52 protein-coding genes and 1 pseudogene (1 of these 53 running past the window's edge) are annotated in these 57,671 nt (G+C 54.5%); 27 read left to right on the top strand and 26 right to left on the bottom strand.

Annotated features, from left to right (window positions below):
• The 5 genes in view from JIN95_RS16135 to JIN95_RS16115 are tightly spaced (at most 17 nt apart) and all read right to left on the bottom strand, a layout consistent with a single transcriptional unit that may run on beyond the window.
• Positions 1–135: the 5' end (the start) of a helicase-related protein gene (locus JIN95_RS16135; RefSeq protein ID WP_200532210.1), read on the bottom strand. The gene continues 3,816 nt to the left of window position 1, outside the view; 135 of the gene's 3,951 nt are visible here — the first part of the coding sequence; the start codon lies at positions 133–135; the stop codon falls past the left edge of the window.
• 17 nt (positions 136–152) lie between these two features.
• On the bottom strand, positions 153–3,041 hold the full coding sequence (locus JIN95_RS16130) for a DUF1156 domain-containing protein (protein ID WP_121564760.1): 2,889 nt from the start codon (positions 3,039–3,041) through the stop codon (positions 153–155).
• Positions 3,042–3,048: 7 nt separating this feature from the next.
• Positions 3,049–3,690: a hypothetical protein gene (locus JIN95_RS16125; protein WP_004594464.1), complete on the bottom strand. Its 642-nt coding sequence runs from the start codon at positions 3,688–3,690 to the stop codon at positions 3,049–3,051.
• Positions 3,690–6,989 carry a DUF499 domain-containing protein gene (locus JIN95_RS16120; protein ID WP_234699407.1) on the bottom strand — a complete coding sequence of 1,100 codons (3,300 nt, stop codon included), beginning with the start codon at positions 6,987–6,989 and terminating at the stop codon, positions 3,690–3,692. Before JIN95_RS16120 ends, JIN95_RS16125 begins: the two co-directional genes overlap by 1 nt.
• Positions 6,982–7,209 (bottom strand): hypothetical protein, encoded by a 228-nt coding sequence (locus JIN95_RS16115; protein WP_200532209.1) that lies wholly within the window; start codon positions 7,207–7,209, stop codon positions 6,982–6,984. The genes JIN95_RS16120 and JIN95_RS16115 overlap by 8 nt, the downstream gene beginning before the upstream one ends.
• Positions 7,210–7,445: 236 nt before the next feature.
• Here JIN95_RS16115 and JIN95_RS16110 point away from each other — a divergent pair, with 236 nt between their 5' ends.
• Entirely contained in the window at positions 7,446–9,149 is a 1,704-nt protein-coding gene (locus tag JIN95_RS16110) for a hypothetical protein (protein ID WP_200532208.1), read from the top strand.
• Between the two features lie 141 nt (positions 9,150–9,290).
• Positions 9,291–10,127 (top strand): hypothetical protein, encoded by an 837-nt coding sequence (locus JIN95_RS16105; RefSeq protein ID WP_200532207.1) that lies wholly within the window; start codon positions 9,291–9,293, stop codon positions 10,125–10,127.
• A 428-nt stretch (positions 10,128–10,555) separates the two neighbouring features.
• Here the strand turns inward: JIN95_RS16105 and gdhB are convergent, their stop codons facing one another.
• The 3 genes from gdhB to JIN95_RS16090 form a co-directional block, all read right to left on the bottom strand.
• On the bottom strand, positions 10,556–11,863 hold the full coding sequence (gdhB, locus tag JIN95_RS16100) for a glutamate dehydrogenase GdhB (protein ID WP_200532206.1): 1,308 nt from the start codon (positions 11,861–11,863) through the stop codon (positions 10,556–10,558).
• Complete coding sequence (locus JIN95_RS16095; protein ID WP_200532205.1) at positions 11,860–12,003, bottom strand: rubrerythrin-like domain-containing protein; 144 nt, start codon at positions 12,001–12,003, stop codon at positions 11,860–11,862. The genes gdhB and JIN95_RS16095 overlap by 4 nt, the downstream gene beginning before the upstream one ends.
• Before the next feature lie 112 nt (positions 12,004–12,115).
• Positions 12,116–14,998, bottom strand: a complete 2,883-nt coding sequence (locus tag JIN95_RS16090; protein ID WP_200532204.1) for a bacterio-opsin activator domain-containing protein — start codon at positions 14,996–14,998, stop codon at positions 12,116–12,118.
• 406 nt (positions 14,999–15,404) lie between these two features.
• Here JIN95_RS16090 and JIN95_RS16085 point away from each other — a divergent pair, with 406 nt between their 5' ends.
• The gene (locus JIN95_RS16085; RefSeq protein ID WP_200532203.1) at positions 15,405–16,226 is read left to right on the top strand and encodes a recombinase family protein; all 822 of its coding nucleotides are present in this window, start codon (positions 15,405–15,407) and stop codon (positions 16,224–16,226) included.
• Positions 16,227–16,299: 73 nt separating this feature from the next.
• Here JIN95_RS16085 and JIN95_RS16080 read toward each other — a convergent pair whose 3' ends face one another.
• Positions 16,300–16,614 carry a hypothetical protein gene (locus JIN95_RS16080; protein WP_234699406.1) on the bottom strand — a complete coding sequence of 105 codons (315 nt, stop codon included), beginning with the start codon at positions 16,612–16,614 and terminating at the stop codon, positions 16,300–16,302.
• Positions 16,615–16,801: 187 nt separating this feature from the next.
• Here JIN95_RS16080 and JIN95_RS16075 point away from each other — a divergent pair, with 187 nt between their 5' ends.
• Together JIN95_RS16075 and JIN95_RS16070 are read left to right on the top strand one after the other, a co-directional pair.
• Complete coding sequence (locus JIN95_RS16075; protein ID WP_200532202.1) at positions 16,802–17,206, top strand: hypothetical protein; 405 nt, start codon at positions 16,802–16,804, stop codon at positions 17,204–17,206.
• A 178-nt stretch (positions 17,207–17,384) separates the two neighbouring features.
• Entirely contained in the window at positions 17,385–17,954 is a 570-nt protein-coding gene (locus tag JIN95_RS16070) for a type I restriction endonuclease (RefSeq protein ID WP_200532201.1), read from the top strand.
• 180 nt (positions 17,955–18,134) lie between these two features.
• On the opposite strand, the gene JIN95_RS16065 is transcribed toward JIN95_RS16070, so the two are convergent.
• Positions 18,135–18,950: an IS5 family transposase gene (locus JIN95_RS16065; RefSeq protein WP_128906796.1), complete on the bottom strand. Its 816-nt coding sequence runs from the start codon at positions 18,948–18,950 to the stop codon at positions 18,135–18,137.
• 94 nt (positions 18,951–19,044) lie between these two features.
• On the opposite strand from JIN95_RS16065, the gene JIN95_RS16060 reads away from it, so the two are divergent.
• Positions 19,045–19,587, top strand: a complete 543-nt coding sequence (locus JIN95_RS16060) for a hypothetical protein (protein WP_200532200.1) — start codon at positions 19,045–19,047, stop codon at positions 19,585–19,587.
• A gap of 262 nt (positions 19,588–19,849) precedes the next feature.
• Here the strand turns inward: JIN95_RS16060 and JIN95_RS16055 are convergent, their stop codons facing one another.
• Positions 19,850–20,392, bottom strand: coding sequence for a hypothetical protein (locus JIN95_RS16055; protein ID WP_200532199.1), 543 nt, complete (start codon positions 20,390–20,392; stop codon positions 19,850–19,852).
• 460 nt (positions 20,393–20,852) lie between these two features.
• Between JIN95_RS16055 and JIN95_RS16050 the strand changes: the two genes are divergently transcribed.
• The 6 genes from JIN95_RS16050 (at position 20,853) to JIN95_RS16025 (ending at position 25,349) form a co-directional block, all read left to right on the top strand.
• Complete coding sequence (locus JIN95_RS16050; protein ID WP_200532198.1) at positions 20,853–21,845, top strand: hypothetical protein; 993 nt, start codon at positions 20,853–20,855, stop codon at positions 21,843–21,845.
• A gap of 672 nt (positions 21,846–22,517) precedes the next feature.
• Positions 22,518–23,459 carry a ParA family protein gene (locus JIN95_RS16045; RefSeq protein WP_200532197.1) on the top strand — a complete coding sequence of 314 codons (942 nt, stop codon included), beginning with the start codon at positions 22,518–22,520 and terminating at the stop codon, positions 23,457–23,459.
• A complete protein-coding gene (locus JIN95_RS16040) occupies positions 23,456–24,025 on the top strand; it encodes a hypothetical protein (RefSeq protein WP_200532196.1) in 570 nt (189 codons plus the stop codon). Before JIN95_RS16045 ends, JIN95_RS16040 begins: the two co-directional genes overlap by 4 nt.
• A 330-nt stretch (positions 24,026–24,355) precedes the next feature.
• Positions 24,356–24,517: a hypothetical protein gene (locus JIN95_RS16035; protein ID WP_200532229.1), complete on the top strand. Its 162-nt coding sequence runs from the start codon at positions 24,356–24,358 to the stop codon at positions 24,515–24,517.
• A gap of 181 nt (positions 24,518–24,698) precedes the next feature.
• Positions 24,699–24,857: a hypothetical protein gene (locus JIN95_RS16365; protein WP_234699405.1), complete on the top strand. Its 159-nt coding sequence runs from the start codon at positions 24,699–24,701 to the stop codon at positions 24,855–24,857.
• A 51-nt stretch (positions 24,858–24,908) separates the two neighbouring features.
• Positions 24,909–25,349: a hypothetical protein gene (locus tag JIN95_RS16025; RefSeq protein WP_200532195.1), complete on the top strand. Its 441-nt coding sequence runs from the start codon at positions 24,909–24,911 to the stop codon at positions 25,347–25,349.
• 401 nt (positions 25,350–25,750) lie between these two features.
• Here the strand turns inward: JIN95_RS16025 and JIN95_RS16020 are convergent, their stop codons facing one another.
• From JIN95_RS16020 to JIN95_RS16010, 3 genes are all read right to left on the bottom strand, one after another.
• Positions 25,751–27,217, bottom strand: a complete 1,467-nt coding sequence (locus tag JIN95_RS16020; RefSeq protein WP_200532194.1) for an MATE family efflux transporter — start codon at positions 27,215–27,217, stop codon at positions 25,751–25,753.
• Positions 27,214–27,804 carry a TetR/AcrR family transcriptional regulator gene (locus tag JIN95_RS16015; protein ID WP_200532193.1) on the bottom strand — a complete coding sequence of 197 codons (591 nt, stop codon included), beginning with the start codon at positions 27,802–27,804 and terminating at the stop codon, positions 27,214–27,216. Before JIN95_RS16015 ends, JIN95_RS16020 begins: the two co-directional genes overlap by 4 nt.
• Positions 27,805–28,178: 374 nt before the next feature.
• The gene (locus tag JIN95_RS16010) at positions 28,179–28,574 is read right to left on the bottom strand and encodes a hypothetical protein (protein WP_099255954.1); all 396 of its coding nucleotides are present in this window, start codon (positions 28,572–28,574) and stop codon (positions 28,179–28,181) included.
• A 262-nt stretch (positions 28,575–28,836) separates the two neighbouring features.
• Between JIN95_RS16010 and JIN95_RS16005 the strand changes: the two genes are divergently transcribed.
• Positions 28,837–29,148, top strand: coding sequence for a hypothetical protein (locus JIN95_RS16005; protein ID WP_200532192.1), 312 nt, complete (start codon positions 28,837–28,839; stop codon positions 29,146–29,148).
• 159 nt (positions 29,149–29,307) lie between these two features.
• Here JIN95_RS16005 and JIN95_RS16000 read toward each other — a convergent pair whose 3' ends face one another.
• The 3 genes from JIN95_RS16000 to JIN95_RS16445 form a co-directional block, all read right to left on the bottom strand.
• Positions 29,308–30,537 (bottom strand): orc1/cdc6 family replication initiation protein, encoded by a 1,230-nt coding sequence (locus JIN95_RS16000; protein WP_200532191.1) that lies wholly within the window; start codon positions 30,535–30,537, stop codon positions 29,308–29,310.
• Between the two features lie 744 nt (positions 30,538–31,281).
• Entirely contained in the window at positions 31,282–31,566 is a 285-nt protein-coding gene (locus JIN95_RS15995) for a DUF3006 domain-containing protein (RefSeq protein ID WP_200532190.1), read from the bottom strand.
• Positions 31,563–31,967, bottom strand: a complete 405-nt coding sequence (locus tag JIN95_RS16445; protein ID WP_200532189.1) for a lamin tail domain-containing protein — start codon at positions 31,965–31,967, stop codon at positions 31,563–31,565. The genes JIN95_RS15995 and JIN95_RS16445 overlap by 4 nt, the downstream gene beginning before the upstream one ends.
• A 269-nt stretch (positions 31,968–32,236) precedes the next feature.
• Here JIN95_RS16445 and JIN95_RS15985 point away from each other — a divergent pair, with 269 nt between their 5' ends.
• Positions 32,237–33,067 (top strand): IS5 family transposase, encoded by an 831-nt coding sequence (locus tag JIN95_RS15985; RefSeq protein WP_200532188.1) that lies wholly within the window; start codon positions 32,237–32,239, stop codon positions 33,065–33,067.
• A 4-nt stretch (positions 33,068–33,071) separates the two neighbouring features.
• Here the strand turns inward: JIN95_RS15985 and JIN95_RS15980 are convergent, their stop codons facing one another.
• From JIN95_RS15980 to JIN95_RS15955, 6 genes and pseudogenes are all read right to left on the bottom strand, one after another.
• Positions 33,072–33,932 carry a ComEC/Rec2 family competence protein gene (locus JIN95_RS15980; RefSeq protein ID WP_321169273.1) on the bottom strand — a complete coding sequence of 287 codons (861 nt, stop codon included), beginning with the start codon at positions 33,930–33,932 and terminating at the stop codon, positions 33,072–33,074.
• A 210-nt stretch (positions 33,933–34,142) separates the two neighbouring features.
• Positions 34,143–34,493, bottom strand: a complete 351-nt coding sequence (locus tag JIN95_RS15975; protein WP_200532186.1) for a type II toxin-antitoxin system PemK/MazF family toxin — start codon at positions 34,491–34,493, stop codon at positions 34,143–34,145.
• A 9-nt stretch (positions 34,494–34,502) separates the two neighbouring features.
• A complete protein-coding gene (locus tag JIN95_RS15970) occupies positions 34,503–34,955 on the bottom strand; it encodes a MarR family transcriptional regulator (RefSeq protein WP_200532185.1) in 453 nt (150 codons plus the stop codon).
• Positions 34,956–35,073: 118 nt separating this feature from the next.
• A pseudogene (locus JIN95_RS15965) lies at positions 35,074–37,268 on the bottom strand (type B DNA-directed DNA polymerase).
• Entirely contained in the window at positions 37,265–37,528 is a 264-nt protein-coding gene (locus JIN95_RS15960; protein ID WP_200532184.1) for a hypothetical protein, read from the bottom strand. Before JIN95_RS15960 ends, JIN95_RS15965 begins: the two are co-directional and overlap by 4 nt.
• A gap of 193 nt (positions 37,529–37,721) precedes the next feature.
• Positions 37,722–38,177, bottom strand: coding sequence for a hypothetical protein (locus JIN95_RS15955; RefSeq protein WP_200532183.1), 456 nt, complete (start codon positions 38,175–38,177; stop codon positions 37,722–37,724).
• A 728-nt stretch (positions 38,178–38,905) separates the two neighbouring features.
• Here JIN95_RS15955 and JIN95_RS15950 point away from each other — a divergent pair.
• Positions 38,906–39,523, top strand: a complete 618-nt coding sequence (locus tag JIN95_RS15950) for a ribbon-helix-helix domain-containing protein (protein ID WP_200532182.1) — start codon at positions 38,906–38,908, stop codon at positions 39,521–39,523.
• Positions 39,524–39,607: 84 nt separating this feature from the next.
• On the top strand, positions 39,608–40,375 hold the full coding sequence (locus JIN95_RS15945) for a hypothetical protein (protein ID WP_200532181.1): 768 nt from the start codon (positions 39,608–39,610) through the stop codon (positions 40,373–40,375).
• An 839-nt stretch (positions 40,376–41,214) separates the two neighbouring features.
• Here JIN95_RS15945 and JIN95_RS15940 read toward each other — a convergent pair.
• Positions 41,215–41,958, bottom strand: a complete 744-nt coding sequence (locus JIN95_RS15940; RefSeq protein ID WP_200532180.1) for an Lrp/AsnC family transcriptional regulator — start codon at positions 41,956–41,958, stop codon at positions 41,215–41,217.
• Positions 41,959–42,296: 338 nt separating this feature from the next.
• Between JIN95_RS15940 and JIN95_RS15935 the strand changes: the two genes are divergently transcribed.
• From JIN95_RS15935 to JIN95_RS15900, 8 genes are all read left to right on the top strand, one after another.
• Positions 42,297–42,749, top strand: a complete 453-nt coding sequence (locus JIN95_RS15935; protein ID WP_234699404.1) for an anaerobic ribonucleoside-triphosphate reductase — start codon at positions 42,297–42,299, stop codon at positions 42,747–42,749.
• A gap of 3 nt (positions 42,750–42,752) precedes the next feature.
• Positions 42,753–43,172, top strand: a complete 420-nt coding sequence (locus tag JIN95_RS15930; RefSeq protein WP_200532179.1) for a universal stress protein — start codon at positions 42,753–42,755, stop codon at positions 43,170–43,172.
• Positions 43,173–43,233: 61 nt separating this feature from the next.
• Complete coding sequence (locus tag JIN95_RS15925; RefSeq protein ID WP_200532178.1) at positions 43,234–45,573, top strand: amino acid permease; 2,340 nt, start codon at positions 43,234–43,236, stop codon at positions 45,571–45,573.
• 5 nt (positions 45,574–45,578) lie between these two features.
• Positions 45,579–46,289 carry a TrkA family potassium uptake protein gene (locus JIN95_RS15920; protein ID WP_200532177.1) on the top strand — a complete coding sequence of 237 codons (711 nt, stop codon included), beginning with the start codon at positions 45,579–45,581 and terminating at the stop codon, positions 46,287–46,289.
• A gap of 108 nt (positions 46,290–46,397) precedes the next feature.
• Complete coding sequence (locus JIN95_RS15915) at positions 46,398–47,954, top strand: TrkH family potassium uptake protein (RefSeq protein ID WP_200532176.1); 1,557 nt, start codon at positions 46,398–46,400, stop codon at positions 47,952–47,954.
• A 211-nt stretch (positions 47,955–48,165) separates the two neighbouring features.
• On the top strand, positions 48,166–48,966 hold the full coding sequence (locus JIN95_RS15910; RefSeq protein ID WP_200532175.1) for a Cdc6/Cdc18 family protein: 801 nt from the start codon (positions 48,166–48,168) through the stop codon (positions 48,964–48,966).
• A 63-nt stretch (positions 48,967–49,029) separates the two neighbouring features.
• Positions 49,030–50,364, top strand: a complete 1,335-nt coding sequence (locus JIN95_RS15905; protein WP_200530629.1) for an IS4-like element ISH30 family transposase — start codon at positions 49,030–49,032, stop codon at positions 50,362–50,364.
• Positions 50,365–50,918: 554 nt separating this feature from the next.
• A complete protein-coding gene (locus JIN95_RS15900; RefSeq protein WP_200532174.1) occupies positions 50,919–51,566 on the top strand; it encodes a hypothetical protein in 648 nt (215 codons plus the stop codon).
• Between the two features lie 21 nt (positions 51,567–51,587).
• On the opposite strand, the gene JIN95_RS15895 is transcribed toward JIN95_RS15900, so the two are convergent.
• A complete protein-coding gene (locus tag JIN95_RS15895) occupies positions 51,588–52,046 on the bottom strand; it encodes a hypothetical protein (RefSeq protein WP_200532173.1) in 459 nt (152 codons plus the stop codon).
• Positions 52,047–52,324: 278 nt separating this feature from the next.
• On the opposite strand from JIN95_RS15895, the gene JIN95_RS15890 reads away from it, so the two are divergent.
• From JIN95_RS15890 to JIN95_RS15880, 3 genes are all read left to right on the top strand, one after another.
• Entirely contained in the window at positions 52,325–54,088 is a 1,764-nt protein-coding gene (locus JIN95_RS15890; RefSeq protein WP_200532172.1) for a transposase, read from the top strand.
• A 483-nt stretch (positions 54,089–54,571) separates the two neighbouring features.
• Complete coding sequence (locus JIN95_RS15885; RefSeq protein ID WP_200532171.1) at positions 54,572–55,873, top strand: site-specific recombinase; 1,302 nt, start codon at positions 54,572–54,574, stop codon at positions 55,871–55,873.
• A 141-nt stretch (positions 55,874–56,014) separates the two neighbouring features.
• A complete protein-coding gene (locus tag JIN95_RS15880; RefSeq protein WP_200530903.1) occupies positions 56,015–56,845 on the top strand; it encodes an IS5 family transposase in 831 nt (276 codons plus the stop codon).
• A 180-nt stretch (positions 56,846–57,025) separates the two neighbouring features.
• On the opposite strand, the gene JIN95_RS15875 is transcribed toward JIN95_RS15880, so the two are convergent.
• Positions 57,026–57,580, bottom strand: coding sequence for a YrzE family protein (locus JIN95_RS15875; protein WP_200532170.1), 555 nt, complete (start codon positions 57,578–57,580; stop codon positions 57,026–57,028).
• Positions 57,581–57,671: the final 91 nt, after the last annotated feature.

The following is a 57,671-nucleotide window of genomic DNA, read 5'->3' as shown; positions in this document are numbered from 1 at the left end:
GTAGCCCGCAATCCGGTCGTATTGCTGGCTGCGTTCCAATGCGGGCTCGTAGAAGTCCTTGACGAGATGGGCGCGTCCCTGCTCGGGCTTGCTCTCGTAGATCGACTGCCACTCGCGGTCACGTAGGTTAGTCATACTGGAGGAGTTTCAGGTTAGGCGTGGTCACCGAGTTCAGTCTGTTCGGCTCTGTCTTCTGAGACGTCAGTGAAATCAGTAGGTGTGAATTCGAGACCAAGTGCGTCGTGGGTCCGACCTAAGGCGAGGTCGCGAGCGGCTTCCCATTCCGAACTTCTCTGGGGAAGAACTTGCAGGAGAGCTTTCAGTGTTGCCTTGAAGCCCGCGTCTGTGTCGAAGTTGCGTTCTTTGAGCCAATCAATCGCGACGTCCTCGCCCTGTTTCTCGTAGACGTGCATAGCGGCGTGAACCGCATCGAGGGCGATCGTGTAGGACAGCGCTTCAGGATCGACGGGCGTCCGGTTAGATCTCTCTTCGGGGGGCAGTGTGATATCTTGGACGCGGTCCTCATGAGTTTTCAGCTGAATATCCCCACGTTTCTTCCCCCAAATTTTCGTAGAGCGCTTAATATCGTCAATGTCGACACCAATACCGAGCCCCAGCTGATGGCCGTCATCGTAATGGAAGGTGTCCGATTCGTGAACCAGCCAGGAGAGGATATACCACTCTGTAATGTCATCCAAGTCGTCTAGTCGCTCGCCTTCAAGATATTCCTCGACAAGGACTCGCGTTACGGCCTCGCGTGCTTCTTCTAGAGCTCGCCGTGGAGGAATCTCATTATCTTGGTCGTCGACGACAGGATAGGCATCTGCGTAAACTTGCAGTGTCGGCCCGAACGCCGAAATGATGACGTCTGTTTTCGTCAGAGAGAGACCAGCATCAAGCAGGTCTCTCGCTGCCTCTTTCGCTACTTCACGGGTCTCAGCACGGACATCGCTCCACAGGGTTGGAACCGTTTCAGATTCCGTCTTACTATCGTGCGGTTTTCTCCCTGTGAGCAGCAGAGTACTGTCAGCTGAACCTCCACCACGGGTGTCGGTCCGCTGGGGCATCTCGCTGGTGATTGGGTGGGTTGATGTGATGGTGAACCCAGATCGAATCAGCGACTTTGTAAGGGTATCCCATGCGCTGGATTCTTTGTGGGTAAACATGACAGTCATCACACCGCCGGGCTCGAGAACACGGTAGAGTTCTTGGAAAATCTCCGCCATCTTGTTCTCGTAGTCCTCGGCAGCTAATTCGGACTTAGATTTGGAATCCGAAGCGACTTCTTCGTATTCGGCCACATTAGCAACCGCCTCTTGGCTCTTGTCAGTAAGGTCGTCAGAGAAGATGTCTGGATAGATATCTTGGAGGTATTCTTTGAGCCAAACATAGCTCATATCGGACATCTCTGAATAGATGATGCTATCGTAGTAAGGGGGATCAATTACGATGGCTTGGATGGAATCTGACTCAAACGATAGATCGGCAGCATCTCTTTGTGAGACGTGGACGTTTTCCGCATCTTCATCACGGAGATAATCGGCGATTTCTTCGTAAGAGTCCCTAACTCGATCAACAGTATCCTGATAGCTCTGATTCCCTGCCGAAGGGTTGTTTTCGACAAACGACCACTGGAGTGTGAAGTGTTTACCACCGAGAGAATTGCCGAGGAGGCCATTACTGATGTCCAATGGCGCAAAACGAACATTTCTATCTACAGTCTTTCCGGCCACTAACGCTAATACTGCCAGTATTCCCTCTGCTTTTTGCTTACTGTACTGTTCAAAGATCTCAGCTTGGCACTGCTTGTAAGCTTGGAGATACTCATACTGAGTTACCAGCTGTCTTGGTGTGAATGCATCCCGCCATTTAGTGACGCCATATGGTCCTGCACGGTCTTCGTCACCAATATAGCGCGGTACATCCAGAAGCGAGCTAAGCTCAAAATCAGCTTCAATTCGATCTGCCGCTTTTGATTGGGCCTCATCATCTTCCGGAATAGGGGCTCTCCAGGCAGTCCCCCCACTCGACTTCTCATATTTCACGCCGTAGATTTCATACTCGAACTCGTAATTACGGATCCGGTCTTGAATGGTATCGGATTCCATTACGATACCGCAATTGAGACATTCGGCTCCACTCCGAGTATGAGGCCCATCTTGGGGGTTGTATTCAGACTTTTCAACGTCATCGGGGAGTCTAACAACCTCGTACTCAATCTCAGTACCATCATTAGACACAGAAGGACGTGCTGCGACACCTTTCGATGAGGATTGCTTCTGAAGCCACCACTTCTTCGTTATCGGGATATCACAGCCACATTCCGGACAATCAACTGCGTAAGTGCACGCATAGTGGGAAGGTGTCTGCCGTTCACCATCACTCGGGAAATATGGTTCAAGCTCCTCGCTAGCAAGTTCATCTATTCGGTCGGCCCACTGGTTGAGTTCGCTCTGGAGAGAACCAACGCTGGGCGCATACTCAAGGAGGACCTTAAGCATCACAGTCGGGACAGGGTTGAGTTCGTTCGCTGCTGTCGGTAGGCCATAGCGCAGAGATTCAAACGGAATAACGCCCCCACCGGCAGTCGGGTCTAAGACAGTAGGTAGCTCTCCGTCCCAATGCTCCCGAAGCAACTCGTGCATCTCCGCTTTCTCATCTGTAGTCGGTGTCCGAGTGTACGGGCGAGGATATCCGTAGTGGTCCTCTAAGTTTCCATCCCGATCATCTTCAGTACGCTTCTTTTCTGCCACGTATTCCTCAATATCGACGTCGATTTCGTCACGAGGCTTGATCTGCATCCAATCCAGCAGCGTGTTGGCGTCCACCTCTGGAGGAAGTATGGACGCTAGAATAGCCAGTCTAGAAGCTGGAGTTGGACGACGTGCAAACCACGGGTGAAGATATCGATGAGGCGGCATAAAGTAGGGGTTGGCCTCTTTCAGATTCTCGATACCAACCGCCTTCAGGGGAAGATTCCCCTCAATTGCGACACGCTTCAGCTCCGAATCGCTATCTTGTGTTTCGGGATTTCGGCTCATAGTTAGATCACTCAATATGGTCCGTCAGCAACACTCGAAGGGCCTTTTCGCCGTTCGGACTCGACGGAGACCGACACTTTGCGTACCAGTAGTAACACTCCTCATCGCTCATCCGTGCAACGCCTCGAGCCAGCGACCGCATCCGATCGATACGCTGGATCGGTTTCACGCCACGGAAGGCAACAGCAAGCCGGACGCCTGCCGTCTCGGGTAGGAACACGAATCCAGCCCCACCAGTGAGAACTTCTGAGGAATCTCCTGGCGTGCCCTCGATCGCTTCCCTGACGACGTCCTGGAGCGCACGGACGCGGGTCGGGTCAAGCCGTGCGACCTTTGCGCCGGCCCACTCATCCCACGTCCAACCATCGAGCTTGGAAAGGAGGTCGTCGCCAGCGATGTCCGAGACAAGATCCTCGACTGGTGTGATACTCAGCGAACGACCATCTCGCTCTAGGCGATCACGGCGGGCTTCAGCCTGTTCACGAGGGAGTAGTTCGTGGAGCGTCCACTCGCCGCCACCGTCTGTCTCTCGTCGGACGAGCGTGAACGTCGGGCGGCCACCGAACATACTCGTCCCGTAGCGAACCAGCCGATCCTCCTCTGTTCCCTCAGCGGGTGAGGTCTCAAATTCCGAACCGCGACTCGCCATCAGACCGTCACCTCCGAGCTCGCCTGAATCGGGCCACGCCCTTCGACCCGAACATCGATGTTGCCCGCATCGAGGTCATTATCGAGGGCAGCGAGAAGGTCGTCACCCTCGTCAGTAATCGGTTCGGGCTCGTCAAACTGGAAGCGGAACTGGATGGTTTCTCGATCATCGCCGAACGAGCCGGGCTGGTCGATCACGTCCCGGAATCGGCTCGGTGACCCCGTGAATTCCGCGCTGTACGTCCCGTCGTCAGTCCGGGTTTCGTACTGCATTCGAACCGTCACCGAGTCTTCGCGGGCTTTGAATCCGGGGCGTTGACTGATGAACTTGGCCGCTTGGAAAGGTTCGTCCCCACCGACCTGGATGGTCACCTCTTCAAGCAGCGGCGTCCGGTCAGTTCCGGCCTTCGATTCCGCATCGCGACGAACCTCTGAGAACGCCCGCGAAGCGGACATCATCTTCTTGCTCGCCTCCCAGGATTCGTCTGGCTGGCATTCCTCGCAGCGTCCGCGTGCGTCCAGCAGCTGCTCGCTAGCGACCTCTTTTCCGCAGGAACTACAGGTCGTATCGGACTGGTGTCCCTCACAGTAGTAGGGTTCGCTTCCTTCTGGGTTTTCAACCTCCGCCCCACACTCAGCACAGGTAGCAACCGTCTGTTCTGGCCGGTCAATTTCGTCGAGGTAGTCGTCGACGAGCGCGTCGATATCTCGATAAACGACGAAGGCACTCCCGATTTGGACATCGCTGTCCCGAATCGAGGTCTCGACATCGGGAGATTTCGCGAACGGTTCCGGATGCGGCCACGATTCAGGCTCTGTTGTCCCGACCCAGTACGCTGTCCCAGACTCGCCATCCCAGTATGCGTACCCGTGGTCACTAACGAGAGAGGAGACAGTCTCTCGAATCGGTTTTGTGCTGAAGAGGTAGTCCAGCCCCGGCTTCTTCGCGTATTGGTTGACCAGCGCTTCGGTGGACATAGCGTCCTGGGTCTGCTGCCAGAGTTTCTGTTGGACGTGAGCGGACCCACGAGCGCCGGAGTCGCGTTTCACGATCTTATCCTCGAGCGTTGTCTGGACAGCGTCGACCAGTGTCGTCCCGCCGTTGGATTCGGTCGCACCGATGGTGATGTGGGTGAGCCCGTCCCGGTCAGGGTAGTAGAGGTGTCGGTAGACGTTCCGAACGAGCTCTCCGAGCATCAGCTGTGCCTCGTCGCTCCGTTCTCGAAGCTCCTCGATTTGTTCCGAGGAGAGGTCGGCTTTCTGTTCGGGGCTATCAAGCAGGGCCTCGATAGCCTCGAGACGCCGAGCCTCGTCGATTGCAGCATCCATTCGATCAGCGTCAGGGGCGAGGAACAGAGCGTAGTTCTTGTAGATTCGCGTCTCAGTCTCTCCCTCGTGTTTTGCGGCTTGCTGCTCGTAGAGCTGAGTCACCCGGTTCGGCGGCGTATCGCCGCCGTCTTCGACAGCAGCGGTGTCCGGATGCATCACCGCGAGCTTCGGGGTATCCGGGGTATCCGGTAAGTCCGCCGGCGATTCAGGGAACTCCACCGGCTGGAAGCCACCATCGCCGATTTCCTTCGAGGTGAGACGGTTCTGGAAACGCGAATGAGCGCTCGCTTCGGGAGTAGACTCGATCCGCTGGTCGATGATCCGGATCAGATTTGGTTCTTGCTTGAATCGGAGGCGCTCTTCCTCGTAGAGGAAGTAACACGCGACGTCCATATCGTCGCCCCGGAGTGCGGATAGGGCGGCATCGTAGTCATCGAAGTTCAGATCGGGATGGCCGATGGCGAGGTTCAGATCGGCGTGAGTTAGGCCGGCGGCCTGTTCACCGTATGCGAGGCTGTGCCAGAGAACTGTCGTTGTCAGATGGGTACCGAGAGGTGGGAGACCGTTTTCGGTCCATTTCCGATCCTCAAGCTGGGCGTGCGCGGTACCATCGTCGTCGTAAATGTCGGCAGTCACGGCGGGACCGAGATCGACGAAGTCGAATAGGCGCTCACGAAGGATCGTCTGAATCCCACCGCCAGGATCGTCATCAGCGACTGTGAGGTCGTAGATCCGAATCCAGTGGCGGTCGTAACTGTCGGGCTGGTGATTCCAGAGGTAGTAGACGGCTCGAGCAAGCAAGCGGAGGGCATCACGCGTGCGCTGGAATCGAGGGATTGTATCGATCTTGTCCGTGAGAGCGTCGATTAAGGAGGGATGGAAGGGGTACTCGCGAGCGAGGACATCCACGTAGCCAGCGTCGGTGGCTTCCTGTGGATACTGCCGGTCTTCCTGATCATAGAATCGGAAGTATGAGTCTGCGGCTTCGCGCGCGGCGTTTTCTGGAACTTCCGAGAAGAGACGGTGTTGAAGGACTTGTCCGATCTCGTTTTCGTCGGTCGGTGTGACCGTCTTGTGCTGTCGCCGGCCGATCTCGTTGACCTCCTCAATGTGATCACGGACGCCATCACGAACCCGGTCAGCCTGTTCACCAAACGCTGTATCCGCGATAGAGTAGACGACCGTGACGTGCTCCGACTCGGCAGCCGCTTCGAGGAGCGCCATCACGAACGAAAGCGTCTGATCGGCGAGCGTCTTGTCGCCGACAGGCGTGCCCGCGGCTTTGTTCATATAGTCGGCGATTTCGTCAATCAGGATGAGAGCCGGCTGGTCGTGCCGGGCGAAGAGTTTCGAAAGCGTTCCTTCACCGGGTGCATCCTTGTCCTGATCATAGTCTTCAAGATACTCGTAGCCCTCGAACCCGTAGAGTTGGTAAGCGAGTTCGCCCCACATCGTCCGTGTTTTCGGGGCATCCGGGTCGTCGTCAGCGTGTCGGGCATCCTTGCTATCGGCTTTCGTTCCGATGAAAACCCCCGTTGCGATGTCCAGACCCTCGGCTACCGCATTCTGGTAGTCAGTCGCAAGTTCCTCATCACCGTCCAGCAGGTAGTGTGAGAGATCGTCAATATCGGCAGGATTCTCAGCAAGATGGTAGGAAGCGATGAGGTCGTGGGTTTTCCCACCGCCGAAACGCGTATCGAGGCAAAGAATACTCGACGTGTAGGATCCAGGATTGTATTCTGTCGTCGCCAAGAAACGCCCAGTGAGATTGGAGAGCAGCGTACGGAGTCCCTCCGTGGGATAGGTCATATCATAGAATGAGTCTGGATCTCGGTAGACCGGCGCTGCCTTCTCGGGGTTATGAACGACAGTTGAAAGCTTCGCAGCGAACTCTTCTTCTTGGAGTGACCCATCCAAGACATCGTCTCGGGGCTGACAGCTTTCGAAAAGAGAGGGGTGGTTGCTACTCATTAGGTTCCTCCGCTGATAGTGAATCAGTAGCTGGTTTAGAGACAATCACGAACTCTTCCTCCGAACTATTCTCTATGATCGCTTTGGCGATCCCCTTCGACTCAGCAATATCCACCTTGATTGGATCTCCAACTTCCGCACGGAATTGATCAAGTTCGGGACCGGACAGATTTACTCGGCCTGATTGCCCGGTATTCTGTCCAATTGTTTTCTGAGTCATCTGATGTCTATATCACATAATGGGTACAATATAACCTTTACTTAGTCTAAGCTATGGCTGTAGCGTTTGGGCGGGCGGAGATCTCATCGATTAATTAATCAACCAACAAAATATGAGAGGCCGCTAAATCCGGAAAGCTGGCCACTTGCTAAGTGACTCCCTGTTATTCTATCAGAAAGAAATATCACACTACCTCGATAAAATCATCCAGACAACATCAATCTGGGCAATATCAAATGTCGAGACAACAAGAACTAGGAAAAGAAGACGGGGACTTCGAGGAAGCACACATCTTCTACCGACAGGTCAAATCACAGGACCGCCTTACTAGCCCCATTTCCGAGCGAATCGAATCTCCCTCCGAGCTCAGCGATGTTGACGAACTACTCGACTATATCCGAAGTAGAAAACTCCGTTACCCAATCGATATCTCGGAAACCGAGATGGACGAACTTCCCAAAGATCTCGCTATACAGATTGTTGAAAACAGTCCAGAAGAAGGCTCTGTTAAGTTTCTTCTCAGCCAGTTCTGCGACAGCCTTCGCAAAAGACAACGCCAGGCCAACAAGTACGCGATGCTGATCCACATCGGCCAGCAATTTCTCCTCGCACACGTTCGAGCCGAACGCGGGATGTCGATCAAAGAGGAGGAAGGCGAAATCGAACTAATCAGACGCTTCCTCGATGTCGACAATATCCTATCAGCCGCTCTCTTCGAAAGAACTGATGACGGAGTAGTCAAATTCTCACATTTCACGGACACTGGATCAGACTCCTTCAGAGCCTTTCTCGGGGTCACAAAGCGCAAATTCCACTACCAGAAAAAGAACGTCCAGATCATTACCTACTACAAGGGGAAGACCGGACTTGAGTGTAAATTCGAGTTCACCAACGAAGAGTTTGAGGACAAATGGCTCAACGGAAGCGAACTGACACTCCAAGGAGAACAGTTCGCATTCAACGACGAGCGCCCACACCTCATCAAAGAAATCCGTTGGGGCGGCGAGCAATACAAATCTCCTCGTTCATTCAAGAGCGATTTCAAAGAATACAGCTTCAGTCTTGACGGAGAGCGCCGACGCTACCAAGACCTCCTCAACCTCGAATCTCCAGAAGGATCCTCCATCTCAATATTTGACAACGATGTTGAGAAAGTGGAAGACAAACAGGATCGGGTCGAGATTTACTATGAGGACGAAGATACCCGAGTCCTTGACAAAAGAAGCCTCCCAGACCACCTGTACGTCATCTACGCGAATGGTAAGATAGATCTTAACAGCAGTTTCGCAGACCACATCTTCGCAGATATCATCAACGGGGCAGAAATCTCACTCTTCCATCCCTCCCAGTCTGCCGCCGCCAATGAGTTCACAGTCAACACTCTCACATTCCTCAACATCGATGAGGATCAGATAACACCAGAACTCCGGAGATTTGCCGAAACCACGCATGAACATATCGTGAACCTCAGCGGAGAAACAGCTAGCCGCTGCCTTACCTACCTACTGCTGTACGTACTCTCCCGAGAACTTGGCAAACAGTTCCAGGACGGGATCTCCCAGCTCATCAATATCAATCATGGCTCGGCCAGGAACCGAGATGTCATCTCTAGTAAAGAGAACGAATACGGCGGACTCATCGAATACAAGAATAAGAAGGATCTCGAAAAGGACGACGCCGCCTCCGAAATTGTCTCCAACATCAAAACCAAGCTGAGAGACTCCAATGAGAAAGTCTTCCTCTGGGGAATCCCTGAGCAGACCCGGGAACTCGACGGCCTCAACACACAATCTTGGAACGACGACAGAGTCACCAGTATCGAAGAACGAGTTAATAAAAAGCTTCAAGAAGATAACTTCGATTACACGGATTACCATATGCAGATCATCCCGCTCGGTGACAACGGTGACCGGTGGATCATCGCTGGGATAATCTACTGACAGTGTGAGAAGTAATTCAAAAGTCAAACTCTCCACCAAAGGGAATCTCCGGCAAGAGCTCAAATCACGGGAAATAATGGCATGAACCGTATTATAATGACGATCAGACTATTCTTACTGCCAACGAGCAAATCACACTAAATGCGACGAGTCAAGTGTATCCAATATCCACTCGCACAGCCTCCTGACGACACCGTGATCTCTGGGGGGGTGAGAAGGATCACTTGTGATACGGATAGTATCCGGTTCGTACAGGCAAGTGGCGACGAGCCGAGCGTAGAACGACATAGCAATCGCCAACATCCACAAGTCTTCACCCAAGGACAGAACTACTGGTTTATTGAGGTTTCTGACTACTGGGTTGAGCAGTGGGGTCTTGATTACGGTCCGCCTGGAAGGCAAGCAGATAAACTACTTCTGGCCATGAATATTCAGCTTGATCCTGGCGCTATCTTGACAACCACCGCAAGGACTACTCATCGTGGAGTCATGTTCGACGAAGACTGGCGAAAGATCACAAGAGACGGGGGTTTTCAGTCGAACTTTAGAGCGGTAGAGACTGAACCAGATCATCTTGATATCGATACTACCGTCATTACAAGTACCATGGAGGCATTAGAAGATCGCTCTGTCTTCTCGACCGATCTCGCCGATCACGAGCGTGACGTGATTAATGCAATCGAATTGTACACCGACGGGCTCTATTCATTTGATATGAGCATCCAGTGGACATACTTCTGGTTCTGTCTTGAGAACGTCTTGGGAGAAGGTAGAGGGTCTGGTCACGACACGAAAGATCACCTTATTGAACAGGGTTTCCTATCCCGAGAGGATGCAGGGAAGTGGAAAAATGCGGTAGATCGAATCAAACATCCTGATAAAGGTGTGGACGGGAGTCTAACAGACATATCACTACCCCGTCCGATCAGGTGTCGTGAAATCACTTCAAAGATACTACTCGAGCACCTGTTACAGTAGATGTTAGATCTTATTACCGAACCGAACTACTACTGGTCTCCTCAAATTTATCGAATGTTGACGCTGGCGCACTCCTCCCAACGCTCACCTATCAGAAGTGGTCTGACTACATATCAAGATAGGGGCCGCAAGCCCGAAATCTGGCACTACTGCCGATCGTCCAACACGAGTTCAGTAATATACGCCGACGACCGACGCGGTTATCGCTCCAAAGTCAGCGGCTATCAGGCCCACTCATCGAGTTGTTGAGAACCTACTATTTCATCTGGTGAAACAGCTGTTGGCCTATTGATATTGTGATGGGTTGGCGTGCAAGGTGTAGGGCGCATATCGGTCACGAAGATTCAACCAATTGTGGCTGGGAGAATCGGTCAGTATAGAAGTCTCATACAGCACTGACTGTCTGTGTCAGTCATATTTGAATTGAATTAGGGCCAGAGGCCTCGCGCCTCGTGGGCCTCAGCAATACGTGTGAGTGCCACGATGTAGGCTGCATCTCGCCAGGTGACGTCTCGGTGTTCGAACTCTGTCTGGACGGCCTGCCAAGCGGCCTGCATCTCCGTTTCAAGTTCGTCGTTCACCCGTTCGAGCGACCAAGACCGTCGATTAATGTCCTGGAGCCACTCGAAATAGCTCACCGTCACGCCGCCCGCATTGGCGAGAATATCGGGAATCACCGCGATATCTCGCTCTGCGAGGATCGAATCGGCCGTCGAGGTCGTCGGGCCATTAGCGCCTTCGACGACGATGTCTGCAGCGACCGCCTCCGCATTCTCTTCGGTGATCACATTCCCCAATGCTGCTGGAATGAGTACGTCGACGTCGAGCGTGAGCAACTCGCCGTTCGAGATTACGGTGTCCGCATACGTGGTGACGGCTTCCGGTTCCTCATCGTGCGACGGGACAGAAGCTGTATCGATCCCCTCAGGATCGTACATCGCCCCGTTCACGTCGCTGATCGCGACGACGGTCGCGCCCCACTCGTCGAGCAATCGTGCGGCATTCGCCCCGACGCTCCCGTAGCCCTGGACTGCGACGGTCGTGTCCGTGAGTTCCCGGTCATAGTACTCGCAGACTAACTTCGTAATAATTGCGACACTCCGACCAGGGGCTTCTTCTCGCCCCTCACTGCCGCCAACGATCGGCGGTTTGCCGGTGACGACACCCGGTGTGGTCTCACCTTCCTGCATCGAGTACGCGTCCATCAACCACGCCATGGTTTGTGGATCCGTCCCCATGTCGGGGGCTGGAATATCCTGATTGGGGCCGACGGCATCGCGAAGTTCCTGCGCGAACCGACGAGTGAGCCGCTCCTTTTCGTCCGAACTCAGGTCCTTTGGATTGACAGCGACGCCGCCTTTGGCCCCGCCGAAGGGCAGGTCCATAACGGCACATTTCCAGGTCATCCACATACCGAGTCCGACACACTCGTCTCTGGTGACGTGTGGGTGGTACCGAAGCCCACCTTTGTACGGACCTCTGACGCTGTCGTGTTGGGCTCGATAGCCCGTGAACACTTCGACAGTTCCGTCGTCCCGCTTGATGGGGATCGTCACCTCGTGAACCTTTTTCGGGTGTTTGAGACGCTCGACGACGTTCGGATCAATGTCGAGGTGATCGGCAGCTTGGTACAGCTGGCGACGGGCCGTTTCGAGCGCAGATTCCGACTCGATCGATGATTCCGCCTCGTCGCCTGACTCGTCGCGGGTAGTATCGGCTTTGGAGGCCATAGTCATTCGAGCGGCATTTGACGGTTTCGCATCGATCCACTACAGTCGGGACACTGTCCGGGGCCTGTCTCTGCGATGATGGTTTTCCCACACTCAAAACACTCGTACGTGGCTTCTTCGTCTGTTTCAGGGTCGATATCTTTCATGGTGAGTTCACGAGTGCCAGCACCAGACCAGGGCACTCTACATACGGATAATAAGTGTATAAGGGAATATTGGAGTGTTGAATAACAAACCATCTAAAAAATTCGTGGTTTGTTATTCAATAATATTAGTAGAAGCAGCGATAGGGAGGTTGTTCTCTTCAAAAAGCGTCGCAAACAGTTTGCGTTGGACGGTCCGAGCGTGTGTATAGAAGGCAGGCGGAGAAATTCCTAACGTCGCTGCAACGTCTTCTCCGGTGCTCTCGCGTGGCGACTCGAAATACCCGCTGTAGTATGCGGTTTGGATCACCTCGAGTTGTCGCTCGGTTAGCTTGTCGAGGAACCTCGAATAGAGATCGTGTGCAGCGGTTTGATCGAGGGACTGTTTGGCACGGAGTTCGACAGTGGAGAACGTCTCGCGCACGAGTTGCGTGATCGTTCGGACGTCGATACTGTCAGGGATATCGATGACGAGCGTCGTCGTGGTCGGATCAGCCGTCGCTCCGCGAAACACGGCGCCGTGATCGGCCAGTTCTAAGGCGAGAAACGGCTGTGTAAGCCGGAGTCGTAGAACGCCGCCTTCATCCTCGGTACTGATCGTCTGGACATCACCGATAGCAACCAGCTGCGAGGCGGCTTCTACGACGTCCTCCAGCGATGAGTCTTCAACGTTGACGAATACGTAGCTTCCCTCTGTGGATTGCTGGACTCCTCCCTGATACGAGAGAGTACACTCGGCGTCCTTCGCAAGCCGTGAGAGGACGAATGCCGGATCATCGATGCTGAACTCGACACGCGTCATCGATGTCGTGAGGAGTGCATTCTTCCGCTCGATCGCACTGAGAGCAGACGCAATTGTTTCGCCGAGTTCGGCTAGGACGGTCTTCGTCGTGTCGTCGAACGCATCTTGGGTCGGCGCGTAGACCGTCAGGACGCCGTGCGTGAGGTCGTTGTATACGAGGGGAATGCTCAATACAGATAGGTAGTCGCGAGCGACGGCGTCTTTGCGCCATAGTTCGTCACGGATCCCGGCAGCGACGTTCGAGACCATCGTCACGTCGCCGGTGGCCGTGGTTTGTCCAGCTGGCTCTGTATTTCCCACGTCGACAGCAAATGACTGACTATCCAAATATCCCTGCTCGGTGCCTGCCCAGGCCCGTGGCTCGATGGTGTCGGTCGCCGGGTCAACCGTGCCTATCCAGGCGAACCTGAACCGATCATCGGCAGTCAACAGTTCACAGACTGTCTGATCAATCTCATCCCGCGTTTCGGCTTGTACGACTGCTTGATCGATCTCACGAATCGTCTCGTTGATGCGGTTCAGAGCGGTGAGCTGTTCGTTTTGCTGCTGGAGTGTGCGATCCTGTTCACGGAGTCGGGACTCTCGTGTAATGCGGTCGAGGGCTGCCTCAGCGGTTGCGGCGAGTAGATCGGCCAGCTCTCGGGTCACGTCGTCGAAGACGCCAACGTGGTCTGAACCAACGATGAATACACCGTGGTTGCCGAGTGGAATGTAGGCTGCACTGCGAAGGTCAGTCGCCCGGTTTTCGAGTCGCTCTGTCTCGTGGACATCGTCGAAAAACAACGCTTCGTCCTCGACAAAACTGTAACTCGGAAGCGTTTCTCCGTCGGCATGAACGGTGGGGAGCGGTCCGTTGAATTCTTTCATTGTGGCCGAGTGCGCTGCGGGACGGAGATTGCTGGTATCGGTATCAAAGAGGTAGACCGCACTCGCATCCAGATTTAGTACACTCGGTGTATCGTCGACGATATGCTGGGCAATTTCTTGGTGGGTCTCGGCGTAGAGGAAATCGCGAGCCGTCTCATGGAGCGTTGCGAGTGCTTCCTCGCGCTGCTTGCGTTTCGTGATATCTCGACAGCTGAATAGGAGGCTTCCGTCCTGAATCGAGACTTCGCGGATGTTAACGAGGAGTGTGTGCTCGCGACCTGCTTTGTCAGTCGCGGTCGTCTCAATGTTTTTGAGTACTCCCTCAGCTGCGAGTTCGGCACGATCGAAGAGATCCTCACCCAAGAGGTCGTCAATTGTCCCTTGCTCGTGAATCTCATCAGCCGTGTAGCCGAAGATGAAGTGGACGTTGGGACAGACGTAGGTGTACCTGCCGTCTTCGTTCGTGATGAGAACCGTGTCAGTCATGTTGTTCAGCGTAACACGATGGAGTTCCTCTGATTGACGGAGGTCACGTTCGAGGTCAACACGTTCGGTGATATCAACGCCTTCAACGACAATTGAAACGATCTCTCCACTTTCGTTCTTGACTGGGCGCATGGAGAGATCGATGACGCGCGAGTCCTCGATGTGTGGCGGCTGTGTGACGACCGCGTTGCCGAATTTGCCGTCGAGTGCGTTCTCCACGATTTGTTGTACGTCCGTGTTCGTTGCATCGGGCTCTACCCACCACGGAAGCGTCTCGAAGGGCTCGCCAACGACCGATTCGACGTCTGTATCGATCATCTCCCGTGCGGTTTCGTTCACACGGGTGAGTGCACCATCCTGGTCAAGCACCCACGTTGCGGTCCGCAAATCGTTAAATATCGCGTCAAACTGTCTGGCTCGCTCCCGTTGTGTGGCCGACCGCTGAGCAGATCGGAGGACACACTCAGTTCGCTCGATGAGTTCGTCGGCCATCTCCTCAACTGGTTCCACGAGTGCGATGTAATCGGTGACACCGGCTCCGATCGCCTCGCTGGCAATGGCCTCGTTCCCGGCAGTAGTACCCAGTAGTACTGGTAGCGCAGTCGTTTCCTCGCGGATCTCTCTAAGGAGATCGAGTCCGGTCATCTCTTTGAGTGCGTACTCACTAATGAGACAGTCAGCGGTCCCCTTTTCCACGATATCAAGCGCCTCCGTTTTGCCCTCGACTGTATGCACAGTCGCGTTAGTCCGTGCCTCGAGCGTCGTGGCGAATCGCGTGAGCCAGTCGTCTGTTCCGACGAGCAACACCGTCGACGAATCGATGACTGGGGAAGAAGCGATCATTATTCGACCACAGAAATACAGCAATTGGTCCTCTCGGTGCCGATTCGAACTCGCCACCAGTTCTGCTGCTGGCCCAAGTCGGAATACCGGTACATAGATTGTTTACTATCAAACAGTCCTAGAACAAAGATGTTTGCTACCTAACCCTCAGAAGTATGCGGAGCGGTATGTAAGGTTAAAGTACCGAGCGGCTGATTCACCAATAGAATCGTGAAATAATTGGGGGAATACTGGGCTCACCCTCTGTATCTTGCACTGATCAACCTACCAAATCCTGAATACATACCGCTGTTTCACTATCTCTCTGTACTGGTCAGCTAATCTCAAACCGCGTCGAGAAGGTAGTGGTATACACGAAACCGCAGTAACCCCCACTTGTTTAAATTGACAGCGTATCCTCGAAAACATGAGCGAAAACGGACCCGCGACCGCGGCGATCTATGCCCGCGTCTCGACATCGGATCAGGACGTATCTCGGCAGCTCGACGAGGCGCACGAGCATTTGGAACGTCTCGGTGTGGAAGACATCGAGGAGTATCCAGAGATCGTCTCCGGCGCTGCCGACACCGACACTCGCGAGGTCTACAACCGACTCCTCGATGATGTCGGGAGTGAGGAGTTCGACCTCGTGGTCGTTCACGAGATCAGCCGACTCTCCCGGCTCGGCCCGACTGAGATTCACGAATTCATTCAGCACTGCTTGGAACACGACACCGGCGTTGAGGCCCTCGACGTAGGCTTGAAGATTCACGTCGACGACGGCGAGCTTCAGCAGACAATATACAGCATGGTTGCTCGGTTGATGGGCGACCTCGCCCAGATAGAACACCAACAAAAGCTCCAGCGAATTCGGTCGGGCGTCCGGGCCGCACAGTCCGCCGGAAAGTGGACTGGGAGACCGCCTGCGGGGTTCGTCGTTGAGGAAGGCTACCTCCGCGTTGATCCGGCCGAATTTCTACATACCCGCGAGGCCCTCGTCCGCGTCGACCGCGGTGAGTCGTTCGCAAGTGTCGCCGACGACACCGGCATCGCTGAGTCGACGCTCCGGAGCCTCCACCAAGATCGTCGCGACCTCTACCTCGGCGGCGAGGCCGAGGACAAGCGCGTCGACGACGCACTCACCGACGTCCGCCCGCTGGAGGATGCGCGGGCCGAGGATCCCAATCTCGAAGAGCTGCGCGAACGCGTCGAGCGATTAGAGGAGGCCACGGACGTTGAAGGCCGCTAACGCTCCCATCTTAATCGGACACGCGAGCGAGCGTAGACCTGCTTGACGGCAGGCTCAGCGGTTTGTCTTTCTATCATACCGAGATGTCTACCTCTCTACCCTCCCACTCCTCTTCTACTTCATTTACTGACTTCTCGTTGTCAACCACGTCGGCTAAGTCGCGGAGGTACTCTACGATGTCATCGTTGTCTACGTCCCATCGCTGGTCCGAGATAGATTTGAGACTCGTCGCTAGCTCACGGGCTTCATCAGCCGTGTAAGCTGCGTCAGTCTCGCCAATGTCAACGATGACAGCAAACTCGTTGTCGGTGATGCTGAGGTTCAACGACGACACCTCGCCGTCAATAATGCTGCTCGATACCCCATCCTGAAGATCTGACTCATACATTATATAGTCGATCTTGTCGGTCCCATTTGAAATCGGGGGCATCGTCAGGGTCGGAGCGGTCAACTTTCGACCGAGGGCGTGGTACTCCTTTGGTGATACATTCTTACTCAGTCGGGTCAGTACAGGGGAGTCATGAATCGCTCAGTACAGATTGTTAATTAAGTGCCTCGAATAAGAATAATGAGATATGCCAGATGGAAATCCTTCTACACTTTTTGAAAAGACACGTGAGGGACGCCCACCAATAGATGTTCTCGGTCTTGTAGCCGGATTAGCGGTGTTCGCAGCCCTCTCATTCTTGTTTGCCGCATTGTCCCAGTTATCGGGGCCAGCTGTTGAAACTGGGATCAGTCCTCAAACGGTCGCTGCTCTCCGATGGAGTGCGATAGGGATTGTACTGGGTGTACTGGCGGTCTTTGTATATCAAGGAAGGCTCATCGGCTGGTATGGAACACTCGTAGCGGCGGTGATTGGTGCGATTCAGGCTGTGAGGATAGATATTCCATTAATGATATTGATTATCTACCTATCACTTCCGCTGATCGTGCTCACTCTCCTGTTGGTACGTCGTGACACATTTTTGGGTCGTTAGATACGCAGGCACGTTCTATCGGCTAATTCAGGATCGGTTTTCAGAAAATAACGCAGTCCTCGTGCTGACTACACCCTCTGTATCTTACACGGCCGTCTTATCAGCTGGTGGCTGGTTGGGGCGTGCCGTGTTTTATCGCTCACTTTGATATGATAACCCTATGAACACTCGTCTATCTATGGATGAGGATGCGGTTCGGGCCTATGTCGATCACGCGCAGGCCACCATTGAGGCGGCACCACAGATGGACGAGGCCAACACGAAAGCCGCTCTTCTGCGAGACTTTCTCAACTTACTCGACTGGACAATCCCCGACAACACGCAGTTAGAGTATTCTGTGAAAGCCTTCGGGAAGACGTACAAGGTGGACTATGCACTCATTCTGGAGGGAACTCCTGTGGCTTTCCTCGAGGCCAAAGGTGTCGACACGACGCTCACAGAGACACACAGAGAACAACTGGCCGCCTATCTCAAAAACGAAGACGTGAACTTGGGGATCCTCACAAATGGAGAAGAATATGAGTTCTATCGGCGGGAGGTAATCGACTCCAAGGTCAACGTGAATACGCTCGGACAGGCAGACCTTCAGAGTCTTCCAGACAAGATCACAACCTTGAGCGCCTTCACTAAGGATGCCATTCAGAACGAGGAGTGGGTCACAATTCTCGATCGTATTCGGGAACTGCGGGAAGCTCGGTCGACATTGGAGATGGAATGCCTTGTTGAACGCAAGACTGCGTCGGGGTAGGGTCGATAACTCACGGTTTCACGATGTCAGAGACTGGTTCTTACACTCAGAAGATGTAGTAGCCGCCGCTGGCGGTGGTCGTCAAAGGGTCAAAACTATGGTATCTTACTTCCTTGATCAGGTGACGACGGCGATGCCTCTCCCAAATACGTCCGGAGAAGGGAGAGCAGGCGGCGAGCCCTAACTCGCCGCCTGCGTCAGGTTATGGATGATGCACTTCCGCGTGAGCTCCCGGAACTGGCCGTGCCAGCTCCGGGAGCGGAGCTTCTCGCCGTCGTCTTCCTTCAACTGCGAGAAGCCGGTTTCACTCATCCAGCGCTGGTTGTAATCCTCGTTCATCCGGGCGTTGTGAGCCTTCTGTAGCGGTGTTTGCTCTCTGTGCTTGATCAGTGGTCGCGTTGAGTTGGAGCGACACTCCTCACGGAGTTCGCTCCATGAGTAGTTCGCGTCGGCAGATAACACACGCAGGTCTTCCGCGTTCCGGCGGAAGACCTGCATCCCAATGTGGCCGTCCCACGCCTTCTGCGTCGTGAAATGAACGTCCTTGATCGCTAGCGAATTCACGTCGATCAAGATCGTCGTCTTCATCGACTGAAACGAGAAGTCTGCGCGATCGCGGTAGTGGTAGCTGGTTTGGTCGCGTTGAAAGCCGCTTGCGTCAATTGCGGCTTCACCACTCCAGCCCGCCTGCTCCGCCGAAGTGCGGAGCAGGCGGCGGAGTTCACGCATCCGATACTCGTTTTCCCACCGACAAAACGAACTGTAGTGCGGTGCGTCGTCGAGATCAAACACGGCGAGGACGCCGGGCATCTCGTTGAGGTAGTCTTCGGTCTCACGGAGACTCTTTTCGAGTTCGACGCGATACAGGATCAACGCGATCTGTACCCACTCAGCGTACCCGTCCGCGCCGTCCGGCGCGGCGGGTACGTCCGGATCATCAACATGCTGTTTGGCAAGATCTCGACACATCCAAGCAAGCCGTCTGAGCGATGCCATATCGCCAGACGGCGTCCATTTCCGGGTTAATCTGGCGGAATATTACAGTAAAAGCGTCCCAGACCGTCGTCACTAGGCGGCAAAACAAGGCAAGATGGAAAAAGATGAACTGGCAGCTGGGGTTGCAAATCTCTTTGCTGAACGTGTCTCGGAGAAACTTGCGTCACCAGCAGAATCGCAGGCAAAGGAGATGATCGACCGGCTCATCCAAGACATGGAGAGTGAGATTGACGACAGTGGCAATACCGATTTACCCACACCTGAAGTCTCGGAGTCTGTAACCGCTCGAGAACGTAGCGATGATGATTTGTACCGGATTCAACTCTCTGACGGCGAGGCGGTCCTCACTGAGTTTGAGGAGACGCAACAGGCCAGCGCGTTCGTTGGGGTCGTAGACTATCTCGTACGAAACCACGACCTCATCTCAAAGCTGGAACCTCTCCCGTATATCCCGGGCCGAACGCGGCCGATCATCCATAAGCAAACGAGTTCTGGTGGGAAAGAAATGAAGCAACCTCGAGAGTTGACTGGCGGACACTATGTTGAGGTGAATCTGAGTTCAGGGCAGAAGCAGCGAGAACTCGCCCGTCTCGTGGAACGATGTGGCCTTCATGTGGAATTTGATGGCCCTTGGTGAATTGTCTTGGGTATCGACATACTCATCGGTAAGCCAGACTTGAGCCTGCTCGTTTTGAGTTTCCGAATTCGTTGATTCCCTTATCGTTTAGATGGCTCGTAGCGCTAATTGCCTCGCTTAGCCCTTCGAGCTTCCGACTCCATTAACAAAATCGGAAACTCGGGGCAGGGACAGATCAACTCCCGCCGCCTTCGAAAGAAGGCCCTGTTATCGAAATGAAATCAGACCCTGAAACTACTGGACCCTTGTCGGAAACAACTATCTACTGACTAGCCTGTTCCGTGATTGACACAGATTCAGAGACAGGTTCACTCTGATCACCATTCGGAGCTTCAAGCACGAGTGTCACATCGTACTCCCCTGTCTGTATGTTGTTATCCCACCGATCCAAAAATAGGATACTTTGACCAATCAAAACCACATCACTCTCTGTTTCTGGTTCAATATTCTCCTCTCGTTCCTCTTCCAAAGTGATGTCATCACTCTCGATAGTCCATCGCTCAGTTATCCTAAATTCATCACCGTAGTTCGGCGTCTTGTATGTCCGTGAAAGATGTAACCACGCTTCGTCATATTGGACTGACGTACTCTCAATCACAGGACGGTCGATCTCTTCTGCTTCTTGAGTGTCTTCAGTTGATTCTCTTTCTACTTCCTGCTGTTGTTGGTCATTAGATTCGTCATTTTCTGTATCGCTCTCTGCTGACTCATCATCTTCTGCTGAATCATCAGAACTGTCGCCAATAGTTACTGTACACCCAGCAAGACTGACGAGTGAAACAGACAGTATCGCTCTACGATTCATATTATAAATGGTCTTCACAGACGAGGAACTTATCGAACACTCTAATGCTCCCTTTTCCACGTGCATCAGTATTTGAACTCACTCTTTCTAACTTCTGTGTCCCGTACTCTGCTAACTGATCGCATTTACCACAACTTCGAGGTGTCTGCTTTGCGTTCAGTAATTGTATCTTGCATCGTTTGCAGATATGAGCTACTGATGTTTTAGGGTCGTCTTTGTGTACAACCATCTCTCCTGTCTTTTCTCGTCCACAGTTGAAGCATTCCATACAATATGTTATCTTCCTATAACTTAATCTCTTACTTGGGGCAAGAGAAAGAGATGAGCGGATAAATGAGAGAATCCACGCAGAATACAAACTCGACGTGGGAACGTACAGGTAATTAACGCCATCGACAGTAAGGAGCTGAGATTAATTGGCTGACTGAAAGAATAAGAACCCTCGCCGAAAGTAAGGATCATGGAACGACGCAGGTACGTTGCAGGTGCGGGTACAATACTAACTCTCGGTATTGCTGGCTGTACGGGTGGCGGGTCCGAGGAAAATGGCGAATCCGAGAATAGTGGCGGTGAATCGGACGACTCCAGCGACTCAGACGCAACTGCAAACCCCGAAGCTACAGAAGCCCTCGAATCTGCTGGAGAGGACTTAGACGAAGCTCTTGACCTCATTCTTGATGAAATTGATAATGCGTGGGCCTATTCTAGTACAGATGCGTCTATCTCGACTGGAGGTGTAGAGACTGCACTTGAAAGTGCAAACGCTTCGATTGAGGAGGCTAACGAAGCTGCGACAACAGATACTCAACGAGAATGGGTTAGCGAACTCGAACTTGTTGCTGAATTCGTCGACCAATTTCTCGACATAATCGTTATTGTCGGTGAAGGTATCAACCAGATCTCGACGTCGATCTCTTATGAAAATAATTCGCGGTACGAAGATGCCGCAGACTCCCTCTCGGATGCTGGAGCAACATTCGAGGAAGCAAACTCACAGATTGATGGGTTGAATGAAACCTTCGCCGAACTTGGTGATGGTACAGACACAGGTGTTGATTATGCTGAAGCTGAAGACGCCATCGACGAATTGGATGAATTGATATCCGGGTATCTGTTGGCTATGGAAGCAGGCATCCCCTTCGACCGCGGATTAGCGGATTACAATACCGCGTATGAGGCCTTTCAAGCTGAGGACTATGGAACAGCAGCTAATATCTTCGGGGACGCGCTTGAACATCTTGAAGAGGCAGAATCGATGTACCGAACGGGTGAGGAGGAGGTGACGCAATCGCTTCGAGACACATTTATCACACAGACCTGCTATACCGGTAAGTACGTCGAAATAACCGAGTTGATGATGGAGGCAAGTGAAGAAGCCGATGCAGGAAACTTCGGCGAAGCGAGAAATCTTGCAGACGAAGCCAATGCAGTCTCAGTTGAAACCTGTGGGTAGTCTAATTTAGTCAACATACTCATGCGGTTGCCCTCTTCAATGTGATCGAAAGCCGAACTGATTGCGTCCTCCTCAATCAGCAGGGGTTACTTTTCGATCTCGCCGCTGTCGGACGATCGAAAATAATGCGTATATGCGGTTGAGACACCTGTCGGGTTCGGACATCCGAACGTACAAGAGTCCGCCTTCCCCTGTATTGTGCGTGGTCGCAGTGAGCGGCCACGACCGCCTAAAACGGCGGTGACAACGTACATGGTGGGTTCGCTAATAGAATCGCCGACGGCTTCATGCGTCGGTGTGACATGCGGTGCCGTGCTGGTGATGTCGGGGCATGTCTACGGGTACGCTGTTATCGCAGCTGCCTATGGCCTCTGTCACGCAAACACCAGAGTTACTGCCGAGTAACGTTGGCAGCCCCGCCACTGGCGGGGTATTCATACTTTCATCAAAAACGCACGATGGTGGGTCCGTGCGGTGCCATCACCTTCTGGGTTTCCCCAGCTTCATGCGGTGAGTCCGTTTTGGCACTTGCGCCGAGGATGTCAGTCATCCCGATCTCTCGATCGTATCCCTCGGCAGCTTACTGTATGTATCCCAGATTATTAAGATACCGTGGTCGGTGGAAGTGATGTCTGACGTAAAGTTAAGCCGCTCCAGACACCTGTTTCGTCTATGCCACCACAACCGCCACAGGCGGGACAGGCGACACACCCGCCACGGTTGGTCGTCGCAAATGCAAAAGGAGGTGTCGGGAAGACAACCGTCTCTGCGAATCTCGTCGGCGCACTCGCCGATCGCGGACTCGAAGTCCTCGCCGTCGACGCCGACCCGCAAGGCAATCTGACCGAGGCGCTTGGCCACTTGGACGCCTATGAGGCTGAACCGCCCACCCTATTCGATGTTCTCCTCGATATCGAGGCTCGCGACGACGTCGCGACGATCCTCTGTGAGGGCGCTGAAGCCGACCTCATTCCGAGTAGCATCGACATGCTGGGGTCGACGCTCGAACTATCGGCAGCACACTTCCTCGGTCAACTGCACAACGGTGACGTCGTTGACGATCCGGACGCCGTTGAGGCTGCGACGTGGGCGCTTGAGTCGATGACGCAGTTGGTGACGCCGGCGACGATCGGGAGCGACGACCACGGATACGGGTTGCTCGATGACGCTATTACCCGCATCGACACGAGCTACGACGTCGTAATTGTCGACGCGCCACCGGGGCATAACCCGATGTTCAAAAACGCGCTGTACGCCGCGCCGAACCTGATCGTGCCGGCGACGGCGGAGGCGTCCTCGAAGGGGGCGGTCGACCGGCTGTTTGACGAGATCGCGGCGTTCGAGACGGAGACTGGCCGCGGTATCGACGAGGTCGCTGCAGTTACCAACCGGATCCGCATGTCGACGAACGCTGCCGATGAGATGACGTCGTTCCTTGCAGAGGTATTCGACGACGTCCCCGTGTACGAGATTCCCGAGCGTGTCGCGCTCTCGTACGCCTACGACGCCGGCGAGTCCATCTTCGAGTACCAGCCGGACGCCGACGTCACTGAGACGTTCGGTCAGCTGGGCGACCACGTCATCGAGGCGTTCGACCTCGAGGTGGCAGCATGAGCGACGACGCCGGCGAGGACGACGAGAGCCTCGACGAGGAGACTCAGGAGCGTGTCAACCGCGTTCGGGGGAAGCGTGACTCCCGACCGAGCCGCCGTCGAGGGCGTTCGAAACAGACACCCGAGCCGGAACAGACGCCACAGGCGGAACAGGAAGAACAGGCTGAACAGTCAAACAAGGCGGAACAGGAGGCTGATGAGATGGACGCAAACCCACAGACAGAAGCAACACAGGAAGATAAGTCACCACAACCGACACAGGCGGAACAGAGAGAACAGACGACTGTGTCGAAACTGGAGCCCGTGACGCAACGGGAGCACGACACCTACTATCTCGACGCCGATGTCCGGGAAGAACTGGAGCGTGTCTACCGGCGGATGTCGTTGGACATCCTCGAGGAGACTGGCGTCGACCTCGATGAACAGCGAGTCGGGGGACGAAACCGCTACTACCGGCCACTCGCTCTACTACTCGGTGCTCGCGAGATCGCCGAGATGTCTCCGGGTGAGGTTCGACAGGCGATCGAGGAAGAAGACCTCATCGACGACCTTCCTGATAGCGAGTAGCCGCGTAGTTTCTATCGCGGGATGTGATTTATGAACAGACGAAATGAGGTGTCTCCCGCAAACACTCCACTATCGAAGTGTATCTTCGGCGGTCTGACCCCCTGATTTAGGACGACAAGAACGGCTTCTCGAAGGTGTAAGCGTGGTGGATACTGGGTTTCCGGTTGAGATAGGTTTAGATTCCGGGATTAAAAAGACTATCTCGAACACTGCCCCCATCACCCTCACCGTCCTGCGGTTTCGATCTTAACCAACAATCGGCAGTTCTACCACCAATTGTTGGTTAAGACCGAGCAGAGCGGCTTTCCCAGAGCATACGGATCGGTGTGTATGGGCGAGATCTTCTATGTCAACTGTCCGGGCTGTGAAGAGCAGAAGGGCCCGATCACGACGCACCCCGGTACTGTCGGCATCCACTGTTCGTGTGGGATCACCGCAACCGTCGACATCGACGCGCAAGAAATCGACGAATGGTGGACGCGGGAAAACTAACCTATCGCAACTCCAGCGAGGGCGGCCCGGATGTTGGCCCGACGTTAAGGACGAAAGCCGTGAGGTTGAGTACTTCGTCGAGATATTTGAAGAGGGTCGGTCGCCGGGTCGCCCGCTGTCGTGGTCAGATAGTGGTGAACGGACACCTACGTTAATCCGTTTGCGCTGGGTAGAACGTGGTATGAGTCGTGAAAACCCGGCCGACGCCGACATGGTCTCGGACGAGGAGCTCACTGAGCTGCTCGCCGATGCTGAGGGGACAACGCCCGAGGAGATCGAGCGCGGCGCTGCCGAACTTGAGATTGCACCGCCTGAAGAGGCGACTGTCGTCGACGAGTAACACGACTGTTTCGATGTGTCCTTAGTACCACTGAGCAACGGCTCTAACACAGTGGCCTCTCTCGACCGGGATCGGAAGCCCATCGACATGGGGGCTCGCCCCCGCGGCGATCTCCGACTTCTCGGGGGAGACTCACTCACGCGATCGGCAAGATCGCCGACGGCGTCTTCGAACACTGCGAGCTCGGCGTCGATCAGGGATTCTCCCGACGGTCGGATCGTTCTCGAATTCGTCCCTATTCTCCCGGATACATGCGGACTAGCGGTTCTAACACTAGTTTTTGCTGTGTGTCAAGGCTTATACGCACAGATTCGAAATGGACGGACATGGCAGTCGACGGGGAACAGCCAGAGGAAGTCGATGAAGCTGAGGTGCTCCCCCGATGAAGCAGCGGTGCTCCCCGAACGAGGCGAGGCCCTCGACGATGCCGATGATGACGAGCTCATCACCACCGAGGAAGCCGCTGAGCGTCTCGGCATCGAGCTAGAGTAGCAGCGTGCCGCATCCCCCGGACGAACTCCGCATTCTCGGCGTCGTTTATGACACCGGTCGGCTACCAGACGAACCTCATGGTGTATGGCCCCGGTGGGTACGCATTCACCAACTTCCTGCGAGTGGGTGGTCCGCAGCAACTACTCCTCGCCGTCGTCTGGGGCGTCTAGCTGAGACAATACTCAAGCCAAAAAGTATTCACCGGGTGGCGCTGGTCAGTGTGTTGGGGACAGTTGGTCCCTGACAGAGGTGGCGGACATCCCCTGCCTGCCTGCATGCGACCACCTCTGTGCCCCCTTACCATCCGTTAGCTCGTGGTGTCGACTGCGAACGTGATCCGGGCTCACTGACTGCGATCTGCGCGATTTCCTCTTACAGCAGATTCGATCTGTCCAAGATACTCAGTCATCGACCGCCTGTACCTCAACACCATCGTCGAACTCCGATCTTTCAGGGCCCTCTTGTCTGCGGACATCACCGTCACGCCACGTCCCTCGCCGAAACCATGCCCACGCGATGATCGCACCGGCGATGTTTGAAATGAAGAACGCAATCCAAATACCGCGAACACCGAACACCGCATCAGCGAACGGCAGCGGCAAGCGGTACTGCGACGCAATGTACGCGATTGGGAGCCGAAGACCGGCGAGAGTGAGAATGGAAATTGCAGCAGCGACAAGCGTCTTTCCCGCACCTCGGAACCCACCGGTGAAAGCTCGCATGATTCCGATAAAGCCGAAGGACAATGCCACGTATCGGAGGAAGGTCGCGCCTTCAGCGACGACAGCTGGATCATTCGTGAACACGGCAACGATGGGTTGTGGTAGGAAGAAGATCACCACACCCATCAGCGCGAGAATGGCGAACAGGCCCTTCGCGGCGACGTAGTTCGCCTGTTCAGCCCGATCGTATTTTCCCGCCCCGATATTCTGCCCGCTCATTGTTTCAACTCCGCGTGCCACGGCGATCGCGGGTAGGAAAATCACCGAGAAGACCCGAGTTCCAATACCGAACGCCGCGACGACGGTCGTTGAAAATAGCCCGACAACAATGAGTAGGGCGTTGATAGAGAGCGCCCGACCGGTCCCTTCGATGCTAGCCGGGACGCCGATTTTTAAGATTTTCTTGAGGTATTGAAAATCGGGAACAAGATCTGTGAGATGAATCTGGATCCCCCTGCTCCCCGACAGCATGATGCCTAATCCAACGACCATCGCGATGCTTCGCGAAAAGACCGTGGCCACGGCTGCGCCTTGGATACCTAGCTCGGGGACAGCAACGGGCCCGATATCCCACCCGTTAATCAGGAAGGGATCGAGGACGACGTTGATGATCACCGTTCCCAACATGACGAGCATTGGTGTGATGGTGTCACCAGCTCCACGCATGAGCGAAATGAACACGAAGAAGCCGAACATGAAGGGTAAGCCGAGTGCGATCACCTGCATGTAGGCCGTCGCTCCCGGGAGCACATCCGGTGAAGCCCCGAGAAATCGTAGAAATGGACGGACAAGCGGGTAGCCGGCCAGTCCTAATAGTACGGACCCCCCGAATGCGAAGGCCACTGTCTGTGAGGCTGCGTACTCGGCCTGCGCTGTTTCGCCAGCTCCGGTGTGTTGTGCGACGAGGACGCTCCCTGCGACTGACAGACCCATCCCGAGCGAGATCAATAAAAACACCATCGGGAATCCGAAGGAGATCGCTGCTAGCGCGTCTGTCGAATACTGACCCAACCAGAACGTATCTGCAAGGTTGTAGGCGGTCTGCAGAAGGTTCGTAATGACGATTGGTAGCGACAGGTACACCAGCGGCTTGAGTATCTCGCCGTCGGTGAGGTTCAGTTCGTCTTGCCCCTTGAACAGATTCACGCTGTCACCCCCTGACTTGGCGTCCACCCGATGTACCGTGCCAGCGTTCGCTCAACAGCTTCTCGTGTTCGGTCAGGTTCCTCACCGAGTGCCACCATTCGGACGTGAGAGCCATTGATGATCGTTGCGACAACGTACGCAACCGTTTCGGGATCTACCTCGTCAAAGTATCCAGCTTCGATGCCATCACGCACGGCTGTCTCGACGACATCACGCACCGCGTCGTCGAGTTCGATGAACCGTTCACGGAAGAGGTCGTGGTGCGGTGCCTGCGCTTTAAGCTCCATCAGTGCGACCGGGAAGTCGCCGTTCTCAGACGATGGCTTCTCAAAAACGGCAGCAAGAAACTCACTCAACCGCTCGCGGGGGTCACGAGCCTCGCACGCGACTCGTGACTCAAACCGCTCTAGCAGGTCGTCGAGAAACGCGTTCAATAACTCCTCTTTCGTGTCAAAGTGGTAGTGGATTGCTGCAGATGTTACTGATGACTCATCAGCAATTCGTTGCATGGTGAGATCAGCGTAGCCGTACTCACAAAGCGCACGGCCAGTCGCTCCCATAATCTCAGTAGTGCTCTCAGAACCCATGTTACGAGAACTTACTAACTAGTCAGTTAAGAGGATTTTGGTTTTGTGGCTTTGTTGAGTACTGTTTAGCACCCAAGGCTGCTCGTTCACCGACCGGATACATATCACACTGCTCAGGTAATATGCGTAATGAGCACTGAAACGGATACGAACGACGCTCCCCAGATCAGGCGAACCATCACGCTCACTCAGGCGGACGACGGCTGGTGAGTCGCCCGTGACGAGGAGACAGGTGTTGCGAGCCAAGGTGAGACGAGGCAGGGCGCCCAGTTCGTCGTCGACGCAGAACCAGTCGACAGCTTGATCAATGTGATAGTGGCTGTCAGGGCGAGGAACCTCAGAATCAACGTCGTCGAGCGTTGGCCTCTCAGCGCTCAAGCGTTCGCCTTACCCTCCCGACTCGACGGCGGCGTGAGCGGGAGGTCCGCGTCGATCTCGTCGTACCATACGACGGGGCGCTTCGCGCTGCCGTTCTCTTCGAGCTCGAGAAGGCCGTAGTCGGCCAGCTCGTTCACGTTGTCGAGAACCTCCGGTGGGTTCCGGTCGACAAGGCGAGCGAGTTCACAGATGCTCTCTGGTTCGTGTGCAACGATTGCTTCGAGGAGTTCGAGATTGGTCGACCGAAAGACGCGGCCGAACGTCTCGAGGTCCTCGATCGACAGCGTTGGTTCACCGGGTTCGACGTCGTCACCGGCGTCGATCGCTTCGAGCCGCTCCTCGAGGCCGCTACGATCCGCGGATGTGATCTGGACGTGGAGTGTTCGGGTCATGATGAGGTGGGTTGGGCTGGGGTTGCGATGATACGTCGGTCAGCGTGCTCGGAGAGTCACCGGCCGGTTCATTTCTCTGGGAGGGGAGTGCCGCCCGCCACGCACGTAAGATTTCTCTGGGTGGAACGTAGGGACGTACCGGCCACGGTCGACGAAGCCGAATACGCTGTGTCTGTAAAATAGATATGGGAATGGACCTTCTCAGACTTAACCAACAAAACTATGCATTTGGGCTCTTTGTTGGTTAACACCGGAGCAGCCGATGTCAGACGAGCCACCAATCCCATCGACAAGCCTCTCAGCGGAGCTAGTCGACGCGCTGAACCAGTCCACTCCTAAGCAACTCCGAGATGTTGCTACGTACGCCGAGGAGCTGGCTGAACGCAAAGAACGGGAGACACATCGCGAAGAGGAGCCAGACCGAGACGAAGCGGACGATCTCCCAGACGGTGTCCCTGCAAAAGCGACGATCACAATCAAGGAAATTAACGACAATCGCTACTACTACTGGCAGTGGCGAGATGGAAACCAAGTCAGGTCCCAATATAAATCACCAGTCAGCCCTGACGAGTAGAGCTGGTCAAAACAGAACAGACGGATCACCCCGGGCGTCGAGTGTAAATTGGCGTTTACCTGCGTATCAGACCGTATAGACGTGATTTGAGATTTTACAGAATGCGTACGTCCGAGAAGCAAAATGAGACACCCCGGGTGTCGAGTGTAAAACCATGAATTACAGAGCAGGGGAGAACCGCTGATCAGATTCAATAGCGCTTTGTACGACTTCAGGCTCCTCGAGTAGGTAGTAGAAATTAGTCATCCCCTTCCCACGACCACGGCCAACCCGATCAGTAACACCAAGAATATCGAGAAATGCTTGTTCATTCAATCTGTCAGACATCCGTCTTTGTGAAAGAATGTCAATACCCAGTGATTCAGCGATCTGCTCATATTGTTCGTAGATCTCGCGGGTGGGGAATTCTTCCTGTTTGCTCTCATCTGCGATCAATGAAAGAGCATATACTGCTGCTTTCGATTGTGTTGGCTGGTCTTGAAGCAGTTTAGAGAATCGATCGATGTCCGCCTTCTCCCGGGCATTTCGAACATGCTCTTCTCGGACAACATCACTGCCATCGTCTTTCGCGAGTTCGCCTGCGTTTCGGAGAATATCCAGTGCCTTTCGAGCGTCGCCGTGCTCCTGTGCAGCGAACGCAGCCGCAAGGGGAATCACATCATCGGTGAGGACACCTTCGTGAAAGGCGTCTTGACGATGACGCATAATTTCGCGGAGCTGGTTTGCATCATAGGGAGGGAAGATAAACTCACGCTCTTGGAGACTACTTAGAACTCGCTCGTCCAAGGAATCTTTAAATGAAATTTTGTTGCTGATCGCGAGGATTCCAACCTTACACGAGTCAATCTTTCCAGCTTCTCCAGCTCGGGAGAGCTGCATTAGCACATTATTTTCCTGAAGTTTGTCAACCTCATCGAGAATGATGATGACGACATCGTGGAGAGTATCGAGAATTTGCCAGAGGCGATCGTAGTATGCATTCGTCGATAGCCCAGAGAGTGGTACAGAGATATCTGTTTCATCTGGTCGGTTAAATGTTCGAGCAAGCTTGATAACCACCTGTGTTTCTGTCGTTGCTTGCGTACAGTCGATGTATGCGCGATCAAGACTCGTATCCTGCTCGTGAGCGAAGTTTTCGGCACTTTGAGTGACGTGCTTGGCAACGAGACTTTTCCCCGTCCCCGTCTTTCCGTAGATCAGGGTATTTCTAGGCTTTCCACCTCTGATTGCGGGATGAATACTGTTGGCAAGATTCGATATTTCATCCTCGCGACCAATAATACGCTCTTCATTTGGAATATGCTCGATGTCGAGAAGTTCTTTATCAGCAAAAACTGGATCGTCGCTTTCCCAAATTGCTGTGAGTGAACTCTGCTTCTCGTCACTCATTTGAATAGTCGACCTCCGAACGTCCGCTCCATGTTACACACGACGGTCGGTGAGGTATATAAAACTATGTCTCAATCACACACCACCCGTCGAGTGTAAATGCTGAAATACACGGTTAATAGAGTCTAAAAAAGAGGAATAGCAGAGTGTATTTCGAGGTGAGGAGATATCGGTTCTCTCCCCGGGCGTCGAGTGTAACATCGATGGGTCCGTATCGGTTTTGATTGTTGAGGAGGGTACGTTCGCGAAGACACACACCCCGGGTGTCGAGTGTAAACTGATGAAACGGTAGGTTGGTACTCGGGAGTTTATGATATATGTGAGGTTGTCAGTTGCTATATTCTCGGTTGAAAACTCTTCAGCCCGTGTTTTGTAGTAATCTTACTACTACTATCTATATATCATTTATATATTTTATTGTATGGGAAATATAAGAAGTGAGATTAGGTGTTACAAGCTGTTATAGACAGTTATAGGCAGCAAGGATATTTTCTTTATAAGCACAAACAAAGAGAAGAGGACGAGCCATCTCGACGGCCTGTTAGCTGATTAATATCTATAATTGAATCCGTATCTGAGCTGTTTACAGTCTCTATCTCCATGTTATTCGCATTACTCTATCCTCTAGCCAACGGTTAGCCGGGCTCAGACAGCCATCGTGAGCCATTTACACTCGACACCCGGGGTGTGTGTGGTACCATCCACAATCCGGGAAGTTAGAGAAGGTGGCCACGGTCGATCCATCTAGGAATCGTCGTCGTTCGGTGGCCGTTCGGCAAGCCGATCAAACCGTGACTGTGCCCGTTCTTTCCGATTGCGTGTTGTTTCGGCGTCGTACTCTAGCTCCAGAATCGCTCCGCTATCATCCCCCGTTATCTGGAAGATCGCATCGACGTGATCGCCACCTGCCGGGAGGTCGTCCCGATCGATACCCTGTTCGTCGACGACATCGCCGTCCTGTTCAAGCAGGATCACCGCAAGATCGTCCTCAAACCGATCGAGAACGCCGATATACTGTGATGTCGTCATGAGTACGATTCCTCGATAACGACTGTTCCTGATCCATCCGTGATGATAACTGTGTCTCCACCATTGTTCCAGACCGCCGACGATCGGCCCCAGTAGAGGTCGGTCGCTGTGTCCGTGCCACGTCCTGTGTGAACCACGACCTGCGCTCCAGCGGTGAGTTCGACACCACGTGGGATCGTGTAGGTGTGATCGGCACTATCCGACACGGTCCACCCAGACAGATCGAGTGTCCTCTGCCCCGTGTTTTCGAGAACCACATATTCGTCGTTCAGATTCTCGTTGTCGTTTCCATCGGCGTCGGCGTGGATCTCGGCGATCGAGAGTGACGTGTTCGTATCGCCCGCCGTGGAGTCATCTGCCTCTGGCGTGGAGCTATCGGATGCGTCGTCGTCGGGCGTCACCGGCGCAGCCGTTCCAGACGCCGGAATTACGACCCGATCGGTGACGCCGGTATCAGCAGCAGTCGATATCGGCTCGCCGTCTCGAAGCGCAGCCGCATCGGTCGGCGCGTCCCGCTGCGTCGCGACCGTGATTGCCGATCCGTTACTGGTCAGTCGGACATCGCCATGTGTCCCGGTCCAAAAGGTTGGCACGGCTGTGTTGAATCGCCATACAGCAGCGAGATAGGCCGCTAAATCAAAGGAGCTGAAGCGGGAGAATGCGGTTGTCTATGACGCAAATCTCCCGCTTCATCGGGGAAGTTGTGCCGGTTGCTCAAAGAGTTACTGGCGATGGAGGCGAATCCGCCGCCCCGGACGGTGGCGGCGGATTCGCCGACTATGCACTCGTTTCCCTTCACTGTCTGCGGATTTACCTCGATTCATCGTACCGCATGACGATCGACCTGCTCAAAGAGATGCCACAAATAACCGGGGAGATCGGCCTCAACGCGGCCGATCTCCCCGCACCGTCCACGTTGTGTAAGGCGTTCGATCGGATCAGCATGAGCGTCTGTCGAGTGCTGCTGCGCCAGTCGGCGCAGCTGCACGATCTCTCTGAACACGCCGCGATTGACGCCACGTTCTACGACCGCTCACCAGCGAGCCGCCACTACTGCCAGCGAATCAGCTACCGCGTTCAAAAACTCAAAGTCACAAAACTCGTCGATACAGCGTCTCAAGCCGTCCTTGACGTTCACTGCTCAACGAATCGGGAAGGAAGCGACGCAGACCTTGCTGAGCAGATCGCCCGCCGGAACGCGGGCGATCTGCGGTCTCTCGCGGCCGATAAAGGCTATGACAAGCAATCGCTTCGTGAAGGATTACGTGAGATCGGGATCAGACCGCTGATCAAGCACCGTATCTTCGCTTCGTACGATCACGCCCACAACGCTAGAATCGACGATAACCGCTACAATCAGCGCTCTATGACCGAAACTGTGAACTCGGCTGTGAAGCGCTCGCTCGGCTTCGCCGTGCGAGCGCGGTCATGGTTTCGTGAGTTCCGCGAGATCGCGCTGATGTGTGTCGTCTATAACATCAAGCGCTTCGTCAAACAGTGAATCTCTACGCCTTACAGCGATTCAACACAGCCGTTGGCACCGACCGCTGATCGAGGCGCGTAAGCACTTCCTCATGAGGGTGGCCGTACTGAGAGTCGTACGCACTCGACACGACCGCAACGCGTGGTGACACAGCCTCGAGGAACGGTTCACTCGTGCTCGATCGACTCCCGTGGTGGCCTACGGCGAGGACGGTCGCGTTCAGCTCATGACCGTACGTCTCGACGAGATACTCTTCACTCGCTGTCTCGCCGTCACCGGGCAGCAGGAAGCTGGAGTTGCCGTACTGGAGATGGAGCACGATGCTGTTCTCGTTGCGATCGCCGTTCGCGAGGTATCCCTCGGGTGGCGCAAGCACCTGCGCGTCGACGCCCTCGACGTCGATCGTGTCGCCGGCGTACGTCTGATACAGGGTCACGTCGTGTTCCTCTATCGCATCAAGGTACGACTCGTAGGTTGCCGAACTCGCCGCGATTCCGGGGTCGTACACCGCGCCGACGCCGTCGCCGTCTGTCTCATAGTGCTCGATGATCGCCGCGTGCCCGCCGATATGGTCGGCATCCGCGTGTGAGGTGACGAGGTGGTCGATCCGCGTGATGTCTTTCGCTTCGAGGAAGTTGATCACGCCCGCGCCGTCATCCCGCCAGTCGCCGGAGTCGATAAGGATCGTCTCCCCGGTCGGTCCGATGATGAGTGTGCTTGACCCCTGCCCGACGTTCAACATGTAGACCGTGAGTTCGCCGTCCGGCGTCGTGACGTTCACTTCGCCGGCGTCGCCGTCTGTGTCGACCGTCGGTCCTTGTCCCCCACCGTCGTCGACGACGCCCGCACAGCCTGCGAGAACCACGAGTATACCGACCGCCACCAGTCCAAGACACCGTCTCCGAGACATACCGTTGTGTCACCAACTGTCGGGTTAGTCTTACCCCTTGTAGGTGGCTTTCCATACTGGCGAGCTACCTACAGAGCGCAGTGTGAACACGCCAAGGAACTCTCTCAGCTAAAATCTCAAAGCAAATTTCGTGTTCTACAGGCTGTGCGGGCCGAGTGTCTCGAGGCTTGACCCCGAGGCGGTTCACGGTCGAATCATATCGTCGACAGCGTCTGCGATGAGGTCCATACCTTCGTCGGTGAGTCGTCCCCGTGGAAGAGTATCGTCTATACTGGAGAGAGGGATCGTGTAGATCGCCCACGGGAGGACGTACGTAGTCTTCTTGAGGTGAGCATTGTTGATGACATCGTTCGGGAGAACAGGCGTTGAGTGCTTGTACCGCTCGTCGGCCTTCGTGCCGAGACAAACGACAGTTGCTTCCTCTTCCAAGTATGGCCGGTCAGCATCTGAGATGACAACGACGGGCCGTGGGTTCGTATGAGCTCCCGTCGGGTCGACCGCAAAGACGAGACTGCCCTGAAAATACCATGTCATATCGAGTCGCTACGCCTGCTCGGAGTCGTCGCCGCCCTCAATCCAGTCTTCGGGTGCCGGTTCTTCGTTGGCACTGCTGTGCTGTCTGGTCTCGGACTGTGTGTTGCTCGTAGGGTGGTCATCCGTTTGCTCGATATCGTCAGGAGTGAAGTCATCGTTGTAGCGGTCGGTGAGGGTCTGAACTTGAACGAGGCCGCGGGCAAATCGTCGGAGGTCATCACGACTCTCGAGGGCGTGGTAGTAGCCGTCAGCGGTCTTGCCGATGTCGCCGTCGTTGAGAAGACGGGTGAGTGTGCCCGTGATACTTCCCTTTGGGATGTCATCAAGCCGACTGTGGATCTCGGAGGGTGTGAACCCGTAGTTGGGGTTCGTATAGAGAAGACGGATAATGGCAGCCTTGTTCGTACGCGGGTTGATCTGGACGTCGTCGGATGGGTCGTGAGTTCGAAGGTCGACGGGCATGGTGGATGTCTTCTTGTAGTTGACTGTAGGCGATTGTAGGTGATAACTGTTTGGGGAATTGAGGCGCTGAGAATCAACCACGTGTCAGACTAGCTGCCTCCGTGAATCGCCCTAAGTATCATCTATTCATGAACCCCTCCAACGTCTCGTCACTCATCCCTGTGAGATACTGCCGAATCTCCCCCTCGCGCCACCCAATGGGTGCCAGTATGCTCTCAACCGCTCGCACGACGGCATCTTCGTACCACCGGGCGTCGTACCGGTCGAGTCCTCATACTCTAAGCGGACGCGTGACGCGCCGCGATCGTCCGCGTCAACGACGACGTATCGGACGGTCTGCCCCGGTGCCAACCCTGCGCCCTCGATCCGTGCCCGCTTCAACGCCGCGACGGTGAGCGCCTCCATCGAGTAGTCGTCGACGTCCTTCGAGACACGGTTGTCGACGACGAGTTCACTAGGGTCAACCGCACCCTCTCGTAACGCTCGGAGCCGGCGTCGAAGCACGTCACACACTGCCTCCGGCGACCGTGTCTCGTCGAACACTCTGAGCGCCTCATTCTGTACCTCTTCGACCCATGTCGACGTCGATCGTTGCCGGCCCTCGATCCCACGAGTCTTGATCGCGTCGCCGAGCCCGGCCTCGGGATACGCCTCTCCACGTCGCTTCCCGAAGTACCGCGTCAAGGCTCCGGACCCGGAGTTACGCAGTGGACAGAACGCCACCCACTGGAACGCACACTCGTACTCTAACTCGATGCCGACCTCGCCGCTCACCTCGCTGGCGACTTCCTCCAGCGGGCGTTGCTCCCGATCGTCGGCGGGCATCACCCAGATCGAATCGACGATCCCGTGGACGACCCGCCACCCCGCCCCCTCCAGCGCTGCCTTCGCGTCGAGGAGGATCTCCCGGGCGAAGGCGTTGATGGCTTCGTGACACTCGATCCGCCCGAATTTGGCGTTCGAGAACCCCTGATACCCGAAGCACGACATGAGAATCCACTTGATCGCTGACGACGCGGCTTCCAGCTGCTCGCGCTCGTCGCCGTCGGCATCGGGGATCTGCTCTTTGATCTCACTCCGAGCGTCGATGAGCGGGCCGAGCACCTCGGGCAAATATCCGTCGTCCTCGCAGATCGAGTAGCCGAGCCCCGGTACGTCCGCCGTCTCACAACACCCACACCGGACGGTCTCGGGAGAGATGTTCCGCGTCCGGATGATGTTCGGATACAGCGACGCGAAGTCGAGCTCATAAACGTTCTCGTGAACGCCCACGTCGGGGGCGAACGTGGTCCCACCGCGGTCGGCAGCGTCCAGCGTCGACGCCGACTTGAACAGCTCCGGACGCCACGCTCGCCACGGAACGAGCACGTCCCGCTGCCGGGCCTCACGAATCTGCATGGCCGTCAGCACGCGCCCAATCGACGCCCACCCGAGCTCCTCTAGCGGCAACCCGGAACGTGCAACGAGGTCCAGACACCCCTCCAACCCGGATTCGTGGTAGAAGAACGAGTTTGACTCGTCGACGATGACGCGACCGGGGACTGTGTACCGGGCCGGGGAGTGTCCTACGTTCCCGTACGAGGTGTATGTGGACTCGCCGGCGAGTTTGGTGTATCCCGGTCGGCGTCCGAGTGTGAACGCTACACCGTACGCGTCTGCCGTCTCGAACAGTAACGGGACAAGGTCGGCGGTCGATACGATAAGCACATCGGGATTGTGATCGTCGATCGCCGATTGGACGCCGTCGAGTACCTCTCGCGGCGACGACCCGACGCGCTCTCCACCGACGGTGAGCTGTGGGAGCGACTCAATCTCTGATTCGTGACTGGGAAACTCTAACCGAAGCGTTCGGAGGCCACGCACCGACTGATCGGGCGCGGCCCGCGTGTCTGTTTCGAGGCAGAACCGCAGCTGCCGCGTGAAATCGATATTGTAGCAGGTGTACGTGTCCGGCTGATCGAACTGTCGAACCCGCTTTGCGATCGTTCGAACGGCCTCGATCGACGTGGCATCGATCCGAAGGAGTGGGCGAGCACCCGTCCGGAACGTCTGCCGGTGCGACTCGACGTCGAGGTCGGCGACCGCTTGTTGGTCGTCGAGAAACGACTGCAGCTCGGCGAGCGCGTCCGAGAGCCCGTCCCGGCTCGGCGGTACCGGCTCAGGCCCGCCCCTCCGCCCGTACAGGTCGTCTGGTGCGTCACCGACGAACAACGTCGGTCGGTAGTCGTCGTGGACCTCGCGAGCAACACCGTCGGGTGTGAGCGTCCACTTGGCGACGCGACCGTCTCCGAGGTAGTCCAACGTGAGGGTCACGGCTCTCCGTCAGTGAGCTCGTCGACGCGTGCCTCCAGTTCGCTGATCTGCCGGTCCTGTTCGATCGCGATCGCCATCCACATCGGGGCGAGTGGATCCGAGTGGTTGAGGGTACCTGCGGCGTCCGCGTGGTCACGAGCGTACACGAACAGGTGGTCGAAGATGTCCTGATCCTGTCGCCGAAGCGCCCGGCGGTACGCACCCCACTCGTCTTCGATCGCGCTCAACTGGTCGCGATAGGTCGGATTCGTCCGCCCCATTACTGGACCCCAAGGGTGAGAATAAAACGAGTATTTGAGTGGCTGGTGTCTGGGAGCTTGTGGAAAGTCAGACCTATTCTATTTTGTGAACATATCCCGTAACCCCGATCCTAACGGTTTTGAGTATTTCGACAGAGATACCGCTTCATAAATGGACTGGGAGTGTAGTCCCTTCTACAGCGTCAGTGGGTGTCTATTCTTCGATGACCATGTCGGCGTAATCGAGTGCCCGCTCGAAGTGTTCCCTATCATTCGTCACGATACGCCCCCACTTTGCCTTTTCTGGAGTTAGGACTGGGTTGTCACCGCTGATATCGGGGACGGGGAGATACGCACGGTGGCCGTCGACGCCGACGAGAACACGCTGGGTGATCGGCGAATCGTTTAGGTAGAGCCAGAACGAGTAGCTCGTCGCGTCTGGATTCGGAAACCCGTCGATCCAATCCTCCTGAAAGTCCTTGACAGCGGTCCGTCCCTGTTCGATCCGGACTCGAACGTCGCTGTTGTTAACCCACACGGGGTGATGGACAGGATCGTTCGGATCGCCGCCGGCGTAGGAGCTATTCGCGTCGTGCTTTCGCCATTCACTCCACGGCCGGGTGTGGAAGTATTCGAGAACCTCGTCTCGGGAGGGTGTTTGGTCTAACACAGCCTATACGTCAACCCGATGGGGTATATAGATAGGGTGCCTGTCGTACCGGAACTCAGCAGATCGGCGACGCTAACGGGGATCGCGGCATATATCTGTTAACGAGGCGGCACGCCGCGACTTAATTTTGCCTCAGTGATTAGACAGCCACTCTCCGGCAGTCGATGCGTTGCTTGTCGCCCATGTTACCCCTGATTCACTCTTTTTTGTCACGATGATCGAATCATTGGAGCCTGTGTTTTCGCTTAGTGTGTCTCGAATATCATCTGCTGACTCTGTAGACTCCACGAACCAACAGTCGTCAAGAGGGTGGGCGGAATCTCCGAGCGCCTCAATTGCTTCATACAACTGTTCATAATCTTGTCCGGGGCTGTTCAGCGTATACGTGATCTGGTAAACAGTCACAACCAATTGAACGTATTGCTTTCAAATAATATTGACCTGACTGGAGTGAAAGTAATATTCCAATCAAAGAAACGCCCGAAGGAAAGGCCTTCCCAAGGGAACAAAAGGGGGGTTGAGTGGGTCTCAGGCGCGGCAAGGTTAAGTTGCGAACGACAGAAAATGTGCACGGGATTATTTCATAAAAATCAAAGAGTAAGATATGAGCGGTGATAGTCAGATTTCCTATGAGATCGCTCAAATATGCAGATGTATTCGGTTCGATATTGATCTACTTACGTAATATTATAATCCGAGACGGGCACGCTGTTCGTAACTGACACGACATGGAACCGATTACACTTCGTCTTCAACCGCCACTTGCTGAGGAGCTAGAACAGGAGGCTAAAGAGAGTGGATTCAGTAGTCGATCAGAATACATTCGACATCTCTTGCATCACCGAGAGACTCTCAAGCAGAATCCTCCGATCGGAATTGGTCAGATTACATCCGACACCGAATTTCTAGATCAATCAGTAGATTCTCCCGAAGAACTCTTCGAGGTGATTTCAGAAATGGAGGATCGGATCGATGAGCTTGAACACGAAGTTGCTGATCTCCGGACGGTGATTGATGAACCAGAGGAGGAAGCTGACGAAAATCCTCAAGAAGATGACTTCGCTGCGCTTGATAGGTGGCTTCAGGAGAATGGACCGCAAAGTGACGACGCTCAAGAGATTCTACTTACTGCTGCTCAAATATTGAACTCCGAAGGCCCCCTGAAGACTAGTGAGCTGAAAGATCGTCTTGCAGAACGTTATCTTGAGGAGTCAACTTACGCTTCTGTAGATACGTTATGGGCCTCAACCGTCGAAAGACTCTATGAAGTCACACCTGGATTTGAGAAGCCGGGGTACGGAACTTATGACTTTGACACCACACAGATCAAAAAGCAGATCAACTAACTAGCACCACGGTGTGTGGCATCCGCCGGGAAGTAACACGCTCACGCTTATACTGGGACACGGCATACTACGAAAATATCCCCTATGTGGAGTCAATACGATTTTGAAGCCATTGAAGCCCTCTACGAGGAAGTCGCCGAAGACTACTCCGATCCCAACCACCAGCACGGCGAGCACGCTCGAGTGCTTCTTACGGCCACACAGAACCTCCACGATACTGATACTACCCTACGGCATGTACACGGCGATATTATAGGCGACAAACATAAAATGCAACTGTTCTATCTTCGCAGAGGCGTCAGAACACTCTTTTCAGTATATCATGCCGTGAAATACCACCACTACAGCGCAGCATACTCTCGGATCCGTCTGCTTCTCGAATTGTATCTTGTCGTGAGAGAGATGAACCGGAAGCAAGAGGAGACGAAACAGACGTTCCAGGATGCACGGTACGAAATCCGGGAGAACGAGTACGGCCCGTTTGATTCTCTCCCGTTCGCAGATTATGTGGACGGACTTCGACGGCATCTTCTCGGTGAGCTCACCGACGAGTATGAGTCGCTGGATATGTTAGTCGGCCGACTCAGCGATTTCGGCGCGCACCCCACCTCTATTAAGACGCCACAGAGAGAGTTAGAGCACGTTGACATCCTTGAGGAGAACATTCTAGGTTTCGCGCTCATGTTCACATTTGGTCTCGCCGCGCAGTACACACGCACGTTCGAAGACACTCCGATTGAGCGTGCTATACGGGAGGATATGGATACAGTATTCGTCGCTGTACTGTGGCAAGTCGGGTCTCTCCCCGAATTTTTCGCCGAAGATCTGGATTTCGGATCACAGATTAGGTAACACCCAGTGTCTCCTGATAAATCAACAAAACCCTAGTTCGGTATCTGGGAGAGGTCCTTTGACTGACCTAACCGATATTTTCACATCATTCTGATCAGCAGATGAATATTGCCGCTGATGTCGGCTCAATTCGCGCTGTATTGGTTAACCCACAGACCGGATAGATGTCAGAACATGTGGGGTGCTATTGATGCTGTCTCCCGTCGCTGTGAGTCGTTACTGAGGGCTTACGACCTCATCACAGCGCAGGCACTCTACCCAAATCCCAGTCGTCCCGTTGTCTTTCTCGTATTCTACTAGAACGTGTGCACCAGAGAGATCCTCATTTCACTTCGGACAGCTTCCGAGTGTTGAATCGCCGATTATCAGGGGAGGGAAGGGAGCGTATGACATATCCCTTCCACCCGAATGTAGGATAATGATTGGGTGTAAGCCTTGTGTGGAATCGTATGGGAAGTGCACCATTATCGGTGGATTCTGCTTAGTCGTCACAACTAACTCGCTTGCGACCGACTCTCGGATGATGGGTCTCCGAACGGTACTCACTCGTGCGCTCTTTGGGACCGATCCCACGGTCATCGTTGAGTGCCGTCACTGTGGGCTGACCGTCTCCTCAGAGACCGACTCGTGTCCAGCGTGCGGGTCGATAGACTTCTGTTGCTACGAGATTCCAGAATAGGCAGTACCGCTGAAATTCTCGACAATTGAGACGAAGCCTCTGCTAAATACAACGGTGTAGTTAGCACGGGGACCTCGTTATTTTCTCCACATGATCTCTGAATCATCCATTAGAATATCCCTGTGTACTCAGGTCTGAGTGTCTCTGGATTGCGGATCAATCAGTTGCCAGTAAACGCTTCGAGTGTCCCTTCAGTGACGCCCGAACGGGAATGAATCGTGACGAAATCGTTCTCCTTCATCAGCGTCTCTCCAGTTGGCGTAATCGTTCCCTCGTCACGGTTTATTCGCACGACCAACACATCGGAGGGAAGAAGTTCTTCCTCGTTTGCTTCTTGGAGCGTTTTCCCGGCGATCGGTGCTTGTTCTCTGACGATAACTTCGACGACATCGGCGTCGCCAGCCAGACCTGCGACTCCAGTGACTGGTGAGGCTACTTCTTCGTCACGAGGCCCGAATGGAGAATATGGACGGAAATACTCTCGGTGGATCAGATCCTCGTCGTCGATTTCGATGCCGAGTGAAACAATCCCCTGTGCGATCCGCGTGAGGTCATCAGTATCAGTCCCGACGACCGTAATTCGGAGATCTCCTTTCCCGGACATAATCTCCCGAACGTTAATGACGCCCGGAACATCGAGGACACGCTGAGCCATTTCTTCCCGGTCACGGTTTCCCGTACTGCAGACGTAGTGGTTGGTCAGCCGTCCATCGACTTTCTGGTAATCAACATCGGCGTGGTATCCACGGATCACCCCTTCCTCTTCGAGTCGTCGAATCCGATTTCTCACAGTTGGCGCTGAGACATCGACCTTCTCCGCGATATCAGGTGCGGAGGTGTGTCGGGCCTCCTCGGTCAGATAGTACAGGATCTTCTCGTCAATCGTATCGATCTGAAGAGACATATTTATAGGACAAAATTGGCCCCGTAGAGTTATTTAAATTGTCGTTAGGTGACTGTTTGATATTCGGATTAATTTCCCCAATCAACCAATAGTCCATTTGCTGAAACTCTGATTAGTCCGCTGTAGACCTCTCGACGACAGTCATAATCGAAAAGAAAGAAATATAGGTTTCAGTTACTGAATCGTTTGTTAATGCGGTGGATATTTATTGTCTCGTGGTAAGACTCCGTATATGATATTCATTCGCGGTGCACCAGCGACAAACACGAATCATTTCTCGACTGGCACGCCTCGCGAACCGGAGGGGGCCGATCGTTTCCCAAGACGGAGGTGAGACGATGAGCGACGCTGATAACGATCCAACGCCACCAGACGACCTTTCCGAGATGCTGATTCAGCGGATTGATGCGTTGGAGCTCCCTGAGTTGAAATCACTCTTATCGTATATTGAGCGGCGCATCGAATCGCTTCGAACGTCAATCGAAGCGGAGATTGAAGCGAATACTGCCGGAGAAGTTCTCGAAATCGAGAATCACGGGGCATACGCACTCGTGCGAAAGCATCCACCTGATCCGGACGGTTCTGGTGTGAATACGGATATTACTTCACTGTATCACGTTCGACGTGAACACCAGTTGGACGGGGCGGAATCGCTACACTGGGCGTTTCTTGGGGATGTCCATAACACAACGGAGGCTCGGTGCGAAAGCTGCGGGCGGACGTTCGACCGTGAGATAGACACCTGTCCGAATTGCGGTAGTGATGATGTCGCTACCGAGACGGAGGAATAACCCATGTCTAAATCACTAACCGGCCATCTCGTCGTCCCAGTTGTGAATGAAGAGGATGCACGAGCGACAGCACGTATCCTCGACACCTACGAGTATGATCGAGTAACTGTTGTTCACGTCATCGAGAAGGGTGAAGGGGTTCCCGATAAGCTGCCGGTCGAACAGGCGGAACAACGCGCTGCGGATTCGTTTGCTGCGTTTCGAGGCTTCATCCCGGAGGCAAATGAGGAAATAGCCTATCGGAGAGATGTAGTTGGAGCCATTATCGATGTCGCAGCGGACGTGGACGCCAGTGCGATCGCGTTTCGCCCCCGTGGTGGGAACCGACTCATTCAGTTCTTGTCTGGGGACACAGCCCTCAAGCTGGTCACAGACGCGGACCGTCCGGTTATCTCCCTTCCAGAAGAGGACGAAGGCGAATGATGGTCGATTTGATTCGATTCTGCACACATGGAGCGACGCCCACGATAAACGGTGATCTACGATGAGTGAAACGGATCAAGAACTGGCTCGTGACCTCGGCTTCCTGGAGGCCTACACGATTGGTCTCGGGACGATGATCGGAGCGGGGATATTCGTTCTTCCGAGCATCGCTGCCCAGCAAGCTGGTCCTGCCAGTATGATTTCGTTCTTCGCGGGGGGTATCGTGTCGTTGTTAGCCGCGCTTTCCCTCTCGGAGCTGGCGACTGGGATGCCGAAAGCTGGTGGCAGTTACTACTACGTGAATCGTGCGCTTGGCCCATTCTTCGGGAGTATCGTCGGTTGGGGAATGTGGGCTGGCCTGACGTTCGCCTCGGCCTTCTATATGATTGGCTTCGGCCAGTATCTGCTTCCCGGACTCGGGCAGTACATCGGCTTCCTCGCTGGCTGGGGCCAGATCGGGATTACCGTCGCTGCGCTCGTGATGGCCGCATTGTTGACTGCTGTCAACTACTACGGTGTCAAAGAGACCGGTTCACTGCAGAACGTCATCGTTCTCACTCTCGTAGGCCTCATCGTCGCGTTCCTCGCGCTCGGCATCATCAGTGGCCCGACGATCGGAGAGTTCAATCCGAACGGCTGGCCAGCCGTGGCAGCGACAATCGGGACGGTGTACGTGACGTTCATTGGGTTCGAGGTGATCGCAACCAGCGCCGAGGAGATCAAGAATCCGAGTCGGAATCTCCCACTCGCGATGATCGCATCGGTGGTGACGCCGACGCTGATGTACGTCGGCGTGATGTTCGTCTCCACCGGGACATTATCGATCGATGCGCTGGCTACCTCACAGATTCCGGTGGCCGACGTGGCGACCGAGTTCATGGGATCGATCGGTGCGCTGGCGATGATCGTCGGGGCCGTCCTGGCGACGGTGTCGAGTGCGAATGCGAGCATCCTGTCGGCCGCCCGCGTCAACTTCGCGATGGGACGAGACCGGATTCTCGTCAACTGGCTCAACGAGGTCCACGAGCGGTTCCGAACGCCCTACCGGGCAATCACGGCGACCGGAGTCATCACTCTCGTTTTGATCGCCATCGGTGTCGGGATCGGCACGCTCGCCGAGGTGGCGAGCTTCATGTATCTCGTGACGTACGCTCTCGTTCACGTTACCGTCGTCGTCCTTCGCCGGGCGAATCCGGAGGCGTACGAACCGGCCTTCCAAATCCCGTCGATCCTGTATCCGGCCGTTCCGATCGTCGGGATGCTGGCCTGTCTGGCCGTCCTCGTGCAGATGTCGATCGAGTTCGTCCCGGCCGTCCTCTCACTCGGACCACTGGAAATCGTCCTCCCAGTCACGCCGACGCCAGTCGGGGCGATAGGGACGGTTCTCGTCGCCTTCGGTATCGGATGGTATTACTTATACGCACGAGATCGCGCGCTGAGTGAAAGCCTGGTCGGCGAAGCTATCGCGCCTGAACCGACTACGATGGCGAACGGTGAAGGCCGCTATCGTGTGGTGGTTCCGGTTGCGAACCCGGAGACGGAACAGGATCTTCTTCGAATGGCTGCGGCCAGTGCCCACGCCCACGAAGACGAGCAGGCTGAAGTTATCGCCGTCAACGTCATCGAGGTTCCGCGCCAGACCTCGCTCTCACAGGACCTCACATTCGAGGAGGCGCGGGTCGAACGGCAACAGGAGCTGCTCGACTCTGCCCGTGACATTGCCGCCGATCTCGATATCGGCCTCCGGACGCGAGCAATCGTTGGTCGGAACGCTGGCTCCGTCATCCTGGATGTCATCGAGGAGGAGAACGCGGATCACGTCCTCCTCGGCTGGCAGGGTACTCGTAGCCGGCGAGAACACGTCCTTGGATCGACCATCGACCCCGTTATCGGACGGGCACAGTGTGATGCGACCTTAGTGAAGCTCGGCCCGGAGGGCGGACGCGGCGAGGGAGACATCATGGTCCTCGCCGGAAAGGGCCCGCACGCGCCGGTCGCGGCACGCCGAGCAGCTGAGTTTGTTTCTGCAGCCAGTGATGCGTCGCTGACGTTGCTTAACGTCCAGCCTCCGGAGACTGATGTCGACGAGGATAGTTCCCCCACAGAACGTGGTGAAGCAGTAATCGAGGAATTAGCCGAGCGAGCTGGAATCAAATACATGTCATACGATACTGAAATCAGAGTTGCTGAGGATACCGAACAGACGATCATCGACGCTGCTCAGGACTACGATACGATCTGTGCCGGGGCGACCAGGTCCGGAGCAATTTCTCAGGCGGTGTTCGGATCACTCCCCGAGACTATCGGCACGGAAGTGGATCGAACTGTCGTGATGGCTCGCGGCCCGGAAGAATCGGCGATGTCAATTCGTGAAGCGTTGTTGCGGCGACTGGAGGTGTGATTAGTATGTACATTATCATCATCGGGGCCGGCGATATTGGAACGCCACTCATCGAAATTGCAACGGGAACCGGGTACGAAGTCGTCGTCATCGAGAAGGACGCCGCTAGAGCGGACCAGGTCGCCAGCGAGTTTGACTGTATGGTCATCAACGCGGATGCAACGGTCAAAGAGACGTTAGAGGATGCTGGGGCCGACCGCGCAGACGCCATCATCTCGACGACGGATCAGGACGCGACCAACGTTATGATCTGCTTGCTCGCAAAGGAACTCGAAATTCCCGCGATTGTCTCAGTAGTCCACAATCCGGAGCATATGAGCCTCTTTAGTCAAATCGGCGTCAATACGATGCAGAACCCACAGCGACTCATTGCGGAATCTCTTTTCCGATCTGTGGATCGCCCATCGATCGTCGATTACATGCGGGTCGGCGATGTCGCCGAAGTGTTCGAGATTACGGTCGCGGCGGACGCACCGATTTCCGGTTTGACCCTTATCGAAGCGGACGAGGAAGGATTGCTCGACGAAGACACCCTCGTTGTAGCGATCGAACGGGACGGAGCAGAGTCGCCCATCACCCCACGAGGGCAGACCCGTATCGAAGAAGGAGACCTGTTGACGGTGTACTCTGGCACGGGAGCCACACCAGAGGTAACCGACATTTTCGGCCATTATGAAGATCAAGAAACGAACAATTCGAATGGATTTAATTTATGAGCAGTCTGTTGGTCGCCCATCAGATAAGATAGTGTCCACGATACCGCCCATACCTGGACTACAATCACTCCGCTCCCACCGAACCTATCTAACTCCCTCCCGAATATCATGAGCCAGATCGTAAACAGACGAACTGTTGGGCGTGACGTCGGTCGCATCGTGCAAGCAATCTCGTTGATGATGGTGATCTCTATCGCCGTGGCAGCAGTCAACGGCGAGTTCTTTACGATTCCGGCGTTCGCCGTCTCGGCGTTCATCACGGCTGCTATCGGAAGTGCGCTCGTCTGGTACTATCAGGACGCTGAGCCGCCGGAGAAGCGCGAAGCGATGGTCACTGCAGCCACAGCCTGGGCGCTGATCGGCGTCCTCGGAGGTCTTCCCTTCCTCCTCATCGCGTGGACGATCCAACTCGACCCGTTGCCGGTCTGGATGAACACACCGGCGATGGACGAGACGACGGCGGTGTTTCTGAATCCCCTCGATGCAGTCTTCGAGAGTATGAGCGGATTCACCGGGACTGGCCTAACGGTGGCTGCTGTCGAAGAAAAACTGCCCCGGTCGCTGCATTGGTGGCGGTCGTTCATCGAGTGGGTCGGCGGTGTCGGCGTGATCGTTCTCACGGTTGCTATCCTCCGGCGCGGTGGCAGCAGCGGTTCGTATACTCTCTATGAGAGCGAAGCTCGATCAGAAAAAATCCATCCGAGCATCGTCACCACCGTCCAAGAAATCTGGAAAATCTTTGTCGGACTTACCCTTGGCTCGATCGCTCTGTTCCTGCTGGCTGGTATGCCATTATGGGATGCAATCAATCACGGGATGACCGGGATTGCCACAGGCGGATTCTCCGTTCACGCTGCATCGATTGGGTTCTACGACAGTCCGCTGATCGAGTACGCAACAGTACCCATCATGGTCGCGGGCAGTATTGCGTTCCCTATCCACTATCTGATATTCAAAGGAGAAGTTCGGAACCTGTACACCGACTTGCAGACCCGATGGGTATTCCTCTGGTTCACCGCCGGGTCGCTCGTTCTCACAGGGATTCTATATGCCAACGGTCAGTACGCGACACTCGAAGAGACGTTCCGAGTCGCTCTGTTCCAGTTCGTCTCTGCAACCTCGAACACTGGCTTTGGTAGCACGGCAATCGGTGGCGGGACTGAACAGGTCTGGAGTGCTGGTGCGACACTGTGGGCCTGTCTCGGAATGCTGACCGGCGCAGCAGCGGGCTCAACAGTAAGCGGTCTCAAGCTCATCCGAGTGATCACTCTGATCAAGGGAACGGTCTGGCAGATTCAGGACGTGTTCAGTCCGCAGTCCGCGATCAGGTACCTCCAGATCGGCGAGCGACGTCTCAGTGAAGAACAGGCCCAACGTGAGTACACAGAAGCGACTGTCGTGTTTATCCTCTGGATTACCTTCTTGGTAATCGGTGTCGCGGTACTTCTCCGTGTACTCTCACCAGCACACCCGCTGGAGTACGTCATCTTCGACGTAATGAGTGCACAGAGCAACGTCGGTCTCAGCAGTGGTATCACCGGGCCTGATATGCCCGATACTGCGAAGGCCATGCTGATACTCAATATGTGGGTTGGACGGCTCGAAATCATCCCCATCGCGGTGCTGGTCGGCTCAGTGCTGCAGCGGCTCGATCTCTACCGCTAAAGTAGAACACGGGCTGTACGGGATATATTCCGTGAATTCATCATGGCCTCCAAAATCTATCACCGCTTGAGGATTTCAACAGAGCCGATCTAGCTGAAACATAGACTACTGGAGAAATTAAAATAAATCATTCAGCAGGCAAGGGCTTGGTTTCGGAAGATTCGGAAATGTCACACTTCCGTTTATTACTATGTGGGTTCATATTATGGACATGATCACAGATGCACGGGTGTTACAGCCTGATTTCGTTCCGAAGGAGGTGAAACACCGCTGGGCAGAGATCGACCATCTCACGGACACACTCCGCCCGATTGCCACCGATGATGGATTTCCGGGACCATCGTTCCTGTGTGGACCATCCGGTGCAGGAAAGACTTGTATCGCCCGTTATACCGTCGATCAGCTCCGTGAGGAGGTTGTTGATCTCAACGCGCAGTACGTAAACTGTTGGGAGGACTACAGCGGATTCAAGACGCTATACCGACTGCTCGAAGGGCTCAATAAGACCATAGACATCCATCGGCAGTCTACCCCGAAAGATGAGTTGCTTGAACGACTTCGTGAGTACGATGGTCCCCACTACGTGGTTATCTTGGATGAAGTGGATCAACTCCAAGATAAGGGACTCCTTTATGACTTGTACCGAATGCAGAATCTCACGATGATCTTGATCGCAAATCGTGAGGAGCATGTCTTTAGCACCCTTGACGAACGATTGAATAGCCGTCTCCAGAACTGTGTCCGTATTCGTTTCAATCAGTATGATATGTCTGAGCTGGTCACGATTCTTTCTGATCGAGTTCGGAAAGGTTTCGAACCGAATACGATAACGGCTGAACAACTCTCTACGATAGCAGATTATGCCGCTGGTGATGCTCGAACAGCGGTTGGGATCCTCCGAAATACAGCTCGAGTAGCACAGCAAGACGATTGCGAAAAGATCACCCAAGAAATGATTCGGCAAGCGGTTCCGGAAGCACAGTCGGAGATCAGACCATCCGTTGTAGTTTAACTCCTCGTGCCAGCACCGTCTGCTGATCTGAATACCGTTGGAACTACTTGTCAGAGAAACCCGGTGGCTGCTGTGAGTTACGAACCACCGGATTCAGTGATTGTCGACCGGATCAAAAGAGCGTTTCCCTCTGATGAGTTGCGCGAGCGCGCTCGCGCAACGAATCTCATCCAACGAGAGCGCAAGTTCGACACTGTCGCGTTGTTCTACACCCTCTCACTGGGTTTCGCTGCTGGATCAGATCGCTCTATTCAGGCATTTCTCGAACGGTTCGTCGAAATGGCTGACTGTGACGAACTCGCTTATCCAACCTTCCACGGCTGGTTTTCACCCGCGTTCGTTGCACTCCTGCGAGAGATTCTCGATGACGCCATCGAGAATCTCGAACCGGGACAAACCGACCTCAGCGGACGTCTCGAACGCTTTCGAGACGTCCTCATTGTTGACGCCTCTATCGTCTCACTCTACCAAGACGCTACAGACGTCTACGCAGCGACTGGCGAAGATCAAGCTGGCGTGAAGCTCCACCTCACAGAATCACTCTCAACCGGACTTCCTACGCGGTTTCAAACGACTGACGCCAAAACGCAGGAACGGAGCCAGCTACCCACCGGCGAGTGGGTAGCTGGCGCACTCGTCTTACTCGATCTCGGCTTCTACGACTTCTGGTTGTTCGACCGTATCGATCAAAACGACGGCTGGTTCGTCTCACGGGTCAAAGATGACGCGAACTTCGAGATCGTCGAAGAGCTTCGCACATGGCGGGGAAACAGTATTCCACTCGAAGGCGAGTCGCTGCAGGACGTCCTCGACGACCTGCAGCGACAGGCGATCGACGCTCGGATCACCCTCTCATTCGACCGCAAGCGAGGGTCGGGCGTCAGCACGACCCGAACGTTCCGACTCGTCGGTGTGCTCAACGAGGACAGCGGTGAGTACCATCTCTACCTAACGAATCTTGCCAGAGACAACTACCACGCGCCCGATATCGCACAGCTCTATCGGGCGCGCTGGGAGATTGAGCTGCTGTTCAAGGAACTCAAATCGCGCTTCGGTCTTGATGAGATCAATACGACGGATCCCTACATTATTGAAGCGCTGATCATCGTAGCGGCGCTCTCGCTGCTGATGAGCCGCGTTATTGTGGATGAACTCCGCAAATTAGACGCAAAGCGGCAGGGAAGCGACGACGACGCAGCGGCGTCGTCGACGCGTCTCCCACGCCGTCGGTGTTCTCACGCGCTCGAACGTCACGCACACTTGGTCCAACTGTACCTGATGCTAGATCTGGGGTATGAACTGCCAGATCTCGACGAATTGCTGTTGTGGTCGTCACGGGATCCAAATCCACATCGAGCAAGATTACGTGAGCAGGTTGAGTCAGGCGAGTTCTGGTAGAAACTCGCCTGACAAGCCGGTCAGCTCAGACGTTGGTAGTAGTGACAGCTCTGGATCGGCGACGCACTCACCGGAGTGAGTGCGCCGCCTTCAGAGAGTGACACAGATCTCATCATCCGAGACAGAAGAACATCCGTTCAGTTCTCCGATCACACTTCATCAGCGATTGGACTCAACACCGTCTTGGTCAACTATCCGCACAAACACCGCCTCAACGCGCCGCTAAACTACAACGGATGGAGATCAGACAGAAAACAACGGACAAACTCACCGATCATCAGCAGACACTCTATGACCTCATTCAAGATGCTGGAAGCATCGGTGGCGGACCCCTCTATGAACGCTATTCTGAGGCGGTCGCAGATCCAAAGACACGTCGAACAATGCGAAACCATCTTGAAAAACTTGAACAGTATAATCTCATCACTGCGAGCGGCAATACGAAGGCCAGAACGTATTCTCCATACACCTGACCCACCCTTCAATACTATCGAGACCGCTAGTTTCGGAAATTACCCGGTTATTGTCTTGTGCTATCTACTCTGAGGCGGTATATGGGTGATTTATCCCCTATCGCATTCGATATCGAAACGAGTGGTTTGGATTCAGACGCTGTGGTTACTGTCGCTGGTCTTGCACACGAACTCGGCGAAGTCCTGATTCTGAATACTGAAGGTAGAACAGCGAGCCAGCAGAAGTTAGAACGAGTATTAACGGAAAGTTCAGGCGGCAGAATCGAACTCACGGTAACGGACAACGAGGAAGAACTCCTCACAAATCTCGCACAGATAGCTCACAGTCGCCTCGATGAGGAGAATCATTATCTTACGGCCTACCACGGAGAAACATGGAATGGTGGGTTTGACTTGCCCTTTGTTCGGACAGCCTGTGTTACCCATAATGTTGACTGGCCCTTCCGGAATATCGCATATGCAGATATGCTGGATGTCGTTGATCGCTTCGATACGGACGATAAGAATGACCTTGTCGGAGTTTATAAAGAACTCATCGGAAATAACTCGTGTGACCCCTTCGAAGACAGTCAATCTGCGGTCCGGGCTTTTGAACAAGGTGATTGGAAGGACCTACTTTTGCACAATCTCGCCGATATACAGCGGACACGGGAACTAGCTGTTCTTGCCGGGATGTACGTCCCACAATCGGATTTCCGAATGAAAAATCTGGATCCGCCGGGAGACTAACTGCGTTACAAGACAAGATCGCTAAAAATTCTCGTTGTCGGTATGATTTGGTCCACCGGGACGACTCTCTTCTTGATCTCGTTTCATACGAGCTTCGTACGTGTCCTCGAAGTCATCGCTCTCAACCCACTCAATTACGTCTTCACGTTGTGATTCGAATTCTTCTCGTGTTTTTTTGAGATATGTCCATGTGCTAACAATGTTACTGAGATGCATTTGATGATAGACCGTCTGGCCGAGCGTATCTAGCTGATAAATTTTGCTCACCGAAGATTCGTGATCCATAGTATTTGACTTGACTAATCCTAAGTCTCGTGCATCTCCCAATCGCTCGGTAAGGGTGGCTGTACTAATATCGACTTGCTCTTCGATGTCACTCCAACGTCCACCGTCTGTGCCAATTGCGAGTAAAGCTTCGATAGCGCCTTTCGAGCGAAGAAATTCAGCGATCTCGTCAGTCGAGAGGCCCGACCTTCTCATATCAGACAAGTTCGTGCAGCATATGCTTATACTATGAACTTAGGTTTAGTTTGGTGTTTCCTTCATATCAAATAGTATCTGAACTCGAAGATTGGTTTACGCGACAAGTTAAATTCCCTTCTGAGGCTCCTTCTATCCAGAATATTCGGAAATGGCTCACCAAGAAATATACTTTAGATTAAAGCACTATCGGGCAATGTTTGTCCGCTCTCTCAGACTCGTATTACCCGTTTCAGCACTGATCTCCGAGGACTTCTGGTTAGGAGGTGGTGTAGTCTATGAATCCGGATAGCTCTGAGTCGGCTCCGGTAACCAGCCTCGGAAAACAGGCTGATGAGATTATCAACGAAGAGACGGAATGGGCTGATCTTCTCGCGCAACTTGATGTACATCGATTTAAGCGGAAGGATGGTTACCCAGAATGGCACAATTCGACGCCGTTCTGCCCAATGTTTCTTGCATACACATGGGCAAAGGCAGAGGATATCCCGTTGACAGCAATCCCTGATCGGCTCAAATCGAATTCGGAATTGGCTGCTGCTATGGGATTTGATCTCGGTAATCTTCCGTCAGAGAGTACGTTCAAGCCAGCACGGTTAGAGGAAGAGCGATTCGCGGAACTCCAGTCAAAGGTAGAACGGGGGGTGAAAGAGATCCGAAGAATTGCGGCCGAGCGGGGCGCACCCATCTGTTGTGATCTAATAAAAACATCAGATACTGAGAGTGAGAATACCCCCACAAATCGAACCGTCCAACGCTTACTGCGAAAGAAGGGCCACCAGGTGCTTGATGAGCTAAAATCAGTAGCAATCCCCTCAATTTCACTCCCTCGACCGGATAACGCCATCTACGATGACGATGAGTTACTCGTCTTGGAAGCAATCGCGTCGATCAAGCAGAAGGCGGCACACGATTCTGGGCAGAAGCTGGGTGACATGAAAAACCCAGATCCCGACATTGATGGCCCGTTCTACAAGGACGGTCCATCCGGTGAAACACTGTTGAAAGCCCTCAAGCAGATGTCCGTCGAGAAGATCACGACCGTGCTGAATTTCGCGCTACAAAAGATCTACACACGCGCGAAGCCCCGGCTTAAGGAGCTCGAACACGACAACGGCTCACGGTTTGGGACTCGGGCGAAAGTCGCGCTGGACATCACGTATGTTGCCTACTATGGCGACCGTGACGAGATGAAGTGGATACAGGGCGCACCAGACGATAAGGGATACACCTGGTGTCACAAGTTTGCGACGGTCGTGATTGTGGGTCAGAATACTCACTACGTCGTCGGGATGTGTCCACTTGGGAGCACGGACTACGCTGCGACAGATGCCTATCCCGGTGAGGATAATTCCTACTACGTCGGGAATGTTGCACGGCGACTCCTTTCGATCGCTGAAGACTACGTCGACATCAGGATGGTGTATGCCGATCGAGAATTCCACACTGTGGACGTCATTCAGACGCTTACTGACAAAGGGCTGGATTACGTAATCCCTGCACAGAAAGATCGACACCGGATTGGACCGATGTGTGACCGGTTTGACCAAGTGAAGCAAGGATATCAGGAACCGAACGATACCCCGCTGTATGTGAAGGAGGATTTCGCAATGCACGGTGCAGTGAAGGATGGCGTCTCAAATCACACGGTACATACGACCGTTGTCGTGTTGCCCCCATCAGAAGATGATGACGTCCATGGAAGGGAATCGCCACAGCCCTTTGTTACAAGTCTCGACGTGAGTGACGAGGTCGCATTAGATCGGCGCTGGGCGAAAAAGCAGATTGAACAGTACAGTGACCGGGGAGCGATCGAGAACTCGTACTCATCGATCAAGAACGCAGCGGCGTGGACTACCTCAAAAGAGTTCGAAGTACGGTGGTTCCATTTTGCTTTCGGGTGTCTGGTCTACAATATGTGGCTGTTAGTAGACTTCCTCACACAAGATCGAGTTGGGGTTATCGAAACACTGAATGAACCCCGAATCACACTCAGTCGGTTCCTTGATTGGCTAAACGATGAGTTGATCACACTCATTTAGATCTCGGTCTGGGTTAGCTCTTCGCGAGAGGCATCACTCTTTGCGGACATAGATTTCATCCAGTAAATTCCGGTATAGTAATAAGTATGTTCCCATGATATTTATTGTCGAGTAATTACGGCTGTTTCTCCCGGGTGGTGGCCAAATTAGAGCTGGACCCGTGAACGTTTTCGGCGGTATTCGCAACTACAGGGCAAGCATTCGATATAGCGATATAAAGTATACTAGGGCATCTATTCCGCTCAGACATCCTCTCGCGGCTGAAATCAGCCGATAATCCCACAGAACCACGAACACCCGGCAGAATAAGTTACTTAGTCTTAGTTGAGTAAGACAGAGTAAGCTCTTAGTGACCCCCACCCGTGGCCCCAAACGAGGCAGATTCAGAACTATGGCCGACGCTTCCCCACATGGACGCTCCAGCCGGATCGTCGCGTCTGCAGCGGCGTTCCGACGGCACAATCCCTACACTCTGGAGGCTCAATGACGGGTCGCCGCTCCGTCGAGACGCCGATCGAGGACACATTCACGAAGTACCTCACGGACAAGGGGAAGGGCGATGCCGGCGAAGAAGGTGCGTACCGAACTGACGCCGATCGCGAGCTGCATCGTTTCCGACGCTGGTGTCTCGGCAAGACCGCCGACCCGGCAAACGCCTCCCCGCCGGAATCGTGGGCGGGCGTCGTCGACGGCGACACCGTCCGGTTCGCGGACCTCGATACGACGGTGTTCTCGGACTACGCACGGTATCTCTCAACCGCCGGGTACGCCGCCGGGACCGTCCTCACCTACTACGCGCATGTCGCGTCATGGTGCGGGTGGGCGCACGCGCAGGGGTACATCCCGCGGCACTACGCCCGGGAGTCGGACGCCGAGGACCCGCTGCCGGAAAACGACGGCCGCCGGCCGGGAGACCAACAAGCGTGGGAACCGATACACCGCGACCTAATCACGCAGTTCGTCGACCGGCGCGTCTCCGAGGCGTTTGACGCGCTCGGCGCGATCGAAGTTCCACACGCCGATCGAGGCGACCCGGAGAGCGAGACGTGGCAGGCCAAACAGCGCGCCCGATTCGAGGCCTACCAGCGGTGTCGCGAACAGGCGCTTGTGTATGTTGTCGCCTACACGGGCCTGCGCGGCTCGGAGTTCCTCTCGGCACCGAAAGAAGATCGCGACGGTCGGAACGGAATCCGCTGGCGTGACGTGTCGTTCGCGGACAGCAGCGTCACCGTGTTCCGAAAGAGCCGTGAGTGGAAGGAGGCATCACTCCCCGAGCCCGTTATCGGCCCGTTGCAGCGGTACGCGGAGGTGCTGGACGTGCCGGACTCGTGGCCGGTGTTCACGACGCTACACCGCCCCTCGCTCGCCTCACACGTCGCCAATGGACTCGCCACTGCCGGTCTCCGCGACAACGCGATCGAGCGTGTTCGAAACGGGGCACCTGACCTGATCGTCGCCGCTGAGCACGACCTCGACTCCCCGAAACCTCTCACCACCGACGGTGCCCGGTCGATCATGGAACGACTCTGGACACACGACATACTCACCGAGCGTCGCGACGAACTGGATCTCTCACTCGATGGCGACTATCTCGAACTGCATGGCGGGCGAAGGGGTGTCGGAGAAGTGCTGGTTCGACAGTTCGGCTACGCCGCAGCTGCCCGGTATCTCGACAACAGCGAGGAACAGGTTCGCGAAGCGTACCAGCACATTGAGGCCGCCGAGCGCGCTGATATGGCGACTGAGGCGTTCTCACAGACAGACCATCGCGTGACCAAGAAATGACCGTCGTGAAGTTGGTCAAGCGTCCGTCAACAGGCCATTAAATAGGGGTCTGTTCAATTATCAAGGCTGTGTTGAATCGCCATACAGCGGCAGGGTAGGTCGCTAAATCAAAGGCGTTGAAGCGGGAAGATTCGGTTGCCTATGACACAAATCTCCCGCTTCATTGGGGAAGTTGTGCCGGTTGCTCAAAGAGTTACTGGCGATGGAGGCGAATCCGCCGCCCCGGAAGGCGGCGGCGGATTCGCCGACTACGCACTCGTTTCCCTCCACTGTCTGCGAATTTACCTCGACACATCCTATCGGATGACGATCGACCTACTCAAAGAGATGCCACAAATAATCGGGGAGATCGGCCTTGATGCGGCCGATCTCCCCGTGCCGTCTACGTTGTGTAAAGCGTTCGACCGGATTAGTATGAGCGTCTGTCGAGTGCTGCTGCGCCAGTCGGCGCAGCTGCACGATCTCTCCGAACACGCCGCGATCGACGCCACGTTCTACGAACGCTCAGCAGCGAGCCGCCACTACTGCCAGCGAATCAGCTACCACGTTCAGAAGCTGAAAGTCACGAAACTCGTCGATACAGCGTCTCAAGCTGTCCTTGACGTTCACTGCTCAACCAACCGAGAAGGAAGTGACGCAGATCTCGCTGAGCAGATCGCCCGCCGGAACGCGGGCGATCTGCGGTCTCTCGCTGCTGATAAGGGCTACGACAAGCAATCGCTCCGCGAAGGATTACGCGATCTCGGGATCAGACCGCTGATCAAACACCGCATCTTCGCACCGTACGACCACGCACACAACGCCAGAATCGACGATAACCGCTACAACCAGCGCTCTATGACCGAAACCGTGAACTCGGCTGTCAAGCGCTCGCTCGGCTTCGCCGTGCGAGCGCGGTCGTGGTTCCGCGAGTTCCGTGAGATCGCTCTGATGTGTATGGTCTACAACATCAAGCGCTTCGTCAAACAGTGAATCTCTACGCCTTACAGCGATTCAACACAGCCATTATCAACGTCTGATATGTTTTCGTCTGGTTTCGGTCAATACAGGGTATATATGTATCACCGGTGAGTGGAATTTTCTGAAATCCCTCAGAAGCACGGTGTAATACGTAGGGGCTGGGAGCGCAATAAAATAGAATTTATCTAGTTTTCAGCAGTCCTGTTGTTGTGTGTCCCATTCTTCAAAATTATATTTTGAATATTTATCAAGCATATTGCCAATCAACCCTATAAATAACAAACTGAAGAGAATAAATCGGAGCAAAGAGAATGTGACGATTGATTGTAAAGTTAGAAATCCACTCAAAAAAATAAAGAAAAGATATCCTGCCCACACCCACTTTTTCTTTTTTTGGGGCGTTATCCAACCCTCCTCTGGCGACTCTGGAATTAATGTCCAATCCTCCGGATTGGCTTTCAATTCTGCGCCATCTGTTTTGAGCCAATCGGCTCCATTTAATCCGCCTACCGTAGCTTCACAGATCCGGACAAATTTGTATTTATCTGGATCGTCAATCCTCGGCCAGTCCATTATTTCGCTTTTCTCTTCCATTGTAGGTGTGCGAAAATTAACTTCAAGATCATTCTCAGATACTCTTTCGTAATCGAAGATCTCAACGCTCACAGTACCATCAGCATTGGTGGCCTCACTAACCTCATACAACTGATCGGAAACCGTGAATTCGGCGGTATCCGCTTCACTCATGTTTCTTTTTATTATCCGATAATACAAAAGTATCCACTCTTTCTCTGGTATATTTTGAGCCTGAAATCAACTACAATTCCGAATCGGATGA

Origin of the sequence: Halorubrum sp. LN27 (genome assembly GCF_016635065.1) — an archaeon.
GTDB classification, from domain to species: domain Archaea; phylum Halobacteriota; class Halobacteria; order Halobacteriales; family Haloferacaceae; genus Halorubrum; species Halorubrum salipaludis.
Note: the sequence above shows the minus strand (reverse complement) of the source record. Positions and strands in the feature narration are given on the sequence as shown.

Excerpts from the sequence above, each read along its gene's own strand:
- JIN95_RS15900 (WP_200532174.1), top strand. The coding sequence starts at position 50,919 with ATGGGTGATTTATCCCCTATCGCATTCGATATCGAAACGAGTGGTTTG.
- JIN95_RS16075 (WP_200532202.1), top strand. The coding sequence starts at position 16,802 with ATGCCAGATGGAAATCCTTCTACACTTTTTGAAAAGACACGTGAGGGA.
- JIN95_RS16055 (WP_200532199.1), bottom strand. The coding sequence starts at position 20,392 with ATGAATCGTAGAGCGATACTGTCTGTTTCACTCGTCAGTCTTGCTGGG.
- JIN95_RS15885 (WP_200532171.1), top strand. The coding sequence starts at position 54,572 with ATGACGGGTCGCCGCTCCGTCGAGACGCCGATCGAGGACACATTCACG.
- JIN95_RS16060 (WP_200532200.1), top strand. The coding sequence starts at position 19,045 with ATGGAAAAAGATGAACTGGCAGCTGGGGTTGCAAATCTCTTTGCTGAA.
- JIN95_RS15875 (WP_200532170.1), bottom strand. The coding sequence starts at position 57,580 with ATGAGTGAAGCGGATACCGCCGAATTCACGGTTTCCGATCAGTTGTAT.
- JIN95_RS16000 (WP_200532191.1), bottom strand. The coding sequence starts at position 30,537 with ATGAGTGACGAGAAGCAGAGTTCACTCACAGCAATTTGGGAAAGCGAC.
- JIN95_RS16125 (WP_004594464.1), bottom strand. The coding sequence starts at position 3,690 with ATGGCGAGTCGCGGTTCGGAATTTGAGACCTCACCCGCTGAGGGAACA.
- JIN95_RS16040 (WP_200532196.1), top strand. The coding sequence starts at position 23,456 with ATGAGCGACGACGCCGGCGAGGACGACGAGAGCCTCGACGAGGAGACT.
- JIN95_RS15950 (WP_200532182.1), top strand. The coding sequence starts at position 38,906 with ATGGAACCGATTACACTTCGTCTTCAACCGCCACTTGCTGAGGAGCTA.
- JIN95_RS15960 (WP_200532184.1), bottom strand. The coding sequence starts at position 37,528 with ATGGGGCGGACGAATCCGACCTATCGCGACCAGTTGAGCGCGATCGAA.
- JIN95_RS16365 (WP_234699405.1), top strand. The coding sequence starts at position 24,699 with ATGAGTCGTGAAAACCCGGCCGACGCCGACATGGTCTCGGACGAGGAG.
- JIN95_RS15975 (WP_200532186.1), bottom strand. The coding sequence starts at position 34,493 with ATGACATGGTATTTTCAGGGCAGTCTCGTCTTTGCGGTCGACCCGACG.
- JIN95_RS16105 (WP_200532207.1), top strand. The coding sequence starts at position 9,291 with ATGCGACGAGTCAAGTGTATCCAATATCCACTCGCACAGCCTCCTGAC.
- JIN95_RS15920 (WP_200532177.1), top strand. The coding sequence starts at position 45,579 with ATGTACATTATCATCATCGGGGCCGGCGATATTGGAACGCCACTCATC.
- gdhB (WP_200532206.1), bottom strand. The coding sequence starts at position 11,863 with ATGACTATGGCCTCCAAAGCCGATACTACCCGCGACGAGTCAGGCGAC.
- JIN95_RS15880 (WP_200530903.1), top strand. The coding sequence starts at position 56,015 with ATGACACAAATCTCCCGCTTCATTGGGGAAGTTGTGCCGGTTGCTCAA.
- JIN95_RS16080 (WP_234699406.1), bottom strand. The coding sequence starts at position 16,614 with ATGTATGAGTCAGATCTTCAGGATGGGGTATCGAGCAGCATTATTGAC.
- JIN95_RS16050 (WP_200532198.1), top strand. The coding sequence starts at position 20,853 with ATGGAACGACGCAGGTACGTTGCAGGTGCGGGTACAATACTAACTCTC.
- JIN95_RS16090 (WP_200532204.1), bottom strand. The coding sequence starts at position 14,998 with ATGATCGCTTCTTCCCCAGTCATCGATTCGTCGACGGTGTTGCTCGTC.
- JIN95_RS15985 (WP_200532188.1), top strand. The coding sequence starts at position 32,237 with ATGACGCAAATCTCCCGCTTCATCGGGGAAGTTGTGCCGGTTGCTCAA.
- JIN95_RS16115 (WP_200532209.1), bottom strand. The coding sequence starts at position 7,209 with ATGACTCAGAAAACAATTGGACAGAATACCGGGCAATCAGGCCGAGTA.
- JIN95_RS16045 (WP_200532197.1), top strand. The coding sequence starts at position 22,518 with ATGCCACCACAACCGCCACAGGCGGGACAGGCGACACACCCGCCACGG.
- JIN95_RS15890 (WP_200532172.1), top strand. The coding sequence starts at position 52,325 with ATGAATCCGGATAGCTCTGAGTCGGCTCCGGTAACCAGCCTCGGAAAA.
- JIN95_RS15940 (WP_200532180.1), bottom strand. The coding sequence starts at position 41,958 with ATGTCTCTTCAGATCGATACGATTGACGAGAAGATCCTGTACTATCTG.
- JIN95_RS16005 (WP_200532192.1), top strand. The coding sequence starts at position 28,837 with ATGTCAGACGAGCCACCAATCCCATCGACAAGCCTCTCAGCGGAGCTA.
- JIN95_RS15915 (WP_200532176.1), top strand. The coding sequence starts at position 46,398 with ATGAGCCAGATCGTAAACAGACGAACTGTTGGGCGTGACGTCGGTCGC.
- JIN95_RS15910 (WP_200532175.1), top strand. The coding sequence starts at position 48,166 with ATGATCACAGATGCACGGGTGTTACAGCCTGATTTCGTTCCGAAGGAG.
- JIN95_RS15930 (WP_200532179.1), top strand. The coding sequence starts at position 42,753 with ATGTCTAAATCACTAACCGGCCATCTCGTCGTCCCAGTTGTGAATGAA.
- JIN95_RS16070 (WP_200532201.1), top strand. The coding sequence starts at position 17,385 with ATGGATGAGGATGCGGTTCGGGCCTATGTCGATCACGCGCAGGCCACC.
- JIN95_RS16015 (WP_200532193.1), bottom strand. The coding sequence starts at position 27,804 with ATGGGTTCTGAGAGCACTACTGAGATTATGGGAGCGACTGGCCGTGCG.
- JIN95_RS15925 (WP_200532178.1), top strand. The coding sequence starts at position 43,234 with ATGAGTGAAACGGATCAAGAACTGGCTCGTGACCTCGGCTTCCTGGAG.
- JIN95_RS16085 (WP_200532203.1), top strand. The coding sequence starts at position 15,405 with ATGAGCGAAAACGGACCCGCGACCGCGGCGATCTATGCCCGCGTCTCG.
- JIN95_RS16130 (WP_121564760.1), bottom strand. The coding sequence starts at position 3,041 with ATGAGCCGAAATCCCGAAACACAAGATAGCGATTCGGAGCTGAAGCGT.
- JIN95_RS16095 (WP_200532205.1), bottom strand. The coding sequence starts at position 12,003 with ATGAAAGATATCGACCCTGAAACAGACGAAGAAGCCACGTACGAGTGT.
- JIN95_RS16120 (WP_234699407.1), bottom strand. The coding sequence starts at position 6,989 with ATGAGTAGCAACCACCCCTCTCTTTTCGAAAGCTGTCAGCCCCGAGAC.
- JIN95_RS16110 (WP_200532208.1), top strand. The coding sequence starts at position 7,446 with ATGTCGAGACAACAAGAACTAGGAAAAGAAGACGGGGACTTCGAGGAA.
- JIN95_RS15895 (WP_200532173.1), bottom strand. The coding sequence starts at position 52,046 with ATGAGAAGGTCGGGCCTCTCGACTGACGAGATCGCTGAATTTCTTCGC.
- JIN95_RS15970 (WP_200532185.1), bottom strand. The coding sequence starts at position 34,955 with ATGCCCGTCGACCTTCGAACTCACGACCCATCCGACGACGTCCAGATC.
- JIN95_RS15945 (WP_200532181.1), top strand. The coding sequence starts at position 39,608 with ATGTGGAGTCAATACGATTTTGAAGCCATTGAAGCCCTCTACGAGGAA.
- JIN95_RS15935 (WP_234699404.1), top strand. The coding sequence starts at position 42,297 with ATGAGCGACGCTGATAACGATCCAACGCCACCAGACGACCTTTCCGAG.
- JIN95_RS16035 (WP_200532229.1), top strand. The coding sequence starts at position 24,356 with ATGGGCGAGATCTTCTATGTCAACTGTCCGGGCTGTGAAGAGCAGAAG.
- JIN95_RS15995 (WP_200532190.1), bottom strand. The coding sequence starts at position 31,566 with ATGACGACATCACAGTATATCGGCGTTCTCGATCGGTTTGAGGACGAT.
- JIN95_RS16010 (WP_099255954.1), bottom strand. The coding sequence starts at position 28,574 with ATGACCCGAACACTCCACGTCCAGATCACATCCGCGGATCGTAGCGGC.
- JIN95_RS16065 (WP_128906796.1), bottom strand. The coding sequence starts at position 18,950 with ATGGCATCGCTCAGACGGCTTGCTTGGATGTGTCGAGATCTTGCCAAA.